48 protein-coding genes and 1 pseudogene (2 of these 49 only partly in view) are annotated in these 57,671 nt (G+C 48.6%); 25 read left to right on the top strand and 24 right to left on the bottom strand.

Annotation, left to right across the window (positions count from 1 at the left end):
• The 4 genes from AC2T0J_RS02250 to AC2T0J_RS02265 all read left to right on the top strand — a co-directional run.
• Nucleotides 1-80 carry the final stretch of a hypothetical protein gene (locus tag AC2T0J_RS02250; protein WP_489808577.1) on the top strand. The gene continues 379 nt to the left of window position 1, outside the view, so the window shows 80 of its 459 coding nt (coding positions 380-459); its start codon lies beyond the left edge, outside the window; the stop codon is at nucleotides 78-80.
• A gap of 126 nt (nucleotides 81-206) precedes the next feature.
• Nucleotides 207-734 (top strand): RNA polymerase sigma factor, encoded by a 528-nt coding sequence (locus AC2T0J_RS02255; RefSeq protein ID WP_489808578.1) that lies wholly within the window; start codon nucleotides 207-209, stop codon nucleotides 732-734.
• A 57-nt stretch (nucleotides 735-791) separates the two neighbouring features.
• Nucleotides 792-1,814: a FecR family protein gene (locus tag AC2T0J_RS02260; protein ID WP_489808579.1), complete on the top strand. Its 1,023-nt coding sequence runs from the start codon at nucleotides 792-794 to the stop codon at nucleotides 1,812-1,814.
• 20 nt (nucleotides 1,815-1,834) lie between these two features.
• A complete protein-coding gene (locus AC2T0J_RS02265; RefSeq protein ID WP_489808580.1) occupies nucleotides 1,835-4,753 on the top strand; it encodes a TonB-dependent receptor in 2,919 nt (972 codons plus the stop codon).
• A gap of 16 nt (nucleotides 4,754-4,769) precedes the next feature.
• Here AC2T0J_RS02265 and AC2T0J_RS02270 read toward each other — a convergent pair whose 3' ends face one another.
• Entirely contained in the window at nucleotides 4,770-5,111 is a 342-nt protein-coding gene (locus AC2T0J_RS02270; protein WP_489808581.1) for an FKBP-type peptidyl-prolyl cis-trans isomerase, read from the bottom strand.
• A 10-nt stretch (nucleotides 5,112-5,121) separates the two neighbouring features.
• Complete coding sequence (efpL, locus tag AC2T0J_RS02275) at nucleotides 5,122-5,697, bottom strand: elongation factor P-like protein EfpL (protein ID WP_489808582.1); 576 nt, start codon at nucleotides 5,695-5,697, stop codon at nucleotides 5,122-5,124.
• Nucleotides 5,698-5,895: 198 nt separating this feature from the next.
• Between efpL and AC2T0J_RS02280 the strand changes: the two genes are divergently transcribed.
• Both AC2T0J_RS02280 and AC2T0J_RS02285 read left to right on the top strand, forming a co-directional pair.
• Nucleotides 5,896-6,846: an IS30 family transposase gene (locus AC2T0J_RS02280; protein WP_489806326.1), complete on the top strand. Its 951-nt coding sequence runs from the start codon at nucleotides 5,896-5,898 to the stop codon at nucleotides 6,844-6,846.
• A gap of 163 nt (nucleotides 6,847-7,009) precedes the next feature.
• Nucleotides 7,010-7,204, top strand: a complete 195-nt coding sequence (locus tag AC2T0J_RS02285) for a hypothetical protein (protein ID WP_489808583.1) — start codon at nucleotides 7,010-7,012, stop codon at nucleotides 7,202-7,204.
• A 29-nt stretch (nucleotides 7,205-7,233) separates the two neighbouring features.
• Here AC2T0J_RS02285 and AC2T0J_RS02290 read toward each other — a convergent pair whose 3' ends face one another.
• From AC2T0J_RS02290 to AC2T0J_RS02300, 3 genes are all read right to left on the bottom strand, one after another.
• Nucleotides 7,234-8,655: an inorganic phosphate transporter gene (locus AC2T0J_RS02290; protein ID WP_489808584.1), complete on the bottom strand. Its 1,422-nt coding sequence runs from the start codon at nucleotides 8,653-8,655 to the stop codon at nucleotides 7,234-7,236.
• 321 nt (nucleotides 8,656-8,976) lie between these two features.
• Nucleotides 8,977-11,721, bottom strand: a complete 2,745-nt coding sequence (locus AC2T0J_RS02295) for a TonB-dependent receptor (RefSeq protein WP_489808585.1) — start codon at nucleotides 11,719-11,721, stop codon at nucleotides 8,977-8,979.
• Nucleotides 11,722-11,749: 28 nt separating this feature from the next.
• Nucleotides 11,750-12,802, bottom strand: a complete 1,053-nt coding sequence (locus AC2T0J_RS02300) for a Ca2+-dependent phosphoinositide-specific phospholipase C (protein WP_489808586.1) — start codon at nucleotides 12,800-12,802, stop codon at nucleotides 11,750-11,752.
• A gap of 231 nt (nucleotides 12,803-13,033) precedes the next feature.
• Here AC2T0J_RS02300 and AC2T0J_RS02305 point away from each other — a divergent pair, with 231 nt between their 5' ends.
• Nucleotides 13,034-14,791, top strand: coding sequence for a metallophosphoesterase (locus tag AC2T0J_RS02305; RefSeq protein ID WP_489808587.1), 1,758 nt, complete (start codon nucleotides 13,034-13,036; stop codon nucleotides 14,789-14,791).
• Between the two features lie 107 nt (nucleotides 14,792-14,898).
• On the opposite strand, the gene AC2T0J_RS02310 is transcribed toward AC2T0J_RS02305, so the two are convergent.
• From AC2T0J_RS02310 to AC2T0J_RS02325, 4 genes are all read right to left on the bottom strand, one after another.
• A complete protein-coding gene (locus AC2T0J_RS02310) occupies nucleotides 14,899-16,278 on the bottom strand; it encodes a DUF4397 domain-containing protein (RefSeq protein ID WP_489808588.1) in 1,380 nt (459 codons plus the stop codon).
• Nucleotides 16,279-16,578: 300 nt separating this feature from the next.
• Nucleotides 16,579-17,943 carry a DEAD/DEAH box helicase gene (locus tag AC2T0J_RS02315; RefSeq protein ID WP_489808589.1) on the bottom strand — a complete coding sequence of 455 codons (1,365 nt, stop codon included), beginning with the start codon at nucleotides 17,941-17,943 and terminating at the stop codon, nucleotides 16,579-16,581.
• Nucleotides 17,944-18,259: 316 nt separating this feature from the next.
• On the bottom strand, nucleotides 18,260-20,632 hold the full coding sequence (locus AC2T0J_RS02320; protein WP_489808590.1) for a TonB-dependent receptor domain-containing protein: 2,373 nt from the start codon (nucleotides 20,630-20,632) through the stop codon (nucleotides 18,260-18,262).
• 248 nt (nucleotides 20,633-20,880) lie between these two features.
• Nucleotides 20,881-21,468 (bottom strand): superoxide dismutase, encoded by a 588-nt coding sequence (locus AC2T0J_RS02325; protein WP_489808591.1) that lies wholly within the window; start codon nucleotides 21,466-21,468, stop codon nucleotides 20,881-20,883.
• Between the two features lie 104 nt (nucleotides 21,469-21,572).
• Here AC2T0J_RS02325 and soxR point away from each other — a divergent pair, with 104 nt between their 5' ends.
• Nucleotides 21,573-22,016: a redox-sensitive transcriptional activator SoxR gene (soxR, locus tag AC2T0J_RS02330; RefSeq protein WP_489808592.1), complete on the top strand. Its 444-nt coding sequence runs from the start codon at nucleotides 21,573-21,575 to the stop codon at nucleotides 22,014-22,016.
• Between the two features lie 22 nt (nucleotides 22,017-22,038).
• Here the strand turns inward: soxR and AC2T0J_RS02335 are convergent, their stop codons facing one another.
• From AC2T0J_RS02335 to AC2T0J_RS02360, 6 genes are all read right to left on the bottom strand, one after another.
• Complete coding sequence (locus AC2T0J_RS02335) at nucleotides 22,039-22,407, bottom strand: MmcQ/YjbR family DNA-binding protein (RefSeq protein WP_489808593.1); 369 nt, start codon at nucleotides 22,405-22,407, stop codon at nucleotides 22,039-22,041.
• 49 nt (nucleotides 22,408-22,456) lie between these two features.
• Entirely contained in the window at nucleotides 22,457-23,575 is a 1,119-nt protein-coding gene (locus AC2T0J_RS02340) for a GGDEF domain-containing protein (RefSeq protein ID WP_489808594.1), read from the bottom strand.
• A gap of 515 nt (nucleotides 23,576-24,090) precedes the next feature.
• On the bottom strand, nucleotides 24,091-25,089 hold the full coding sequence (locus tag AC2T0J_RS02345) for an HlyD family secretion protein (protein ID WP_489808595.1): 999 nt from the start codon (nucleotides 25,087-25,089) through the stop codon (nucleotides 24,091-24,093).
• Nucleotides 25,090-25,091: 2 nt separating this feature from the next.
• Entirely contained in the window at nucleotides 25,092-25,292 is a 201-nt protein-coding gene (locus tag AC2T0J_RS02350; protein ID WP_105934781.1) for a DUF1656 domain-containing protein, read from the bottom strand.
• Complete coding sequence (locus tag AC2T0J_RS02355; RefSeq protein WP_489808596.1) at nucleotides 25,283-27,367, bottom strand: FUSC family protein; 2,085 nt, start codon at nucleotides 27,365-27,367, stop codon at nucleotides 25,283-25,285. The genes AC2T0J_RS02350 and AC2T0J_RS02355 overlap by 10 nt, the downstream gene beginning before the upstream one ends.
• The gene (locus AC2T0J_RS02360; protein WP_489808597.1) at nucleotides 27,364-27,861 is read right to left on the bottom strand and encodes a MarR family winged helix-turn-helix transcriptional regulator; all 498 of its coding nucleotides are present in this window, start codon (nucleotides 27,859-27,861) and stop codon (nucleotides 27,364-27,366) included. Before AC2T0J_RS02360 ends, AC2T0J_RS02355 begins: the two co-directional genes overlap by 4 nt.
• A gap of 282 nt (nucleotides 27,862-28,143) precedes the next feature.
• On the opposite strand from AC2T0J_RS02360, the gene AC2T0J_RS02365 reads away from it, so the two are divergent.
• The 5 genes from AC2T0J_RS02365 to AC2T0J_RS02385 all read left to right on the top strand — a co-directional run bounded on the left by AC2T0J_RS02365 (nucleotide 28,144) and on the right by AC2T0J_RS02385 (nucleotide 33,294).
• A complete protein-coding gene (locus AC2T0J_RS02365; RefSeq protein ID WP_489808598.1) occupies nucleotides 28,144-29,157 on the top strand; it encodes a zinc-dependent alcohol dehydrogenase family protein in 1,014 nt (337 codons plus the stop codon).
• Nucleotides 29,158-29,505: 348 nt separating this feature from the next.
• Nucleotides 29,506-30,408 carry a LysR family transcriptional regulator gene (locus AC2T0J_RS02370; protein ID WP_489808599.1) on the top strand — a complete coding sequence of 301 codons (903 nt, stop codon included), beginning with the start codon at nucleotides 29,506-29,508 and terminating at the stop codon, nucleotides 30,406-30,408.
• A gap of 69 nt (nucleotides 30,409-30,477) precedes the next feature.
• Complete coding sequence (locus AC2T0J_RS02375; RefSeq protein WP_489808600.1) at nucleotides 30,478-31,749, top strand: hypothetical protein; 1,272 nt, start codon at nucleotides 30,478-30,480, stop codon at nucleotides 31,747-31,749.
• A gap of 82 nt (nucleotides 31,750-31,831) precedes the next feature.
• Entirely contained in the window at nucleotides 31,832-32,434 is a 603-nt protein-coding gene (locus tag AC2T0J_RS02380) for a DUF481 domain-containing protein (protein ID WP_489808601.1), read from the top strand.
• A 281-nt stretch (nucleotides 32,435-32,715) separates the two neighbouring features.
• Nucleotides 32,716-33,294: a porin family protein gene (locus AC2T0J_RS02385; protein ID WP_489810418.1), complete on the top strand. Its 579-nt coding sequence runs from the start codon at nucleotides 32,716-32,718 to the stop codon at nucleotides 33,292-33,294.
• A gap of 13 nt (nucleotides 33,295-33,307) precedes the next feature.
• Here the strand turns inward: AC2T0J_RS02385 and AC2T0J_RS02390 are convergent, their stop codons facing one another.
• The 3 genes and pseudogenes from AC2T0J_RS02390 to AC2T0J_RS02400 form a co-directional block, all read right to left on the bottom strand.
• Nucleotides 33,308-33,922, bottom strand: a complete 615-nt coding sequence (locus AC2T0J_RS02390; RefSeq protein ID WP_489808602.1) for an endonuclease VIII — start codon at nucleotides 33,920-33,922, stop codon at nucleotides 33,308-33,310.
• A 47-nt stretch (nucleotides 33,923-33,969) separates the two neighbouring features.
• Nucleotides 33,970-34,131: pseudogene (locus AC2T0J_RS02395) on the bottom strand (DNA-formamidopyrimidine glycosylase family protein); the annotation flags it as partial.
• 68 nt (nucleotides 34,132-34,199) lie between these two features.
• A complete protein-coding gene (locus AC2T0J_RS02400; RefSeq protein WP_489808603.1) occupies nucleotides 34,200-34,670 on the bottom strand; it encodes a hypothetical protein in 471 nt (156 codons plus the stop codon).
• 434 nt (nucleotides 34,671-35,104) lie between these two features.
• Here AC2T0J_RS02400 and katG point away from each other — a divergent pair, with 434 nt between their 5' ends.
• Complete coding sequence (gene katG, locus AC2T0J_RS02405; RefSeq protein ID WP_489810419.1) at nucleotides 35,105-37,330, top strand: catalase/peroxidase HPI; 2,226 nt, start codon at nucleotides 35,105-35,107, stop codon at nucleotides 37,328-37,330.
• Between the two features lie 64 nt (nucleotides 37,331-37,394).
• Here katG and AC2T0J_RS02410 read toward each other — a convergent pair whose 3' ends face one another.
• Nucleotides 37,395-37,580 carry a hypothetical protein gene (locus AC2T0J_RS02410; RefSeq protein WP_489808604.1) on the bottom strand — a complete coding sequence of 62 codons (186 nt, stop codon included), beginning with the start codon at nucleotides 37,578-37,580 and terminating at the stop codon, nucleotides 37,395-37,397.
• Between the two features lie 258 nt (nucleotides 37,581-37,838).
• On the opposite strand from AC2T0J_RS02410, the gene yjeH reads away from it, so the two are divergent.
• Nucleotides 37,839-39,089, top strand: a complete 1,251-nt coding sequence (yjeH, locus tag AC2T0J_RS02415; protein WP_489808605.1) for an L-methionine/branched-chain amino acid transporter — start codon at nucleotides 37,839-37,841, stop codon at nucleotides 39,087-39,089.
• Here the strand turns inward: yjeH and AC2T0J_RS02420 are convergent.
• A complete protein-coding gene (locus tag AC2T0J_RS02420; protein ID WP_489808606.1) occupies nucleotides 39,086-40,099 on the bottom strand; it encodes a LysR family transcriptional regulator in 1,014 nt (337 codons plus the stop codon). The two genes, yjeH and AC2T0J_RS02420, sit on opposite strands and share 4 nt — an antisense overlap.
• Before the next feature lie 476 nt (nucleotides 40,100-40,575).
• On the opposite strand from AC2T0J_RS02420, the gene AC2T0J_RS02425 reads away from it, so the two are divergent.
• From AC2T0J_RS02425 to AC2T0J_RS02440, 4 genes are all read left to right on the top strand, one after another.
• The gene (locus AC2T0J_RS02425) at nucleotides 40,576-43,191 is read left to right on the top strand and encodes a TonB-dependent receptor plug domain-containing protein (RefSeq protein WP_489810420.1); all 2,616 of its coding nucleotides are present in this window, start codon (nucleotides 40,576-40,578) and stop codon (nucleotides 43,189-43,191) included.
• 553 nt (nucleotides 43,192-43,744) lie between these two features.
• A complete protein-coding gene (locus AC2T0J_RS02430) occupies nucleotides 43,745-46,396 on the top strand; it encodes a TonB-dependent receptor plug domain-containing protein (protein WP_489810421.1) in 2,652 nt (883 codons plus the stop codon).
• A 172-nt stretch (nucleotides 46,397-46,568) separates the two neighbouring features.
• Entirely contained in the window at nucleotides 46,569-47,390 is an 822-nt protein-coding gene (locus AC2T0J_RS02435; RefSeq protein WP_489808607.1) for a sulfite exporter TauE/SafE family protein, read from the top strand.
• Between the two features lie 31 nt (nucleotides 47,391-47,421).
• Nucleotides 47,422-48,597, top strand: a complete 1,176-nt coding sequence (locus tag AC2T0J_RS02440; RefSeq protein WP_489808608.1) for a pyridoxal phosphate-dependent aminotransferase — start codon at nucleotides 47,422-47,424, stop codon at nucleotides 48,595-48,597.
• 103 nt (nucleotides 48,598-48,700) lie between these two features.
• On the opposite strand, the gene metJ is transcribed toward AC2T0J_RS02440, so the two are convergent.
• Nucleotides 48,701-49,033 carry a met regulon transcriptional regulator MetJ gene (gene metJ / locus AC2T0J_RS02445; RefSeq protein ID WP_489808609.1) on the bottom strand — a complete coding sequence of 111 codons (333 nt, stop codon included), beginning with the start codon at nucleotides 49,031-49,033 and terminating at the stop codon, nucleotides 48,701-48,703.
• A gap of 266 nt (nucleotides 49,034-49,299) precedes the next feature.
• On the opposite strand from metJ, the gene metF reads away from it, so the two are divergent.
• Both metF and AC2T0J_RS02455 read left to right on the top strand, forming a co-directional pair.
• Nucleotides 49,300-50,193 carry a methylenetetrahydrofolate reductase gene (metF, locus tag AC2T0J_RS02450; protein ID WP_489808610.1) on the top strand — a complete coding sequence of 298 codons (894 nt, stop codon included), beginning with the start codon at nucleotides 49,300-49,302 and terminating at the stop codon, nucleotides 50,191-50,193.
• Between the two features lie 142 nt (nucleotides 50,194-50,335).
• The gene (locus tag AC2T0J_RS02455; protein WP_489810422.1) at nucleotides 50,336-51,181 is read left to right on the top strand and encodes a virulence factor BrkB family protein; all 846 of its coding nucleotides are present in this window, start codon (nucleotides 50,336-50,338) and stop codon (nucleotides 51,179-51,181) included.
• Between the two features lie 49 nt (nucleotides 51,182-51,230).
• Here the strand turns inward: AC2T0J_RS02455 and AC2T0J_RS02460 are convergent, their stop codons facing one another.
• The 3 genes from AC2T0J_RS02460 to AC2T0J_RS02470 form a co-directional block, all read right to left on the bottom strand.
• Complete coding sequence (locus AC2T0J_RS02460; RefSeq protein WP_489808611.1) at nucleotides 51,231-53,699, bottom strand: EAL domain-containing protein; 2,469 nt, start codon at nucleotides 53,697-53,699, stop codon at nucleotides 51,231-51,233.
• Between the two features lie 132 nt (nucleotides 53,700-53,831).
• On the bottom strand, nucleotides 53,832-54,482 hold the full coding sequence (locus AC2T0J_RS02465; protein ID WP_489808612.1) for a DUF2959 domain-containing protein: 651 nt from the start codon (nucleotides 54,480-54,482) through the stop codon (nucleotides 53,832-53,834).
• A gap of 2 nt (nucleotides 54,483-54,484) precedes the next feature.
• Nucleotides 54,485-54,718, bottom strand: coding sequence for a hypothetical protein (locus tag AC2T0J_RS02470; protein ID WP_489808613.1), 234 nt, complete (start codon nucleotides 54,716-54,718; stop codon nucleotides 54,485-54,487).
• A gap of 97 nt (nucleotides 54,719-54,815) precedes the next feature.
• Between AC2T0J_RS02470 and pip the strand changes: the two genes are divergently transcribed.
• From pip to purT, 4 genes are all read left to right on the top strand, one after another.
• Complete coding sequence (gene pip / locus AC2T0J_RS02475) at nucleotides 54,816-55,757, top strand: prolyl aminopeptidase (protein WP_489808614.1); 942 nt, start codon at nucleotides 54,816-54,818, stop codon at nucleotides 55,755-55,757.
• 7 nt (nucleotides 55,758-55,764) lie between these two features.
• Complete coding sequence (gene dtd / locus AC2T0J_RS02480) at nucleotides 55,765-56,202, top strand: D-aminoacyl-tRNA deacylase (RefSeq protein ID WP_489808615.1); 438 nt, start codon at nucleotides 55,765-55,767, stop codon at nucleotides 56,200-56,202.
• A 76-nt stretch (nucleotides 56,203-56,278) separates the two neighbouring features.
• Nucleotides 56,279-57,187: a bifunctional GNAT family N-acetyltransferase/hotdog fold thioesterase gene (locus AC2T0J_RS02485; RefSeq protein WP_489808616.1), complete on the top strand. Its 909-nt coding sequence runs from the start codon at nucleotides 56,279-56,281 to the stop codon at nucleotides 57,185-57,187.
• On the top strand, nucleotides 57,184-57,671 hold the start of the coding sequence (gene purT, locus AC2T0J_RS02490) for a formate-dependent phosphoribosylglycinamide formyltransferase (RefSeq protein ID WP_489808617.1). Its footprint extends 703 nt past the window's final position; only the first 488 of its 1,191 coding nucleotides appear in the window; its start codon is at nucleotides 57,184-57,186; the stop codon falls past the right edge of the window. Before AC2T0J_RS02485 ends, purT begins: the two co-directional genes overlap by 4 nt.

Consider the following 57,671-nt stretch of genomic DNA (forward strand, 5'->3'; position numbering starts at 1 on the left):
CGCACTGGAAGATTCACTTTCTGATAGACAATATTTTCTCCGGTAATTGCCAGGACTTTATTCATCAATACAACTCCTGATGTCTAACTTTCGACACTCAGGTTAAACCTACTCTTTTGTACGATAAGTGGCGTTACGTTGCCATCGAACTGTCATACTTTGTCATTAAGGTCGAGGACTTTAAAAGATAAGTGATTTGAGTCTCGATGCAATCTGGCATAAATATCGACTGGCAATGTATAAGTACCGCTGAAGCTGAGCAGCTTCGGGCTGCGCTGAAAGCATTTATTCACGGACTGACCCACGATACCACTCAGGCTGATGATATTTATCAGGAGACTCTACTGCGCACCGGACGCAGCACCCGTTTTTCGGATCTGGAAAATCCTCTGGCATATATGATCACCGTGGCAAAGTCCGTGCTCTATGACTTTCAGCGTAAGCGCACTCCCAACGCCGTTGAAATTGAGCATATCGACCTGGAAGCGGCCAACGACGGTCCTGAACTTACCTACATCCAGCAGCAAAAGCTCAGTTGTATTGAAGCGATCCTTGACACTATGTCACCACTGCGTCGTGAGGTATTTATATTACGCAGGGTGGATGGGCTAACCCGGGATGAAATAGCCAGCCGCCTCGACCTCAGTGTGGAAGCAGTTAAAAAACATCTAACCCGGGCAATGGTGGAGTTCACCATAAAACTCGAGGCCGCAGGCTGGACAATCGAGAATTAGTGTCCCCGTTTGATGCAATTCAGAATCTACTTAATATGACCTTTTTAAGAGACAGTAATGACAGAGTCGCAACGATTAGAACAAGCCGCAGACTGGTTTGACCGCATTGACGAATTCAGCGAGCAGGATAAGCTGCTGTTTGCTGAATGGTTAACGTGTGCAGATAACCAGCAAGCATTTAATCGTATCGCAGCAGCTTTAGGTCAGCCCGAAGTTCAGGTGGCTACGCAGCGGATTAAAGATAATGTGGCACTTACATTAGTGCCTGGCGCCTCAACTTCCCGGTCCGGCAAAGAAGCAAAAGACAGACACACAACAAAGACTGCCTGGCGTAAAATTGGTCTTGCCAGCGCCGCGGCGGTGGCTTTGGTTGCCGCCTTATTTTCACTGGATACCTCCCTGCCAGACCCGACGTTCCAGCCACAATATCAAACGGCAAAATCGGCCGGTTATCAGTCTCAGCAACAACAGTTTATCACCGGGGTCGGTGAAAGTAACTCAGCCAGTCTGGCGGACGGATCTATCGTTTATTTAAATGGCGATACCGCACTGACTGTGAATCACAACGAAAGCTTTAGAGAGGTCAGTCTGCCCCATGGTCAGGCCTACTTCGATATAGCCCATGAGCCTCAACGACCTTTTATAGTGCAACTCGATACGGCTTCAGTGCAGGTAGTTGGCACTTCGTTTGATATTGACCGTTTAGCCGATAAAACCGAAATTCGGGTATACGAAGGGATAGTAAAGGTTAACGCTGATAAAACCCTGATGCTTCATAAGGGCGAGGGGGTTGTATTGCAAAACGGCCACTGGCAAGCCACATTTAAACTCACCGGTATGCAGTTGCCGGATTGGCGGACCGGTTGGCTGGAGGTCAGTCAACAACCGCTTGCTGACGTGGTTATCCGGCTCAACCGTTATACCGATAAACCGATTAGAATTAACGGCCAGACAGCGCTACCGGTATCAGGACGGTTCAACTTAAAAGCGCCCCAGCAAGCGCTGCAATTATTGAGTGCCATGGATGATTTAACCCTTAGGGAAATGCCCGATCACTACCAGCTATCCGTAACGCTGTAGCGCTTTAATTTGGCTAACCCATGATAGCGGTTACCTCACTCACAGCAATATCAGGCACTCTAAAACTGGCCGTTGTGCTGAGTTTACTGATCTGTCTTCCTGTTGCGGCAACACCCGCTGAGCTTGAACGGCCAGTTTATATTAAGGCACAGCCTTTACAACAAGCGCTACAATCGCTGGCAACTACCTTTAACCGGGCATTTATTATTAATGCGAAACGCATCGATCATTTGGCCGCCGCTAAACTTGAAGGCCGCTATACACTGGATAGCGCCCTGGCTGAGTTGTTAATGAATACGGGCCTTACCTATCAGATCAATGATGACGGTATCGTCATTAAGGCTGAACAATCTCTTCAACAACAAAAGGTTATGGAAATGGAAGAAGTCGCGGTTAACGGTATTCGCGCTTCACTAAACCGCTCGCGCCAACAAAAACGGCAATCCCCTGTGATAAGTGATGTGATTGCCGCCCGCGATATTGCGTCTTACCCGGATAGCAATCTGGCCGAGTCGCTGCAACGAATTCCAGGCATGTCGATTACCCGGGAGGCCGGCGAAGGTCGGCAAATCGTGTTACGGGGTCTTAACCCCGACTTTACTCTGGTGACACTTAACGGCATGCCGGTGCTCGCCAATAATGATTCGCCTATGGACAGTCGCTTGCAGAAGCATCGTGACCGCTCTTTCGACCTGAACCTGTTTGCCACCGAGTTGTTTAGCGAAATTCAGGTACTCAAAAGCTACACGGTTGACCAGCCAAGTGGTGGTCTGGCCGGTATAGCAGCCTTGCAAACAGCTCATCCATTCGACACGCCAGGCCTGCGTTGGTCTGTTACGCAACAAGTCGGCACTAACCAATATGCCGGTAGTTTAGCGCCACGTTTATCCGGCATGCTGTCCTCAACACGAGGTAACTGGGGAGCACTGCTGTCAGTGTCTTACGGCAGCCGCGAGTCGCAGGAAGTGGGTGCGAATACATTTCGCTGGCGTAAAACCTCACCTGAAGGATCCGACATATCGGCACTTCCCACCGATCTTCAACAAGCCTGGCAAGGGCAGCAATTATGGATCCCCCGAGGCAACCGTTATTCGGTATGGCATAGTGATATGCAACGTCTTGGCATTGGTGCATCGCTGGAATACCTGACCACCCACAGCCATATAACGTTTGACTGGCTGTATGGTGAATTTAGCGGCGAGCGACGGGAAAACCACCTGTACCCTCGCGGGTATAATTCAACACCAATTATTAAAGGTCAGACCCGTGTAACAGAAGCGCAGATTAGCCAGCAAAATGAGCTCATTTATGCCCGTTACCAAAACGCACGGGTTGGCACCGAAAGCCGTTATCAGAAAGTCGCCACTCAATATCAACAATGGGTGTTAAATACTGAGCACCACTTTACTGACTTACTATCGGGCACCGGCACCTTTGGTATAGAGCAAGCCAGTTACGAAATGCCACTGAGCATTAAGGCTTACATGCGGGGCAGCAGCGATATTTCGGTTGATTACCGCAGCGATTACCATTTTGCCGATATAGCCTATGCTGACGATTTAACTGCCCCCTCATTCTGGAAAATGAACGAACTCGATAGTGAAAAGTATCGCGCCAGAACGACCTTTACCAATACCCGGTACCAGCTAAACTATGCACACAATGCCGACACTGAATGGCTTATGGGTATTGACCTGACCCACTTTAAAAATACGTTAGACTATACCGACATACAGGATATTTTGCTGCCTGAATGGACAGCATCGTCCGTTTTAAATCAGGTGCCAGAAGGCGCTTCTTACGTCCTGAACGCTCATCCTAAGCTCAACTGGCTGGCACTTAATCCTCAATCGGCCTTCGCACAATTTGCTGTGCCACTATCCCCTGACGCCATAGCGTTTTCCGACTTTATCAGGCCAGACGGTCAGGTGTCACAACACAACTCGATAAGAGAAATGCGGGCCGCCGGGTATGTTCAGCATCAGTGGCAGCATAAGCAGTGGCAATTTATCAGTGGACTGCGAGTAGAACAGGATGTGACCCGTATTCATTTATCTGACACTTCCGCAGAAGACTATGAACTAAGCCATATGAACTGGTTGCCCTCCCTGGCTGTTAATTTCCGCCAACCGGAGCGGGTATACCGGCTGGCCGTTAGCAAAACCATCGGCAGGCCGCAACTAGAAACCCTAGCACAACCAGAAGGTTATGATGCAGACAGTAACACCTTGTGGCAATTTAACCCGGCGCTTAAACCCTATTCAGCGTATAATCTGGATTTGGCCTTTGAATATTACCCAAAGCAGACTAACCGTTTTTCATTAAACCTGTTTACTAAATGGCTGGACGATTACATTGTCAATCAGGCTGCTGTGTTACCTGCTGCGACTACGGCAGCTGCCGAGAGTGGGGTTCAGGTAATGGCTGTGAATGCCGAACAAGCCTGGCTTTATGGTATTGAAAGCAGCGCACAGTTTGAAACCTCACTAGCCGGGCTTTCCGGAGCGTTACAGGCTTATCACGTGGGCATAGTCACCAATGTCAGTTATTCCCGGGGCAAAGTGGATTATTATAATGATGTCACCGGCAGCCCTTTATCTACCAAGCAACTGCCTTTTTTATCCCCCTGGCTGGTCAACGTAACGGCTTATATAGAGGGCTATTCGCTTAGTTTCCGGCTATCGGCCACTTACCGCGATAGCTACATAGCCCGGGTTGATGGTAATACGGTGCAGGATGAAGATGAAACCGGATTTGAACAAAGCCTGTATCTGGATGCCGTGCTGGCATATCAATTCTCGGATACCTGGGAGGTGCGAATGGAGGCGACGAATTTAACCAATGAGCAGGAAATGCAGTATTCCGATTCCAGCCGTCGCCCTTACAATACGACGGTAAGCGGCCGCAATTATTACCTTGGCCTCACTTACCGTTATTAATACTCAGACCACTGCGTTAATCGTCGCGGGTCAGCACTTCGAGCAGTTCAATTTCGAAGGTTAAATCGCTGTTTGGCGGGATCATAGTGCCAACCTGGCGTTCACCATAAGCAAGCGCTGCTGGCACCCACAGTTTACGCTTGCCGCCAACATTCATGCCCTGCAATCCCAGAAACCAGCCCTGAATCACCTTGTTTTTAGAAAGTACCGTCTGAAAAGGGCGGCCTTTCGCATAGGATGAGTCAAACTCAGTACCATCGGCGAGCCAGCCGCGGTAGTGTGCTGTAATTAGCGCGCCTTTTTCGGCCGCTTTACCATCACCTTCAATGAGCTCTTCAATTTTCAGTTCGTCCGTCATAACTGCGCTTTTAGTGCTTATCGGCACGGCTTTGGAACTTGCGTTCTTCGGTATTGATTTTTATCCACTCACCGGTACTGATATATTCCGGCACCTGAACGACCAGGCCGGTAGATAAGGTTGCAGGTTTGGTGCGTGACGTGGCAGAAGCGCCCTTAATAGACGGATCTGTCTCAACCACTTCCAGTTCCACACTCATGGGTAAATCCAGTGCTACCGGCGTGTCGCTGACAATTACCACTAAAATACCGTCGGTGTCTTCGTTAATAAACAGCACTTCATCAGCAATGCTGTCTTTATTGAGGTGATAAGGCGTGTAATCTTCTTTGTCGAGAAACACATACTCGTCTCCGTCGATATAGGAAAACATCGAGGGGCGTCGGATCAAATCAGCCATTTCCAGCATGTCTGAGTCTTTAAAGGTTTCATCAAACTTTGCACCACTGACTACATCGTACATTCGCATACGATAAATACTGCCACCCGCCCGGCCTTGTGGTACAGAGCGTTCTATATCCCTGACAATACAGGTTTTACCGTTAAATACGATGGTGTTATTTTTTTTAATTTCGCTTGCCTTTGGCATGATAATTCCCATTTTTTACTGGCCACAAACCGCACGTTTTTGGCGGATTATAAAAGCGTATTTTCCGCGAATTTCATTACGGTGAAAAGTCTTAACCCGAATTCAGATAATAAGTGCACCACTCATGGTTAAAGGGTGACAGACGACCAACTGCCTGTTGGTGGTATTCTAAAGTCGCCAAACAATTAGAGTATTACCATGAGTTACAAGCAGTTGATCGAGGGACAACGATACCAGATCGAAGCCTACTTACGCGAGGGTTTCAGTTATCGGGAGATTGGAAAGCGTCTGAGTGTAAGTCACAGCACCATTAGTCGTGAAGTTAAGCGCAATCGAATTCGAGATAGCCATTACCTACCGGAAGTCGCTCAGGCCAAGGCATTAAAACGGCGTTGTCAGGCCGCAAAGTACAGGATATCTGAACTGACGATTACCTTTGTTGAGTTCGGGCTTAACGAAAAGTGGAGCCCTGAGCAGATTACTGGTGTAGGTAAAATCATCGGTCATCACGTCAGTCACGAATGGATTTATGGCTACGTCCAGCGTGATAAATTACGCGGCGGTAAATTGTATAAACAGCTACGTCAGAGCCACCGAAGATACCGTAATGGTAGCCGCGCGAAGCGTGTGATTATCCCGAATCGCGTTGGGATAGAGCAACGTCCAGCTATCGTGGACAAGAAAAAACGCTTCGGTGACTGGGAAGCTGACACAGTTCTGGGGAAGCAAGGTACTGGCGCAATTGTCAGCCTGGTAGAGCGTAAAAGTAAGCTGTATCTGATACGCAAAGTGCCAGCGAAAAGTGCAGCCGATGTGGCCCGTGCCATGGTTGGCATGTTGTGGAAATATCGCAGTCATGTCCGAACTATCACGGCGGACAACGGCAGCGAATTCTGTGACCACGAGCTGGTCGCAGAGAAGCTTAAAACGGATATTTACTTCGCGAACCCTTATTCATCCTGGGAACGCGGACTGAATGAAAACTTTAACGGTTTGCTTCGCCAATACATACGTAAAGGCACCGATTTGCGGACAGTAACGGACAAGCAAATTACTGAGATTGAACGGGCATTAAATGCCAGGCCGAGAAAGTGTCTCGGCTTCAGGCAACCTGTTGCGGTATTCAATGAATTACGCCAGGCTGCCTAATTTAGCGAGTGGTGCACTTCGGAGTTGAATTCGCGAATCCACGATTATTCTCATTCAGACTACAAATCAGTTCGACGCGCATAGCAAACGATGACAAGCGCATCGGCACGTCGTATATTAAACATAGCTTTTTTCAAGTTGTTTTTAATGAATGTTAAAGAGAATGAAAATCGGTACCAAAGCACTCAGAGACAAAGCCTTTTTGTTTTTCAACGATTCGAGGCTCACTTACGACTGGCTGCACTCACCTTGCCGCTCCTTTAATGACGCCTCCCCCTGTGAGCATTACCAATCTTCACGAGAGGGAGAGAAAGACGTGATGGAGTATCTGGATAACGTACTTGAGACCTGGCGCTAGCCTGCGTGTTATCAGGTCCTGTTCGCAGGTTAAAAAACCTGCGTTAGAATAACCAGAGTAAGCGAACTCAATAACGCGGCGGCGGGCAAGGTAATCACCCAGGCCAGGGCAATGGGTTTCATTAATCCCCAGTTGGTCTGATGATTTACCAAACCTATTCCCAGTACAGCGCCGATTAAAATATGTGTACTGGACACTGGAATACCCAGCGTTGAGGCAAGCATGACCACTCCTGCTGCAGCGAGTTCAGCAGAAAAACCTGAGGCTGGATGCATAGCGGTAAGGTTATGCCCTACAGTCTGGATCACTTCTTTACCAATAAACCAAAGCCCTGCTATCAATGCTACACCAAAGGTAAACATGGTCACTGTAGGTACGCTGGCCTGGGCGCCTATTTCGCCGGTTCTGAGTACATCAAGAATGGCGGCAAAGGGGCCGATTGCATTGGCAATATCGTTGGAGCCATGGCTAAAGGCAAATCCGGCCGCAGTGAATACCTGCATCCAGCTGAATAGCAGGAACGTGGCATTATCCAATGAGTTAGTTTTCAGGGTTTTAGCAAAAATAAAGGTGGCCATCCATACCCCGGCTGCCACCATCGCCATGATCAGGTAGTTATGCAGGGTATTAAGCCCAAGGTCCATATTTTTCAGACCTTTGAACAGCAACATCGACGAAATCACCGCAGCCCCCAGGGCGGCAATCACCGGTACCCAGTTTTCCAGTGCCCGGTGTGCATCAACCGCCTGGCGTCTGGCGTTAATTTCGTACAGTTGCTTGTAGTAATCAGACTCCAGATCGGTGGGAGCAAAGTCACTTTCCCGCATGGCCTGTGAATCACGTACCATGGTATTAGTATAGGCGATTTGTTGCAGTTCACTGAGTCGCTCAAAGGCGCTTTTGTGCTCTTCGTTAAGCTGGATCCGCTGCCGGCGAATATTATGCAACTCTTCATTGGCCTGCTCGTTATATTGCAGAATGTGTTTTTTAATCTGAAAATACAGTACATAAGACGCCAGCCCCCCCAACAACGGCGACAACACCCACGACAAAGCAATAGTGCCAATTTCGTCCCATTGGACCAGTGACAAAGCTTGCTCACTTTCGGTAATCATCAGCCCCAGGGTGACAGAGCTGCCAACGATACCGCCGATAATCGAATGAGTGGTCGACACCGGCCAGCCTTTTTTAGTGGCAAACAGTAGCCAGATTGCTGCCGATAGCAGGGCCGACATCATAATGTACACAAACTGTATTGGCTGAATGCTTACCGTCGACAAATCAACAATACCTTTACGGATAGTATCGGTTACTTCGCCACCCGCTATTAACGCGCCGCTCACCTCAAAAACGGCCGCTACCGCCAGTGCTTGCTTTATGGTTAAAGTGCCGGCGCCCACACTGGTACCAAAGGAATTAGCGACATCATTGCCACCGATGTTAAAGGCCATAAAAACCCCAAACACGGTAGCCAGAATAAACAGCGTTATGTGATTGTGATTGGTGTACCCTAGGCCCCAAAATATGAAGTAGCAGGTAGACAAAACCAGTAATAGGGCAAATGCGATGTTTATTTTTGCAGAATTAGCCAATTTTTTGCCTTGTAACAGAGTTTTAAACAAAGGTATCTACATAAAACTACTAGACTTTTGTGACAAAAATTTGATAGACCCGGTATTGCTGGGGAGATCGATAAAGGTTGGGTCAAAAAAGCCTGAAGTATATCAGCAGGCAGCGCACTGCACGCTGCCAACTGATAACAACGATAAGTCTTACATTGAGTAAGTTACGCCCAGATAGAAGGTACGGCCACTTAAAGTCGTGTTATACAAACGATCATCAGAATCACTGTACTGCTCTTCACGCTCATCGCTCAGGTTAATACCTTCGAGGCTGACTTTTAAGTTGTCAGAAATATTGTAAAACGCGGAGAAATCCCAGTAGGTGGTGCCATGGAAACCGGCTTCATCCTGATCGTTACTGGAGGTTTCTACCTGAGTCAGGTAATCATCACGATGCGCCAGAGATACGCGTGCGCCCCAGGAGTCTGTTTCATAGTATAACGTGGCGTTATAGGTGTTTTCTGATAACCCATAGAAAGGCCGGTAAACCGAAACGCTCTCGCCGTCCACCAGAATGTTATGTAACGACTCACCTTCTGCGTAGGTGTAGTTGGCAATGGCTCCTAACTTATCAAAAGGCGCAGGCAGAAAATCAAAATCACGCTGCATAGCGACTTCCCAGCCTGAGAAGTCGCTGTCTTCCAGGTTCTGCGGTTGCGAGAAGGTGTAGGTAGTTTTCGCCGTTTGCGGATTACCGTTTTCATCCAGCATGCCATCGAGCAGCGCCATTGGGTATCCGGTATCACCAAACGCTACCGGTGCCACTCGGGTAGCAATAAAGTTATCGATATCTTTACGGAAATAAGTTAGTGAAGCGTAGCCCACTTCGTCAAAGTAATATTCAACGCTGGTTTCCATATTGATGGTTTCAAACGGCTGTAAAGCCGGGTTACCGGCACTGATGCTCAGGCCACTTGACCCCACCAGCGGATCGGTATTAACGGTGCCGGAAACAGACAGGCTGCCCAGTGTTGGACGGGTGACGTTTTTTCCTGCACTGGCACGGACGACCAGATTCTCAGTGGCATACCAGGCCAGGTTAAAGGTTGGCAACACACCGTCATAGCTACGTTCAACGGTAACGTAATCAGTACCATTCACCAAACCGGTAGATTCAATATCCGTGTCGAAGTAGCGTACTCCAACACTGGCGCGAAGCTCGCTGTCGGCCAGCATCATATCCAAATCATAAAGCAGGTAAGCGGCCTGAGTGTCTTCTGTCACTTCATTCGGAGTTGTGCTCATGGTGAGGTGACGGTTTACGCCAAATTCATCCAGCACGCCGTTCACATTGATGCTCAACCAGTTTTGCTTTTCATGGCCGGTGTTGGTGTAGGTTAAGCCACCGTCAATCACATCACTCACTGCACCACTTTGCCAGTCACTGCGCATTTCATTGGCCGACTGCACATTGTTGTTGCTGTGCTCAAAGGTTTTAAACGACACCCCGAACTTCAGACTGCTGCTGTCGGTTAACAGATAGTCTCCATCCAGCTTGGCAATATCGAAGCTGTTCGACACTTCATCTTCTGCCAGATCGATTTCGTGATAACGGAATTCATCGATATTGGTTGGGTCGTAGCCATCCTGATAAGTATTGGTGCCGTAGAATCGATCCTGACGATAATCAATGGTCATATCGCCGAAAGATTCCAGGTAAACCTTGGCACTGTTACTTTCATAATCACTTTGCATATGGCCAACCAGACCGCTGATGATCAGATCGTCGCTGACTGTCCATTCGCCGTTTAGTACAATTTGGGAGACTTCAGTATTGGCGCTTTGATCGCGACTTTCAGAGTGCAGCGCGGTATTTTCCCACTGTGAATAGATCACTTCGTTGTTGGCGTTGTACTCAAGGGCTGTCAGCGAAGAGCAGAAATAGCGGCTGCTGTCGTAATCCGGGCCGGTGCAGCCCAGCGCCGTAGAGCTTGAGCCACGGCTTTGCAGGTGAAATTCACCACGGTCGTTTTTCAACTCGCCATACAGTGCATCCAAATCAAAAGACAGATCCGTAGTCGGGCGATATTGTAATGCCAGGGTCGCGCCTAGGCGCGTTTGCTCACTATTGAACAGCGAGTAACGGCTACCTCGGCTAAAACGCAGTTCACCACTGTTTACCGCCGCCTGATCGGCCGCAGGCAACGCTGAAATATCAGACCCTTGCGCATCACGCGGACGCCAACGGTAAGTATTGTAGCCCTGCTCACTGGTATCTCGTTTGCTGTACGCCAATGAGAATAACGCGCCAAATTTGTCCCAGGTATTCGACACCAGTGCCGCAATGCGCGGACTGGTATCATCGGTTAAGGAGTTATCACCGGCCTGGGCGCTGATCACGCTTTTAAAACCGTCATAATCAAATGGCTTAGCGGTGTATAACTTAACAGTGCCACCGATACCACCTTCGTCCATATCTGCCGAGTAGCTTTTCTTAACATCAATCTGATTAAACAGTTCAGAAGCAAAGATATTAAAATCAAAGGAACGTGATGCGTTTACCGTTCCGCGACTGTCCATCGGCGAGGAAGACGTACCTAACGCCTCCATGCCATTTAACTGCACCTGGGTAAAATCGGCATTTAATCCGCGCAGTGAGATTTGACGCCCCTCACCGGCTTCACGGGTAATAGTCACCCCGGGAATACGCTGGATCGATTCAGCCAGGTTGAGACTGGGGAAATCAGCGATATCTTCGGCCAGAATTGAATCCTGAGAACCCAGCGCGTCTTTTTTAAGATCTTTGGCTTTCAGCAGTGACCCACGAAAACCGCTGACCACGATTTCTTCAATCACGGCATCCTCGGCACTTTGCCCGGCTACAGTCAATGGCAATGAGCCCATCACGCTCATCACAGAGAGCGCGACTAAACGTTTACGAAAAGACGGTTGCATTGTAAATCCTTAAATAAGTGGTGTTAAATTACTGAGTAAATGGATTGGCCCGCACTAAAGCGCCGTCATCAAACCGCACGGTATGCCCGGTTTGTTGAGATTGCGGTGAGCGGGGATAAAAATCGGTAGAAATAAACTGTGCGCCGCTAAGCTGCGCCTGTTCAAACTGTGCCTGCATTTGCGCAGGCGTTTTACTAAAATCGGCATCTGCCCGGGTACGCACCAAAAAGCCTTGCTGAATCAGTTGGCGGATGTCGCTAAACCCGCGAACGGGATCGTTACGCACCATGATGGCGGCTTCATCACTGTCTGGCGGATAAGAGGCAAACATGCTACGCCCGCGCAATGATGGATGTTCCTGGGCATATAACGCGCGCTGACTGGCGTTTGCGTCGAACAGAAATATAAATTTGCCTCGCAGGGAGTCAATGTCAGGCCAGCCAGCGCGGCGCACCGCTTCGCTCAGACGATGACATTCGCCTCGAATATCATCGGGCGTTACCAGCTTGCCCTGCATTACCGCGCGAATTTCTGCATCCAGCGCCTGGTAGGTTTGTGCTGTAAAAGATGCGGGCACCGGACGCGAAATAAACGCTGGCTGATTTTCTTTCGCGTTTAACATCACCATTACCGGAAAGTGCCCCGGGTGGCTGTCAGACCAGCTTTTTAATAGGTTCAGGCACTCTTTAAACACTACACAGTGGCTCAGTACGTCTACATGGGGAATATGCAGCACTTTAAATCCGGGTTGTGCCAGCGCCTGACGCTCATCAGCGGTTAACCATTGCTCGTTAAGCTGCTGGGCCATTTCCGGTGTGTCGTATTGATGACCATCCGGATCGTTGACGACATCGATTTCCAACTGGCGAAGCCCTAGAGACAACTGGGCGGCTAAAGCCGGATGATGATAATTTATTTGCTGCGCTAAGCGGGGATACTCAGCTTGTAACTGTGTGAATAAAGAAGACGGCAAAGCCCGTTTATAACTGTTGTGGGAACCTATGATCTGGTAATCACTTAAGGTTGCAGCACTGGTCAAAACAGGTAACAGGCATAGCCCAATCAAACTGAAAAAACGCATTATCACACTCCGGTTGGCAGGTATGTAAGAAAGAGGGAATGGGCTTCAAAACGGGGACGTAAAAATATCAAAAAAGATAAATTTTAATAAAAATGTCATATAGTTAGTGAAAGTTTAATGACAATTTAAAAACACCTGTCCCCGTTTTTTGATATCAGTCGTCTCCCTCAATGGCTAACAGCTTTTGGCCGCAAACCCCGACGATTAACAGGCTAATAAACGGAGTGACACATGCTGAAAATGTGGATAGTGAAAAGTGCTTTGATGCTGCTTCTACTTTGCTTAGAAACGGCGGAGGCGACGACCAATGGTGATACTGAAACACCAATACGCATTGCGTTTCTAGCCGATATTCATTTGCACGATCCCTATGCAGCGGCCAAAGGCCTGCCTGACAACGATCTGCCAAAAGATCCAGTAACCGGCGCGCCTTTATTACTGCGCAGCATGAACGCACAGTTACATTCAACCCGACTATTTAACGAAAACTACTGGGTGTTACGGGCCGCGTTAGACGACATTGCCCGGCAGGGAATTAAGCTGGTAGCGCTGCCTGGTGATTTTTCTGACGATGGTCAACCGACCAATATCATTGCATTAACACAATTGCTGGATGAGTATAGCGCGCGCTATAACCTGCGCTTTTACGCCATAAACGGGAATCACGACCCAACGCGACCATTTAGTCGCCCCGGCGGGAAAATGGACTTTCTGTCGTCAACGGGCAGTGAAATAACAGTGGTAAGCCAAGACCATCAGGCATGCAAGAATCAACAGGCTTCGCATTGTACCAACGCCCTGCGAGAATGGGGCTATGCTGAGATTGTGGCTGCTATGTCTGGTCACGGTTTTATGCCTCATCAGGAAGACTTACTGTTTGAAACCCCATTCGGGTCCAAAGAGTTGGATCAGCGACACTGGCAGTGGTGTGATGAAGCGCAGCACTGTATTGCTATGCCAGACAGCAGTTATTTGGTTGAACCTATTGAGGGAATATGGCTACTGGCCATTGATGCCAACGTTTATGAACCTGTCGGAGATGTTAGCGACGGGCAATTTAAAGGTTCTGGCAATGCCGGTTATAACGCCTTGTTACACTATAAACCCGAACTCATTGAATGGATTAGTGATGTAGCTAAGCGGGCCAAAGCGAAGAACAAAAAACTCATCGCTTTTAGTCATTTTCCTATGGCTGACTTTTACGATAATCAGGCCACCACCATAGCGCAGCTATTTGGCAATAAGGCAATGCAATTACAACGGTTGCCAAAGCAAGGCACAACAGAGGCGCTGGCCGCTACGGGCCTGACCCTGCATTTTGCCGGACATATGCACCTTTATGATGTGGCGACTTCCAGTCAACGCAGCTTACTCAACGTTCAGATGCCGTCATTAGCGGCCTATCAGCCTGGTTACACGGTACTAACGCTTAAACAAGATAATCAGGCCAGCATCGAAACCGTGATAGTGAAAGAGGTGCCGGAATTTAACCGTTGGTTTACACTTTATCAAACTGAGTGGCAGTACCGACTGAAGCAAGAAATGACAAACTGGCCAGCCACAACCTTACAGGTCACCGATTATTCTGACTTTACGGACGCTCACCTGAAACAAATGATTCGCCAGCGCTACCTGCAACGAGAGTGGCCCCAGGATTTAGCCAGCGTATTTACACAACATTCGGTGCAAGGCATTCTGGCATTAGCTGGTTGCCCAATCTCCGACAACTGGCCTTCTGGCTTTCTGGAAGACAGCGCAATGCTATTTGTCGATGACTATTATCGCGCTCGCAATGCTGGCGAATTTACTGAATTAGAGAGTAATAGAAAAATATATCACCAATTATATCGTCACTTGGTTAAGGGGCAATGTCGCAGCAGCCAGAGCACTGTTGGCTTCAACCGGCGTCTTAATAAAGTCATGCATCTGATGCTAGAAACACTTAATAGCGCACAACAGGATAAACAGCGTTTCAATATACTACTTTGATACTTGCCGTTTAGTACCCAGCCCAAAGAAGCCTGACAAGTCAGTCCCATCAGGCTTCTTAGTTCTGGCGGAGGCGGAGCTATTAGTTGCTTGTTTAGGTGACGACCTTAGGGGGCAACCGCAAAGTCATCCAGTAAAACCAACTGTGATAAAGCCCCTTCCATTGCACCATTTACCGCAATGGCAGTGTATACATTGCCGGCATCAAGCATCAGTGAACCGGTAGCAATCGCAGCCTCTTTGCTTCCCGCTGCCGTTACAGTAACAAAGTACTCACCGGCCGCCAGGCTCACATAACCGGATTCGGCCAGTGCATCAGTGGAATAATCAACGCCGGCAAAAGCCGGATCCACATCCGCAATCTCTCCGTCGCCGGTGACATAAATATCAACGCTTCCGGCCGCCGGTGAGGCATGAATAATACGTACTTTTGCTTCGGTCGCCACACGACGCGGCATATCCATTAGCAGGTCCAGCTCCGGTGCTGCCAGTTCATTATTGGCGATGGCAGTATAAGACATGCCCGTTTCCAGAGTGACCGCAGCGTCATCAATGGCCACAATGCTGTTGTCAGCGTCTGCCACAACATCAATCAGGTAATCTGCGAGCATCACCGACAAATACTCGGTGGCCATAGGAAATGCCAAGGCATCAACCAGTACCAGTTCGTTATTAGCAATTACATCAACCGCCGGGGCATCACTTATGCCATGCACTACGCGAATATCAGCAGTGGTATTTGCGTCCCACAGTTTGATTGCGTTCTCGCCATCAGCAACCAGTAATGTTACCGGTGAATCACCGCTGCCGGTATTGTTGGTGGCAGCTACCAGTAAATCAGCACCATCAGCCAGCGCCACGGTACCGGAATCAAACACCACGTCCATACTGCCTGCCGGGGTTATACGAATACGGTATTCACCGGCTGGCACCTGGACTAAATCGGTGGCATCAGTAAACGCAGCAGTCACCAGCGGCTGCTCATCGGCCAGCGCAGCATCAGGGCCGGTGACATAGATATCAACTGTAGGCGCTGCTGATGCGGCATGCACAATTTGTACCTGTGCATTACCGGCAGTTACCGGCGTTTCGGCGCTGGTTACCGGCAACAGCATGAGCGAATCATCGGCTACACTGCCTACGGCAAAGACGTCATAATTCGTATCGGTTTCCAGCGTAACATCCGCTTGCAGAACTTCGGCATTATCCCCTGGCAGTATGGCGGTTACGCCAATATCGTAGGTGCCGGTTTCAACTTCAAAGCGACTTGAAGCGACCTGATAGTCAACGCCTTCAAGGTTATTCAGGATGACATCGTTTGCGGTAATGTTAACCAGCGGCGCATCGGAAGCGGCGTGGATGACCCGCACATTGGCAAATTCGGGTTTCGGTTGTACTACCTCATCGTCGTCATCGTCAGATAAGCAACCAGCTAAAAAAAGTGGTAGACTGCACGCTGCAAGGAGCGACATGGTCCTGTTCATCATTATTTCCTCGTTGTTGTGTTGTGACAAATACGGTTACGAGGTCTTTTTGTGAAGGGATCATGCTCCTTGCAACTTTTGGTTAACATCATTTACATTTTACAAATAGCGTTTAGCCTAATATCTAATCAATGCAATTTGAGGTCAATAAGCCTGTTACCAGCCTCACGCCCCTTTGCAGCGCCCTTAGATACTGATAATACAATGCCCAGATAAGGCGAAGATATTGCTGAGAAATGATGTAATCAGCTAAAGCCCTGTCAGGAATGAACAGGGCTTTAGCTTTATAGGTTAGCGCTGGCTTCAGGCCTCCACCGCTTTGCGCTTTACCTGAGTGTTGACTCTGCGGCGACGTGGTGGGCGGGACTGACTGTTGTTATCAGCCGCTTTACCTGAGCGTGGGTGGTTGTTGCCGTTCCGCTGAGGGCTCTTACCGGTGCGCTGGGGCTTACCGGCCGCATCTGAAGAAGTATTTTTTGCCGTCTTTGGCTTTTTAATTTTCTTCGGGGGTAACAGTTTAGTTTCTGGTAGAGGCTGATTAGGCTCAAACCCAGCCAGACTCTCGCGCGGAATAAGCAACTGAATAAGCCGCTCAATATCCTGCAACTGATCTAGTTCATCGGCGCTCACCAGTGACCATGCCTGTCCGGCAGAACCCGCCCGCCCTGTTCTGCCGATGCGATGTACATAGTCGGCAGCAGTGTTGGGTAAGTCAAGGTTTATCACTACAGGCAGCTCACTAATATCAATACCACGAGCGGCGATATCCGTCGCTACCAGCACTTTTACCCGGCCATCTTTAAACGCTTTGAGCGCCGTTGTTCGCGCTCCCTGGCTTTTGTTGCCATGAATGGCTGCGCTGGGCAGACCGGCACTCTCCAGTTTGGCGGCAATTCGGTTGGCGCCATGTTTAGTACGACTGAATACCAACACCTGTTGCCAGTCCTGAGTCTTAATCAGTTTGGTCAGTGCCGCAATCTTGCGTGATTTATCCACCGCCACCAGCTGTTGCTCAATTTTTTCTACCGTTGTATTCGCCGGCGTTACCGCTAATTTAATCGGGTTACGCGTAATCGACTCAGCCAGTGTCATTACATTGTCGGCAAATGTGGCTGAAAATAATAACGACTGACGCTGCGCGGGCAGTAACTTAAGAATACGCTTAATATCATGGATAAAGCCCATGTCGAGCATACGATCGGCTTCGTCCAGGACGAGGATTTCCAGTTGCTCAAACTTCACCGCGTTTTGCTGATACAAATCCAGTAAACGGCCCGGCGTTGCCACCAGCACATCCACCCCGGAACGCAGTATCTTCATTTGCGGGTTGATACCCACGCCACCAAACACCACAGAGCTCTTTAAACGCAGGTGAGTTTTGTATTCACGGATATTGGTTTCGACCTGAGCAGCAAGCTCACGGGTTGGCGTGAGGATAAGCGCACGCACATGATTGGCTTTGGTTTTCGGACCCGCCGCCAGACGTTGCAGAACCGGCAGGGCAAAGCCTGCCGTTTTACCGGTACCGGTTTGTGCTGCAGCCAGCACATCGCGACCGGTTAAAATAGCCGGGATCGCCTCTTGTTGAATCGGCGAAGGCGAACTGTAGCCCTTCTCTTGAATTGCTTTAAGAAGTGGGTCACACAGCCCTAGTTGACTAAAAGACATAATACCTCGGTGTATTAGTTAGTACGAAATAATGAGTCCATGCACGACTCGCAGTTGCACGAAAGAAAAAGGCTATCGGTGTTTACCTGGCTCATATCAGACGGTCAGAATGTGAATCTCTACGGGGACTTACTCGGACTAACGGAAGAAGCGTGAAGCAAATTGAAATAGTACCTTTCAAAGGCGGGCGGATAATACCACCCTTTGGGCTAACCTGCCAGTTTATTTTTTAAACAACCTTTATTACCTGAGCTCGATCGCCCATAAAAAAAGCGGCCCGCAGGCCGCTTATGCAGAAGAATCGGGGATCGCGCAATTAAAAGCTAACAGTAACGCCAGCCCAGAAGTTTCTGGCTCTGTCTTTGACGTTGTAATCGTCGGTAAAGTTCACTTCACTGACTACGCCGCGCCCCGTGAGGTATTCGAACTGACCATCGTTATTCAGGTCGTCATAGGTAACGGAGTAGGTAGTAAAGTCTCTGTCAAGCAGGTTGTTAACCCGTAAATTAAGGATCACGTTGTCGTTTAACTGCCAGCGTGCGCCCAAGTGCAACATGGCGAAGTTTTTGAAATACAGCTCACGATCCAAGGTTGAATCATAACCACGATAACGATCCGAACGGTACTCGCCTTGCAGGTAAACATTTAAGTCGGTATTCACCTGCCAGGTGATGTTACCGTTCGCCATGTGCTCTGCAGTGTTGGTGAGAGGCAAACCGGCCTCCGGGCCACTTTTTTGTTCACTGTCAGTCCAGGTGTAATTTAAGTAGACTGACCAGTCTTCGGTGATACCGTAGCGGCCGGCCATTTCGATCCCCTGCAGCTCAACTTCGTCGATGTTAATACGCTGGCTGTAAGTGTCGTATCCAAGTTCGTCATACTCACCAAGGTTTACACACGGGCGAACACCACCGGTAGTATTACAGCTCTGCACTGTATCACCGCTGGCAATTTTGTCTTCAAAGTCAGTTTGAAAATACGTGATATTGAAGTTGTGTGCGTCACGACTCCAGTACACCGCGATTTCAGAGTTAACGCTGGTTTCGGGTTTCAGCTCCGGGTTACCAGCAAAGGGGCTGGTACCCTGACCACCGAAACCAATGATACCGTCGTACAAATCGGTCGTTTGCGGCGTTTTATAACCCGTACTTACGCCACCTTTCACCGTCCAGTAATCAGTAATGTTATATACTGCATAGATCCGCGGTGAAGTCTGGCTACCAAAAACGTCGTGCTCGTCGTAACGGAAACCAGCGGTCAGGGTCATGCTATCAAAAATGCCCCAGTTATCTTCGGCAAACAGGGAATACATTTTTTGTTCCTGTACGGCACCGGGATCACCGGACTCAAGACCAAATACGCCGTCTTTGAGCTCGCCGTCGATTACCTGTGCGCCAAACACAAAATTATGATCGCCGGCTAAGTCTTCAACCGGAATATCAAAGCGTAAGTCAAAGGTATACTGGCTGCTGTCGAGTGGGCGCGCCGGACGCGGCAGAAACGTTTGTTCGGCCAGATCCCGTCGGGCTTCTTCACTCATGCCTTCGTATTCACCTGTGCCGTCGTACATGGCTTGCAGCAACTGACGTTCCGCTACACTCAGTGGTAATGTACGGCCATTATTTTCTGTATCAACGTAGGCCAGTGATGCCGCAACAGTACCAAAGTTCAGCTTACCGTCGTAAGTTAATGACCACCACTGGCGATCAAATTCCTGTTCAGCAGCATATCCGGCGCGCGGATTTACCTGCCCACGGCGGTCTTGCCACAAACTTTCGATGCTATCGCGGGTCCCCAGCGGATAGATGATTTCGCCGGTATCAAGGTTAAACTCAGGCGTGTTGTCGTACTGCTGATGAGAGTCATCAAAATCAAAGCCAATTTCATGGCCGTCAGCAGGCGTGTAGTTCAGGCTGAAACCGTAGTGCTTGCTGTTATTATCGACCGTGCGGCCGCCACCACCAAAGCCCAGCGAACGCATATGCACAACGCCATTCGGGTCGATTGCCGGCGCCACTTGTGGTGTAGACGCCTGCTGCTCATATATGCTGCCGCGAATGCCCAGGCTTAGCAGATTTTCAATCAACGGGCCAGTAACCGAAAAATCAGTAGTGATGTCATCACCAAAGTCATCGTTAGTTTGCAGACTGCGGCCAAAGGTGATGTTACCGCCCCACTCACTACGGTGCTTTTTAGTGATTACATTAATTACGCCACCCAGCGCATCTGCACCGTAGAGCGTTGAAGCGGGACCACGAATCACTTCGATTCGTTCAATAGTATCCAGCGGTGGCATGTGATTGAATGCGTTGCCACCAAAGTTGTTAGGGTAAATATCACCATGGTTATTCTGACGACGCCCGTCGATCAGTAGCAAAGTGTATTCACCGGTAAGACCACGCATACTAACGCTGCCTTTGCCGGTTTTATCACGGGTAGTGCCAATATCAATACCTTCCTGAAACTGCACTGCATCGAGTAAAGAAGTGAACGAACGGGTTTTGAGATCTTCTGCGGTGATCACAGAAATACTGGCGGGAGCTTCGGTAATTTTCTGTTCAAAACCGGTCGCTGATACCACTACGTGTTCAATATCTTCGCTATCTGGTACTGCAGTAGCCAGAGCGGCGGGCATCAGTCCTAACTGGATGGCGAGTGCCAAACAAGAATATCCAAAACGAATTTTCATGAGTTTCCTATATGTCTATGCGTTGTTCAGTGTGTGTTGTTATGGTGGCTTATAGTAAACAACCAAAACAAAAAGTCAACACAAACGATAGTAATTCTCATTTAGATTATTAAATAAAGCTTGATTGGTTAATTTGGATCAAGGAAGTCGGCCTTAAAGGAATAACTTAAGGCTAATCAGTGAAGCGATTACTTAGTAGCAACTCGAACAAGCCAAAGCTTACTCAAGCTGCCATTTCAGATACCGGTCTATTCGCCAGTTAAATTGGCCAGCGCAAAATCCCAGTTAACCAGCTGCCAGAAGGCTTCCAGATAAGCCGGTCTGGCATTACGGTGATCAATGTAATAGGCGTGCTCCCATACATCCAAAGTAAGCAATGGCTTTAAGCCTTCATGGGCAACCGGCGTATCAGCATTGGCAGTATTCACAATTACCAGCTCGCCGGCCGCGTTTAGCGCCAGCCAGGTCCAGCCCGAACCAAAATTGTTAATCGATTGCTGGGTAAATTCAGCTTTAAAGGCATCAACTGACGCCCAGTTCTCCTCAATCACATCTGCCAATGCCTTCGGCGGCTCTCCACCGCCTTGTGGCGATAAACATTGCCAAAAGAATGTATGATTCCACACCTGAGCAGCATTATTGAACAGCGGCCCACTGACGTCTGTGATGATTGCTTCCAGCGACATATCGGCATAGGGCGTGCCGACAACCAAATCATTGAGTTTCGCCACATAAGTTGCGTGATGCTTTGCATAGTGATATTCGAGGGTTTCCTCTGACATTAAAGGTGCCAGGGCATCTTTTGCATAAGGTAAATCGGGTAACGTAAAACGCATCTTTGTCTCCTGACTCAAATAGTGGATAACGAATATTTGACTAGTCGACACAAAGACTAAAACCTCATGCATACTTGAGGTCAATAACTTTTTTGGGAATGATGATGGAAAACACCTTAAGTGTCGGTGAGGTAGCTAAACGCAGTGGCGTGGCCGTGTCTACTCTTCACTATTATGAAGAAAAGGGGTTAATTCAGAGCCTGCGCACTCAGGGCAATCAACGCCGCTACCATCGCAGTATTCTGCGCCGGGTAGCGATTATTCGCATTGCTAAACAGGCCGGTATTTCGTTACGGATGATAAAATCTCATCTGGAAAAATTTCCAACCCGCGAGTTGTCCCCTTCTGACTGGCAGCAGATGAGCAGTGAATGGCGGACGATGCTGAACGATCGAATTCAGAGTCTGACACAGCTCAGGGATAAGTTCGACAGTTGCATTGGCTGTGGCTGTCTCTCTTTACGTGTCTGCCCACTACGGAATCCGCAAGATAAGCTGGGCGAAGATGGTCCGGGGGCGAGGATCCTCGAGCAAGAGAAGCACAGTTAAAAATGTGGTTAAACCGACTGCCTCAGCCAATATCGGCAATGCCCAGTTCCTGCCGCTTACGTTTACTCAAACCAAGTGCTACGATGCGATAAGACTCGCAGATATAGTATTTTAAGTCGTCATCAAGTGGGCCGGTAGTATCAATTTGCTGGATCCATTTCATGCCGCGACTGGCCAGGTAAGGGGCCGGAATGTAACCTTCTGCCATGCACAAAAATTCGAAGTTGAGCGGTGACGTTTTGAAGGTATAAGCTGGCGTACCCGCTTTCGAGCGACTGCCGATGGCGAAGACTTTTCCGCCGACTTTCCAGACTTCAGAGTTACCCCACTGTACCACGTGTGTAGAAGCTTTAAAGGCGCGGCAATAGGCATTAAACGCGTGATGATCCATGGTTAGTCCGTTGTCAGGGGCTGCGATATGCGATTATCGTTTGCCGCACTCAGTTGAAAACATACACCAGATTGCGCCCATGCCGCTTGGCGGCATACAACGCCTGATCAGCTTGTGAATACAGATGTTCCCAGTCGTAGAGCACTTCATGTGATACCGCAATACCGATACTGACCGTAATATTAACCTGTTTATCGCCCTGTTTAAATTGCAGCTCAGACACCTTATGCCTTAGCCTGTCGGCAACGCCCTGGGCCCGTTCGGTAGTAACGCCGGGCAGCAAGACAGCAAACTCCTCCCCCCCCATACGACCCACGATATCGGTTTGCCGTAGTCCTTCTGCTAGCATTTTCCCAACCCGGCTGAGCACCTCATCGCCAAAGGTGTGGCCATACTGATCGTTCACTTGTTTAAAGTGATCAATATCGACCATTAACAGGGAATGGCAGGCCTGATCGTCGGCAGATAACGATTTCGCGGCTTTTTGCACAAATGCGCGGCGGGTAGGCAGACCGGTTAACTCATCCAGGTTGGCGAGTTTCTGCCATTGCCGTCGCTGGTTCATTACATGCAGTAACGGTAGCACCAGCGCCGTAGCCACAGTTAACACGAGGTGAGAGAGCAAGACGATATTGAACAGGTAGCGGGTATCAGAGTCCTGGGCTGCCAGCATTTGAACCATAATGACAATCCCCTGCAGAAACAGCACAAAAGCGTGCAACAACAACAGTACACGCAGCACCAGATAGACGCTTTTGTAGGGTGATTTACGCTGATAAAACAGCCCTTCGGTCATCACGAACATCAACGCCATGCCTACTGAGGCAACCACGTTAACCATCGCGGAATAGAACGCGGCCACGATAATGAGTGCGCTGCCAACCACAAAGATACTTCTCACCCGGCGGTAAAACTTTAGCGATCCCGGTGACAATTCAAATTTATTCAGCCCGCAGTAGAGTCCGAAAGAAGCCGTGAACAGCAACAGACAAGCCAGGGTGTTGACGGCCTGCAACCCCTCTGCGGCATGAGCAATAACAGACGCGCCAATACCCAACGCGAATAGGGCGCAGGAAACAGACCAGTGCAGATACGACTGATTGCGCTGTTGCGCCCTGTATACAACGAAAAAGTAAACGCTTACCAGCACGTTGATGACAAAAGCCATTACTATGCCAGTGGGAAGGCCGGACGACATGAAGTGTTAAATCTCCACCAGACACCAAGGTTGCAATGTAGCCAAAAGTATACCAACTTGGCAGCCGGTATCCTCGCCCGATAGGTATAACCCCAACAGCATGGGTTTAATTATCCATACCCAAGTATTCCTATTGGAAGGGCCCTATAATTTCAACTTAGTCTCATATCATTGTTGTAAAAGTAGATCTTCAAAAGATGCACAACCAGTTACCTGGCGCGCCAGCAAATCATTCTTGAGCAGTCCCTGCTGGAAATTCGCGTGCGCCAGACCCTTGACTATTTGATGGTTAGCGATAGTTCCGACCACTCAGATCAACGCCAATAAGAGCTTATGTGGAAGAACACCGTAAGATTCTGAATAAATTGGAATTATGCGATCCTGGGCGCGCACGAAACGCCATACATCACCATATTTCAAATGCGCTTGAACAGGATATGTCGGTACTGGATATGCATGACAACGAGGACGAATAGTCAGCGTTATCAGGCATCATTGCCGGAAATACTTACCGTTGCGCTCATGCCGGATACCAGCGTGTAGCCATCAGGCAAGGCGGAAGTATCAAGGTGAATTCTTACCGGTACCCGCTGGGCCAGACGCACCCAGCTAAAGGTCGGGGTTATATCACTTAACATATCGGCGCTGGTCGCGGCGGCATTATCGGCAATCCCGCTGGCAATACTATCTACCCGGCCAGGCACTTTGATATTGCCAGCCATGAGTATTACCTCCGCTTTATCACCCACATGAATCCCTGGCAGTTTGGTTTCCTCAAAGTAACCGTATACCCACATCCCCTCACGCTTTACCAGGGCCAGACTCGCAACGCCTGAAGTAACGTAATCTCCCTGCTTCACATTGAGATTTGTAACAGCACCATCAGCCGCCGCTGTGACCCGGGTACGGGCATAGTCCAGTTCGGCTAGTGCCAGTTGATTTTCGATTTGTTTTACTGCAGCCTGAGCGCGAATAGTGTTAGCAGTGGCGAGTTTAGCCTGTGCCAGGGCTTGCTGCAGCTGGGCATAAGCTTCTTCCGCCAGGGCTTTGCTATCATGGATTTCCTCACTCGAGACCGCTTTATTTAGCCTGGCACGTCGTTCAGCCCGCTCATTCAGGTTCGCATAGTAAGTCTCGCTGGCCGTTACAGCAGACTCAGCAATTGCTTCGTTTGCTCTTGCCGCAATAACGGCTGCCTTTGCTTCGGCCAAATCAGCTTCGGCCGCTTTAACGTTTTGCGCGTAACGGGCGGGGTCAATAACAAATAACAGATCGCCTTTACGCACTGCCTGATTGTCTTTTACCGCAACCTCAGTGACCAACCCGGACACATCGGCGGACACTTTGATGATGTCGGCTCTCACGCGCCCGTCCCGAGTCCATGGCTGGGTGGTAAAATGGTGCCATGCCAAATAAGCACCAAAAGTTGCTATGGCTACCATTGACAGGGTTACCAGTACCCGTACAGATAAAGTGTGTTTCATAATTAACCTACCAGTTGAATAATCGCTAGCGCGTATAAACTAATCATCAGCGCCATTCGAAATAAAGATGGATGCCACAACCAGCGGTACCACCCCATTACCACCAGCATGCGATCAATCACAATAAAAAAAGGAATTAAAGCAATAAGTAATAGTGCGGCACCGGGCAGATACACCCCTGCAAAAGAAAACGCTAGTGGCATGATGTAACCCCTTCGTATGAATATTCGGCCATCGACAACGGCTCCTTTAACACGCTACTTAGTAAAAAAAGGTGCTGCCGCAAAGCGCCATTGGGCTCAGTATTATCCAGTTCATCTAGCAAACTGGTCACTCTGACATTTATCGCCAGCACTTCGGATTGTGAGCACTTACTCTTTCTGTAAGCATTTACTATCGATGATAGTAGTTCAGAAATAGCGAGTTTGTGGTGAACCTGCGGTGGATGTTGTATAAGGTCTTCACGTAATGCAACAACGGCATAACACAGCTCATTAGTATTTAATGCTGCAGCTAAAAATCGCTCCAGCACTTCAGGGCGGGAAGCAAAATGCTGTGACATCTGTACCGTGATATCACTGTTTCGACTGCGCACTTTCTGAGCCAATCCCTTTTCGCCGTGCAAACCAGCCATACTCACACTTTGCCCCAGCATGGTGAGATAGCGCTGGTACTGCGCTTTCGTGCCGACAATTTTAGGCATAAGCAGAAAACCGCTGCACGCGGTGATCACTCCGACAATGGCAGCCAGCATTTCATTAGAGAAACGTGTGTAGTCAAGGCTGACTACCGGGCCAATATTCAGTGCCACTAAAAAGCCCATCAACAACGGTATAGCCAATCCGTTTCCGCCAGGTAAGGTAGCAATATAAAACATCACCAGAAGATACGGCGCGGTGCCTATTACAAACATTGGATAAGTGGTAAATGTTGGTAGCACAACAAAGCAACTTAGCGCCAGAAAAGGGGCAATACTGTGACCAACTACGGCCATTTTTACTGCCGCCAGCGGATTGGGAAGCGGGGCCAGCATCATGCTGAGCGCCACAACAATAAACACGGCTATGGCGCCTGCCTGCCAATGGCTGTTTACCCAGATTAAGCCAACCACTTCAGTGACCAGAAAGGTACGGAAAAAGGTTAGCCGTACCAAGGCCGGATCGAATACGCTGCTAAACCTAACTTTACTGAGCACAGCAGCCTCAGTATGACGTCGCTTACTGGCTACCAGAAAAGCACGCAAACAAAGCGTCAGGGATTTAGTGATTTTTTCCAGCAAAATAATGCCGGCTTCCAGTTCGGTGTTTGCCTTTTTATTATCGTCGCATGCTTTATGAGTGCCTTTTTGCAACTGACTTGAGTACTGATGGAGGCGCACCAGAATATTTTCTCTATTTCCGTCACTCTCAAGTATGTCTACCAACGGCTGGCTGCTCTGATTAATAACCATAAGGTTTGAGGAAGCACTGTTTGCCAGACGTTGTTTTAGTCTTTGTAATGTCTGTAAGTGGTTGATCGTTTCAAGATAATAATAGTTACTCAGCCTTAAGGGCCGGCTGAGACTGCTTAACCACGGTCCTTCAAACTTTGCATTGGCCAGCAGATCTTCAAAGTTCATGGCGTCTGAGGTGGTTTCACGGTAAATCGCGAGGGCTTGCTTTGAATGCTGTCCCTGCGACAACGTATGGTGCACCTCTGCCAGTAAATTGCTGATGTTTGCCTCAACCTGTTTCTTAACCTGCCCTCGCAACTGACGGGGAAACAGCCCGTCGAATACCAGCGTAGTCACTCCAAGTCCGAGCACCACTTCAAAAAAGCGGTGGATAGCCACTTCAAAAATCGCATGGGGATTATCCAGTACCGGCAGGGTTATCATGGCTACCGTGTAGCCTCCCAATACAAAGGTATAGCCACGAAAACCTTTGAACATAAGCGCCCCAGCGGCACAAATGCCACTCCACAGAGCAATAGCCGTAATCAGTATCTGCGACTGTTGCGCAAACATTGCCACCAGCGTAACCGACGCGATAGTACCTATTACCGTTCCAAGGATCCGGTAGAAACTTTTCGCCATGACCATACCGGACTGACTATTCATAACCACTACCACGGTAAGCATAGACGTCATTGGAGATGGCAGTTCCAGCAGCATGGCCAGCCCGGTTGCCAGATATAACGACAACATAGCTTTAAACACAAACAACCAGGGCTCGCGGTTCTCTTTAACGCCCTGAAAAAGCGGCGTTATCATTTGTTGCAAAAGTGCCTGGCTTTTCACTGTATTTCTTTACTCACACTGTTGAGTAACAGCTTTAGCGAGGCTTCAAGGTTTTCCCTTTGTGACGGGTTAACGCCAGCAAATATGCTGCGTAGTTGCGCTGAGATGTCTGGCAAAAGTTGCTTCAGAAGTGCTCTGCCCTCCTCATTCAGATTCAGCAGCCAAACCCGCCGGTCGATTGGACTGACACGTCTCTCAATGAACCCTTTGGCAAATAACTGATCAGTTACCCGGGTGATATTCGAGGGCTTCTCACCGGTTAAGGCAATCACTTCTGATACCGTCAGGCCGTCTTCAGACCCTTCCAGCATTGTGAGCGTATTGTATTCGGATAATGACAGACCATATTGGCGTAGTTGCTGATTGGCGTTGTCGGCCATGAGTTTATCCAGCATACGAATAAGCCGGACAAGCAAAGCCTCCGACAGAGAGTATTCAGGATGGCGCTGACTGAAGGAGGTTAGATGTTTTTCTATATCAGAAAATGTGGTCATTGGAAGTTTCACTCTGTGACACTGAACAAACGGACATACAGCGATCTTTATTACATAGATATTTATTTCATTTATGTAATATTAATTTATGAAACGAATTATTGTCCAACCTAAAATACTAATTTGAGATGAGCGTCATATTTTTGCGAATAACAACTCTGAAATTGCTACTTTAGGCCCTATTCAGTTAATCAGCGCTGAGATAGCATGGCTGTGACTGGCATTAAAGAAAACTGTGTTCCGGCACGTAAATGTAAATCCCGAATAAAGTAAGTAACTATTATGCGCGCAATTATTACTACAGCTCCCGATAAAGGCCTTGATGGTCTGAAAATAACTAATCTCCCTGAGCCAATGGCCCCCACAGGCGATCAAACCCTGGTAAGAATACAAGGCAGCTCACTGAATTATCACGATTTAGGCGTCGCCATGGGGACGCTTAACAGAGTCCATGATCGTATTTTACTGGCCGATGGGGCCGGTATAGTTGAAGCGGTTGGCGACGATGTTACCGAGTTTGTGCCTGGTGATGAGGTGGTTTCCTGCTTCTTTCCTGATTGGCAGAACGGTAGTCCGCTAATTGGCGATTTCAGCCGCACGCCTGGTGATGGTATCGACGGCTATGCCAGAGACAAAGTCGTCGCACCACAACACTGGTTCACCAAAGCCCCAAAAGGCTGGACCGCCACGGAATCATCGACCATCACCACCGCCGGGCTAACAGCCTGGCGTGCGCTGGTAACCGAGGGTAACATCAAAGCAGGCGATAAAATTTTGTTGTTGGGCACCGGAGGGGTTTCGGTTTACGCACTTCAATTGGCGAAAGGAATGGGCGCCAAAGTAGCAATCACGTCTTCCAGTAACGATAAACTGGAACAGGCTAAGACGCTGGGCGCCGACTTTACCGTTAACTATAAAGAGGATGAAAACTGGGGTGAAACCATTGCCGGATGGTCAGCAGGTGGCGTTGATGTAGTTGTAGAAGTTGGCGGCCCCGGAACACTTGCCCAAAGCATAACGGCCTGTCGCGTAGGCGGTAAAATTGTGCTCATCGGGGTACTTACCGGTATGACGGGTGATATTCCAACAGCACTCATGATGCTTAAACAAATCCGTTTGCAGGGAATTGTTGTAGGCAACCGACAGGAACAGCAAGACATGGTAAAAGCCTTAGAACAACTGGATATCAAGCCGGTAATCGATAAAACTTTTGCCTTAGAAGAGCTCGCTGATGCGTTTCGCTATGAGTTGTCGGCAGGACACTTTGGCAAAATTGCCATCGACTACACACGCTAAACTATCCCCATTCAGGACCAAAAAATCTGTGCGTAAACCGCGCCGGCAGCTCTGCGCACAGTGCTCACTATGCCTGTGAACACGCAGGCAACACACCATTAATTGCTTTGGCCACAGGACTACGAATTGGAAAAGCAAGCCTCTGCAATATTCAGCCATTTTCACTGCCGGTACCGGGCAGCAGGCCTTGATGCAGTCAAGTGCGCTCCATAAGCACTGCCCCGCGAGTGAAATAAACCAAGCCGTCGATGGCATCGCACTGCTCGTTTAATGCCATCCAAAAGGCACCTATGAATTAAGAATAATGATAGAATTCGGTGAAACAATGAAAACTATGCATAGTTAGCAATGATAGAACGATTTCACTTACAACTTCTCACCGCGGTAAATGAATACGGCACCCTGACCCTGGCCGCCGAAAAATTATACCTCAGCCAGTCCGCGTTGAGTCACAGTATTAAGAAACTGGAACAACAATTGGGCACACCGATTTGGGAAAAAGACGGCCGTAAGCTTCGACTTACCCAGACAGGACAACAAATTCTCATCCTGGCAAAACGTTTATTGCCCCAGTTTGAACACACCGAATTATTGCTTACGCAGATAGCTAAAGGCCAGCGCGGCTCACTGCGGATAGGTATGGAGTGTCACCCCTGCTATCAGTGGCTTTTGAAGGTGGTTAGCCCTTTCCTTGAAAGCTGGCCAGGGGTCGAAGTCGACGTTAAGCAGGAGTTTCAGTTTGGCGGCATGCGGGCCTTGTATGACTATGATATCGATGTCCTGGTAACACCCGACCCTTTGTTTAAAAGCGGCGTTACCTTCGAGCCAGTGTTTGATTTTGAGCAACGCCTGGTGGTAGCTCACAACCATCCCCTGGCGGCGCTAGATCGGGTTGAGCCATCCGACCTGCAAAATGAAACGTTGATCACTTATCCGGTAGAGCCACAACGGTTGGATATATTCAGTCAGTTTCTGGCGCCGGCAGGCTGCACCGTAAAACGCCACAGGCATATAGAGGCTACCGAAATCATGCTACAGATGGTTAGTGCCGGCCGTGGCGTTGCGGCACTGCCTGGCTGGTTGGTTGATACCTACGCTGAATCGTTACAACTGGTGAGTTTACGGTTAGGTGCAGAGGGGATCATGAAGCATATTTATCTGGGTATGCGCAACAATGACGTCAATATCGATTATCTGGCCGATTTTGTGCGCCTGGCAAAACAAACTGAAAATCAGGTTGATAAAGCCTAGTTTTACGCATAACACCACCTGGTAGCACTTCTTGTTTAAACATGACTCTTTAAGCCACTCATCATTACCATGAAACCGTATCATCCTACCCGTTCCGCTGGCTGGCTAGCGTGTTTTACACTGATAACTTATCTGCTTTCGGTGGCTGGCCTGGTGCCTGCCGATATAGCCACCGTAGCGGCGTGGCTTACTCTGGTTATCATGCTACCTGCGATTAAAGCATCGGCCAGAAGGCAATCCGCGATACTATTTACACTGGGCGTGATAGGCCTGGCTACAGGTTACTGGCAAGGTGCGGATATTAGCTGGCGCAGTGTTTTTGCAGCCAACGTGCCGCTGTTAACCATGTTTGTGGCGATTACTTTTTTATCCTTAACGAACGCGCCGGACAGTGAAGAACGCCTACCCACAGGCTGTAAGGCTGCAGCCATCACCGCTGTAGGCACCACATTACTCGGTGCCTTTATCAACTTATCAGTTATCTTTGTGTTTGGTGACCGGCTGCAACGCGGCGGCACTTTAACCGATGCACAGCAAATCCTGCTGGCCCGCTGTTTTACTGCTGCAGCCTGGTGGTCACCGTTTTTTATAGCCACCGGCGTAGCTCTGATGTACGCCCCCGGGATGGCCTGGAAAGCGACGGTTGCGCCAGGCGCACTAATGGCTATGCTGGGCATTATCTACACACTCGTAGAGGTAAAATACAAATCCGCTTCTCAATTTGAAGGTTATCCCCTTAAAGCAGAAAGCCTTATGATACCCTTATTAATGGCGGTTTCCGTATTGACTCTGCATCATTTTTTCCCGCAAATCCCCATTATGCTCCTGATAAGCCTGCTGTCGGTTCTGGGTACTTTGGTGTGTATGCAGCAACGCCCCCGCCTGTTCACTTTAAAAGACTTTGTTGATAACCGGTTGCACACTGCCGGCCCTCAATTTGCCCTATTTCTCGCTGCGGGTGTGTTTTCTGCTGGCATCAAAACTGTAATTGATCTGCATCCGGATCTCATTGACCTGCATCTGTTCAGTTTCGATGCCAACATGTTTGCTATCATATTAGCGTTAATGATCACAGCCGGCCTGCTCGGGGTGCACCCGGTGATCAGTATCGCGGTAGTGAGCCCGTTACTGTTGCCACTAGCTCCTGACCCCACCAGCCTGGGCTTTATGTTTCTCTCTACCTGGGCTATTTCCACAGGCTCGGGGCCGCTATCGGGAATAGGTCTAGTCCTGACTAGCCGTTACGGGGCTTCCTCACGTCGTATTATCCGAAATAACTGGCATTACGTCATCACCATGTGGGCCCTTGCCAGCCTGTTAAACTGGGTGTTGCTGGCCTGAATTACAGGCAAAGCTTCACCACAATTTGACCCAGTCTTAAGTATCTTTGCCGCACATTTTGGTAAACACTTAAGGAAAACCCATGAAAAAACATACCATCAACACCACGCTGGTAGCCTTATCATCAGTTATTAGCGCCGCGGCAATGGCAGACCCACTCGATTATGATTACCTGCAATTAGGTTATGCTACGGGCGATTATGCTGATATTGAGCCATTTGATTTAAAAGGACCTGAATTTGAAGGCAGCTATGAAATCGGCCGGAATATATTTATTACCGGTAAATATCGTAGCGCTGACGATAAGGTTGGCCAGTATACCCTTGATGAAACTAACTGGCAGGCAGGGACCGGCTACTATTATCACTTTAGTCAGAATACCGTCTTTGACGTGCGGTTATACTACGGTGAAATTGATTTCAAACTCTCAGACAACGAGGCATCAGCCAAAGACGGTACACATTTTTACAGCGTCGCCGGCAACGTGCGCCATCAGTTAACCGATGCTGTGGAATTATTTGGCGGACTGGAGGTGCAAAAATGGCACGAAGGTTCAAACCAGAAAGCTTATCGACTGGGTGCTCAATACGCTTTCGGCGCAACTCAACAGTTTGTGCTCGGCGCAGAGTACACCAAGTTCTCAGACTCTCAGTGGTGCAAGTTGTTCGCCCGCTACGTTTTTTAATCTGCTGCTGGTCGCCTTGTTGCTTTCGGGCGACCTACCCTGCAACTTTGTTTTCACACCATGAAAAGTCTTCACGTTACCATTTGGCAACAGATAGCCATTTTTGTTAAATCTGCGCGCAAAACTTCGTCAACCATGAAAAAAACTCTCACTAAAACAGCGATTAGCATGCTTTTCTGAGCTGGCATGTTGTTTGAAAAAGCATTGGTAACTTCTGATAAGCGGTAGCCAATTACGCGCCGTTTATCAGCCAATCCTGTTCATACAAAGAGGACACTATGATGAAAAAAACAATCATTGCTTTATCAACCCTGACCGCCCTGACATCTTTTGGCCTGAGCGCACAGCAAACGCCCGACGAGATCAATGAAACCGGCATTTATGTTGGCGGTAACTACGGTTATCTGCGGGTAGAAGGTGAAGATGATTTCGACGATGACAAAGATGTATGGCAGGGCATTGTTGGTTACAAATTTAATACCTGGGTGGCTGTTGAAGGATCCTACATCGACTTTGGTGACTACGGCTCATCACTGGCTGGCGCCGAAACCGACGGCTACACCCTGGCCCTGAAAGGGATGGTGCCGGTAGCAGGTGGTTTATCTGCCTATGCCAAATTAGGTCAGTTGTGGTCGGATACCGATTATCGCCTGGCCGGTGTTACGACTTCTGCGGACGACGAAAGTCTGTTTGTCGGTGCGGGTTTAAGCTACGCCTTTTCACCAAATCTGCTGGTTAACGCAGAATATGTAGTGTACGACACCGAACTCGATGCTGAAGCTGCTTTCGATGATATTGACGATACTAACTTTGAGACCGACCTGAAACAGGCCAGTATTGGTATTGAATACCGCTTCTAATTAAACCGGCGAGTTATTTCCCGCGCTGACATTGCGGACATACATAGATCCTGCGGCTGCTTCGTTCAGCACGCAGGATTGTTTCTTGACAGCGTCTGCATGGCAGCCCTTCACGATCGAAAACCATAAACCGTTGTGCCTCATACTCAGCCACCGAATGCCGTGACCGAATTGATTTAGTGATCGACGTCGTATAGCCCCCCGTTTGGTAAGAACGGTTGGTGACCATAATGGTTTGTTTTGCCAGATGTTTGAGCTGCTCATCACTCAGATCCGCTGGCCTTTTATCAGGATGAATACCGGCAAAAAACAATATTTCACTGCGCAGGTAATTTCCCATCCCGGCCAGAAACTGCTGGTCGAGATAAAGCGCCGCCAGGCGTCGATTGCGAAACCGCGTGCTTATTAATCTTTGCTGAATCGCTTCAGGGGTGACCGTCTGATTAAGAATATCGGGGCCCAACGTGCGCAAAAACGGATGTTCACTTAACTTCTCACTTGGCCAAACACTGATATCAGATGCACTGTAGAGCACGGCACTGTGCGTGCGGGTATGCAAGCCCAGACGAAGTGAACGGTTAGTATCAGGCAGCTTATCAAGGGGTACAATAATCCAGCGCCCATACAACTGACATGAGCGTAAATGCTCAGGTCGTTGTCGAAGTGCAGCAACATAGCCTTTCCCCGACAGCTAACTTCCTTTATATGCTGGCCACTAAGCGCAGATTGATAAGGCTTCAATGACGCCAGCCCTACGGTGACTTTGCTTATCTTTTGGTTTTGTAAAACGTTGGCTAAAGCATCGGCGCTTTGGCGGATCTCAGGGCCTTCTGGCACGGCTTATTTCCTAAAACAGCAGTAAGTTGTTACGTATACGAGAAAGGGAGGGAATGTGGATGAAACGTTCAGGCCTGCCATTGCCAGTCTTCATGGAGCAGACCCAAGGCTTCCACAAAGTGAAGGTAGTCGGTACGCCCCATTGCCCGGGCAACTGTTTTAAATTGGGATTTCGCCTTAATACCTTTTACCTGTAACAATTCCAGCCGCTTATCGGCGTTGCCATCAAACTGCGAATCAAGGATCTTTGCGGCTTTGTTATGGGCTTCCCAGTATTCCAGCACATAACCTATCAGCCGCCTGAATATTCCGGGCATTCGCTTGTCTTCAAGTGGCCCAGCCAAACCAGCATTGACCACCGCTTTTTGAAAAGAAGACACGGTTTCTGATTGCACCGCAACCTCAAGCGCTGCCAGCACACGCTGAATATCTGTTAATAATTTAACGTGTACCAGACTGCCATACTCACTTCCATCGAGCATTTCTATATCAGTTAGCAGCATATCCAGATTAACCAGATGTCGTTGTGTTGTTCCCATGGTCCATAACGATGTGGTGAAGGCGGCGCGCCGGCAAACTCAAAGAATACCACGAACTTTAATCTGGTTTCACCGGCTTTCCGTCTTTCACGGTTAAAAGCTGAACACAGGCACATTGTTATGCTACGAAAGTGACAACGAAGACGGTTTCTATCTCCACCACTAATGACCGCGGAACTTGTTAAAATTGTTAATAATTTGTACACAGAAAGACTGAAAAAATCGCTTTGACTATTTGTACAAATGTTTAACATCATTTAACAGGAAAAATATAGGTAATTAAAAACAATAGGTTATGTAATTTTTATTTTTCCAATCAAGTGCATCTGATTTTTCAATTATGCAAATTCTGTTTCCTCGTTAACACTTATGGATGTTAACAAACACTGTATTTGTACATTGTTCACATTCGAAACGAGGAAGAACAAATGAAAATGAAAAAGACGTTATCATTGGCGGCAGCCGTGGCCATTGCGATGTCACCAGTGGTGATGACATCCGCCGCCCAGGCTGATGCTGCAGAACCAAAGGCCAATAGTTTTTGGTGGCCTGATCAGCTCGACCTGAGTCAGCTGCGCGCCCACGGGGTCGAATCAAACCCGTACGGTGAAGACTTTAACTATGCCAAAGAGTTTAACTCACTGGATCTGGAAGCGGTAAAAGCCGATTTACGTAAAGTCCTGACAGACTCTCAGGACTGGTGGCCGGCGGACTATGGTCACTACGGACCTTTCTTTATTCGTATGGCCTGGCACGCTGCAGGAACCTACCGTATCCACGATGGTCGTGGTGGCGCCGGTGGTGGACAACAACGTTTTGATCCGCTTAACAGCTGGCCGGATAACGTTAACCTCGACAAAGCTCGCCGTTTGATTTGGCCGGTAAAGCAAAAGTATGGTCGCAAAATTTCCTGGGCAGACCTGATGGCGTTAACCGGTAACGTGGCGCTGGAAGACATGGGCTTTAAAACATTCGGTTATGCCGGTGGTCGTGAAGACGACTGGGAACCGGATTACGTTTACTGGGGCCCGGAAGGGAAAATGCTGACCGACGAACGTCGCGATAAGTTTGGCAAACTGAAAGGCCCTCTGGCCGCGGTTGAAATGGGTTTGATTTATGTTAACCCCGAAGGTCCCCACGGAAACCCGGATCCGCTGGCAGCCGCTAAAGATATTCGTATGTCGTTTGGCCGTATGGCGATGAATGATGAAGAAATAGTTGCGCTGATTGCCGGTGGTCACACCTTCGGTAAAGCTCACGGTGCAAAAAAGCCGGCTGACTGTGTAGGTCCGGAACCTGCCGCTGCCGATATTGAAGAGCAAGGCTTTGGCTGGAAAAACAAATGTGGTAAAGGCCATTCTGAAGACACCACAAGTAGTGGCCTGGAAGGTGCCTGGACAGTCACTCCAACCCAATGGACAACAAATTACCTGGATAACCTGTTCAGCTTCAACTGGGTGAAAACCAAGAGCCCGGCTGGTGCTACCCAGTGGACCCCGGACGATCCGGCTGCTGCCAACATGGTACCCGATGCTCATGTGAAGGGTAAGCGCCACGCGCCTATCATGTTTACTACTGATATCGCGATCAAAAAAGATCCTGAGTTCCGTAAGATTGCTGAGCGTTTCCGCGCCGATCCGGCGGAATACGAACTAGCCTTCGCGAAAGCCTGGTTTAAACTGAATCACCGTGATCTTGGTCCACGTGCCCGTTATTTAGGTGACGAGGTGCCAGATGAAGTACTGGTATGGCAGGACCCAATTCCAGAGGTTAATCATGACCTGGTGACTGATGCCGATGTACGCAAATTGAAAGCGGACATTCTAAACACCGGCTTAAGCGTAGCTGAGTTGGTTAGAGTCGCCTGGGCATCGGCAGCCAGCTTCCGCGGTACTGACATGCGTGGTGGTGCAAATGGTGCCCGTGTTCGCTTAGCGCCACAGAATGGCTGGGCGGTAAACAATCCGGACGAACTCGACAAAGTACTGTTGAAACTTGAACAGGTAAAGCGAGACTTTAACCGTAAAGCGTCTGGCAATAAGCGTATATCCACCGCCGACATTATTGTGCTGGCGGGTGCGGCTGCCATTGAAAAAGCGGCTCAGGATGCCGGTCACTCCATCACAGTACCTTTCGAGCCGGGCCGGATGGATGCTTCACAAGAGATGACCGACGTGCAGTCTTTCGCTGTACTGGAGCCTACGGCTGATGCGTTCCGTAACTTTTACGACCCTGAAATGAACTACATGTCACCAACCGAAATGCTGGTTGAGCGGGCTGACTACCTCAATCTGTCGGTACCAGAAATGACCGCACTGCTAGGCGGTATGCGAGCGCTCGACGCCAATTACAAAGGGATGGCTCATGGTGTACTCACTAACACGCCGGGCAAACTGAACAATGCTTTCTTCACCAATCTGCTGGACATGGGTACCAAGTGGAATAAGACTGATGAGGAAGGTGTGTATGAAGGCGTTGACCGTATGTCAGGTAAAGCCAAATGGACTGCCACACCAGTAGATCTGATTTTTGGCTCCAATTCTGAATTGAGGGCAATCGCAGAAGTGTACGCAGCAGCCGATGCTGAGCAGAAATTTGTCTCAGACTTCGTTGATGCCTGGGTAAAAGTGATGCAAAACGACCGCTTCGACCTGAAGTAACCCATCATTGCTATGTAGCTAACAGGTGGCTCTCAGTCACCTGTTTTTTTTTGTATTTTTGTTACTACGGAAGGTATCCGGCCACTTCCAGCACCTGTCGTACCTGCCCCTCAGTAATGCCACTTGGACAAACCCCACGGTTAATCAATTCCTCACGGATCACCGACGGATCGCAAGGTGACGCAACCTCGACTTCTTTTTTGATATATTTAGCCAATTGCTGTTGCAGTTGTCGGGTTAAACAAGACATAACTACCTCTTATACGCTTTGTTTGAGTCAGACACCATCCAGGATTGGCGAGCCATAAAACCGTTATGCTTCACTGCAGCATAAACCGGGCCAGAGTCATTTTTAGCTGATGTATCAGGGACCTGCTGAAATAGGCAGTATGAGTAACTGGTCAAACTGTTAAATAATTCGACAAATATGTCCATCCTGAAGAAAAACTGCCACGATTTTGTCGATAAAGCGCTATAATCGCCGCCTCTGCTTCCACCGACACTTGCTATGAGTCACTCACCACAAAAAATTGGCCGCTGGCACGGCGCTGGATTACTAACCACCACATTGCTCGGTACCAGCGTGTTTATTCTGCCGCAGATGACCATTGCCGTTGCCGGCAACTACGCATTATTAAGCTGGGTGTTGCTGATTCTGGCCATCCTGCCGGTAGCAATGGTATTTGCAAAACTATCCTCTCAGTATCCACATGCCGGAGGCCCTGCTTTCTTTGTGGAAAAAGCCTTTGGTGTTACCGCCGGCAGAACCATTGGCATGCTGTTTTTATTTGTAGTGCCCATTGGAGCGCCCGCCGCTATCATCATGACCTACTGGTTTATAGAAAGTCTGCTGCAGCTTAATGCCACCTGGTCATTGCCTATTCAACTAGCCATTGTCGGGCTGTTGTTGGCGCTGAACTATCGGGGCGTTCAGTTTTCGGCAACCTTACAGTTGGGCCTGACACTCATTATTACCCTGGTGGTTTGTACACTGGTAATTGGCGGTAGTCTTATGCCGACTCCAGGGCCACTGCCCCCGTCCGCTTTTGAGTTGGACAGTACTTTGGCCGCTATGGGGCTGGCGTTCTGGAGCTTTTTAGGCATTGAAGCTTTATCTCATCTGGCCAATGACTTTCGAGATCCAAAACGGGATCTGGTCCCGGCTATAATGCTGGGCACGCTGTTAGTTGGCATCATTTATATTGGCTGTACTTACCTGCTGATCGATGACAGCACGGAAAATACCCTGGCGATGGTGGATGTCTTTGATCAGATTGTCGGCGGTTACGGCGCTTATGTAATAGGAATCCTGGGTATTGCCGGCGGTCTCGCTACGGTCAATGTGTATACGGCCAGTTTGTCGAGGCTGGCCTGGAGCCTGAGTCAGGACGGCGTTCTGCCAGCTTATTTTGGCACTCTCAACCGTTACGGTGTGCCACAAAGAGCGTTACAGGCAATTCTTCTGATTATGTCATTAACATTAATTATTACCCGCTATTCGACCCACAACCTGGAAGATTTGATTGGCTGGGTGAATGGCGTATTTGTGCTGATCTATCTGGCCAGTATGCTGGCAGCAATGAAACTGTTGTCGCGCGCCCATCGCCCGTTGGTTTACTTTGGCTGCCTGTTTTGCAGTATAATCGCGTTGGGGCTGGGTAGCAAAATGCTCTACGCTCTGGCCTTGTTTACCCTGTTTGCCCCCTTGTTATGGTATCAACAGCGCCATCTCAGGCTAAGACGCTCTGATAGTTGCTAAAGTAACCCGACAGATGATGGCTGCGTCATCCCCAAAGGCCTGGAATCGTTCCTGAGTACCTTATTAAGCAGATTTCCACGCCAGTGGCCAGAAGCCTGCTCAGCGCTGCTAACTTCCTGAATGATAGTTAACATCTTAACGATTGCGTCGGTCATGGCAAAATTACTGTTGGTTGCCGCCAACACCTGCCGCTTCATATCCGGTTGCGTTATTTTAAGCGATTTGATCACCTTACTCTCTTCAAGGTGGTACATGGCAGAAGAAGGTAAAATCATTAACCCCTCGCCCTGAATAACCTGACGTAGTCCGGTCATTAACTGTCCCGAGTAGGCTTTGTCATGCTTTAGCGCAACGCCAGTATCCTTTTCATACTTCTCAATCAGACGCCCCAGCGCATCCTTTGGGCCAGGCGTAAGTAACTCAAACTGGCTGAGCTCCCAAAAGCAAATGGTATCCCGGTGTTGCAGCAGCTGGTAGTAGGCAGAAGCCTCATTTACGCCAACAACCAGGTACATAAATTCTTCAATGATCGGATAAGCAGACATAAAACGCGGTTCGACTTCCTGTTCATAAGTCAGGGCGATATCCACCTGATTGGTCTTCAGCCATTCTTTCACCGCATAAGACGGCCCGGTACTGATTTCCAGCTTTAAATGGGGATAAGATTCATTCACCATTGCAATTAAAGACATCGACAACACATTACCGATCGACGGTAACATGCCCACACGAACAACGCCGTGCTGATTAGCGGCTAACTGATGTAATTCCATTTTTGCAGCATTTATGTCTTCAATAAGTTTTTTTGCGTGTTTCTCGAAAACCTCGCCGGCTGCTGTCAGACTCACTCCTTTAAAACTTCTCTCAAACAGGGCACTGCCCATTTCCCGTTCCAGATTAGCTAATTGCTGACTGATCGCAGGTTGTGCGATATCCAGTTCCCTCGCTGCAGCAGCAATACTTCCTTTTTGAACCGTTACAAGAAAATACTGAAGCTGTTTGGAATTCATTTATAGACTACTCAACTCGTCAACTCTCATGCCACACCGCTGTAAATCATAGGTTTGTTACATTCTCACCAACCTACAGCGAATAGTTTATTTTCATTTTAATTTCAGCAAGTTACATGCCATCAAATGGTCAGGCTTACCATTTGATTTGTGAACTTTTTGTAGCCCTGTATTTATTATAAAATATTTTATTTGCCAATCTCAGGATTAACCAGTTGTATTTCATGATTTTTTTTCAAACCTCAATATTTTATTTATAGACCTCGACATTCTTTTTTCTTCCGGAAACGCTTGCTCTTTTTTTAGTCTTTCACAGTCGTCAGCAAAGTCTGACGCGTTCATTAAGTCCAAATAATGTTTAAATTTGGTGCTTTTACGAACCAATTTGGGGCAAATTTAGCCAGCGACCAGATTTCACACCTTTCGTAACTGCACCTAAAAAGATCATAGCGATATGACAATTTAGGGAACACATGATGAAACTCAAGAAATTAAATGCAGCAATACTGGCAGGTCTCGCCGGTTATTCGCTTTCGATGACTGCCGCAACCACTGCATTAGCAGAAGAAGAGGCAGCGGAAGAGAATGTTGAGAAAATCGCAGTTGTGGGTGCCCGTGGTGCGCCTCGCTCAGTGACCAGCTCACCGGTACCTGTAGATGTATTGAGCGCTGAAGATCTCGGTTCGGTTGCCTCTTCAGATATGAACGATATCTTGATGACGCTGGTACCTTCCTACACACTTAGCCGTCAGCCTATCTCTGATGGCGGTACCTTTATCCGCCCCGCTTCATTGCGTGGCCTGCCAACCGATAAAACCCTGGTTCTGGTTAATGGTAAACGCCGTCATCGCGCGGCACTGGTTTCTATCGGTGGTTCTGGTACCCAGGGTCCTGACCTGGCCACCATTCCGGCTTCAGCCATTGGCAGTGTTGAAGTATTACGCGACGGTGCAGCAGCACAATATGGTTCAGACGCTATTGCCGGCGTAATCAACTTCCAGTTAAAAAATAATGCTGAAGGCGGCAGTTTCTCAGCAGAATGGGGACAGTATTACGAAGGTGATGGTGAATCCCTGACCATTACCGGCAATAAAGGATTTGCACTGGGTGACGATGGCTTTTTAAGTATTTCTGCCGAAATCGTTGATACCGATGCCACCAGCCGTGGTGTGCAGTATTGTAACAGTAGCTTCTGTGTGGATCCGTCTTTAGAAGGTTTTGATGCAACAAAGCCTTATGCTCAGTATGTTACGCCAGAATTTGTAGCGGCGGCAAAAGAAATGGGCCGAACCGCACAAGGTGGTGATGTAGTGCAACCATGGGGTCAGCCAAATTACGAGGCCGCGCGTATTTTCTTTAATGCAGGTTATGCATTGGGGAGCAATATGGAACTGTACGCTTACGGTAACTATTCCGAGAGTGAAGGCGACGGTGCCTTTAACTATCGCTACCCTTACAACAGCGTATTGAAACCAGTGCGGATCGCCGACGGTTCTGTGTGGGATCCCAACGTAGAGTTATTCCCAGGTGGCTTTACCCCGCGTTTTGGCGGTGATATTACGGATTACTCCCTGCTTGGCGGCATTAAGGGCATGGTTGGCGATCTCGGTTATGACTTATCCGGACGCTACGGCTACGACGAAATATCATATAGTCTGTGGAGCACGTTTAACCCGGTTATGATGAACGAGTCTCCTACTTCGTTTAAGCCAGGGGACTTAATTAACGAAGAAACACAGTTTCAGGCCGACTTTACCTACGACATAGCCAACTATGTGCTGGCTTTCGGGTTAAGCTACATGGATGAGTCTTACGAAATTACCACCGGGGATCCAGACTCCTATTCACAAGGCACCTATTATCGCGCTGACCCCTGGGGATTCTGCGATGGTACAGCTTCCGCCGATGCCGTAGCCTCGGCCGTTGCCAATGGCCTCGATTGCAACAACCCTGACGATCCGGTATACACCAGTGGACTAGGTGTGGGCTCAAATGGATTTCCGGGTTACTCACCGGCTTTCTCTGACAAATACAGCCGTGACTCTCACGCGGTTTATGTTGACGTATCCGGAGACCTGACCGATGCACTCTTTGCTCAGGCGGCCGTTCGTTACGAAAAGTATTCAGACTTCGACGCCGAAACAGTCTATAAGGTAGCGGGATTTTATCAGGTCACCGAAGAAGTCGGTTTACGTGCCTCATTCGGCACTGGTTTCCGCGCACCAACGCCAGGTCAGCAAGGTACTACCAACGTTTCGACCCGATTCCCGTTCGCCGATCCGGTAAACGTAGGTTTATTCCCGGCTAATGGCCCGATTGCACAGGCCCTGGGAGCAGAAATGCTGAAGCCGGAAACATCCACCAACTTTACTTTGGGTATGACCGCTAACTATGGTGACTTCACGCTAACCGTTGATTACTACAACATTGCAATTGAAGATCGTTTTTACGCCATCTCTACACTCTTTGCCGATCAGACTGCCGGCACTGATACCGCGGAATATGCTAATTACCTCAACCTGGTTGATGCCATTGGCGAAACCCAGGCTGCCGCAATTGGTGGCGCTAACTACTTCCAGAATGCTTTCGACAGTGTAACCGAAGGTTTAGATGTGGTAGCCACTTACGGTATGGAATCAGATATAGGTAACACGACCTTCACGTTGTCGATGAACTACAACAAGTCTGAGTTCGACTCCGATCCCGGCGATTACTTTAACCGCGAGGCGCAATACGATTTCGAAAATGCAGAGCCGAATGTCCGTGGTGTTTTCTCTGTTAAACATGCTTATCAGGATTTCACTGTAACAGGCAGGCTGAGTTACTACGGTGAATACACCAATTCAAATGACGTAGACCCCGATAAACCATTACGTTTTCAAACTTTCAGTTCAGAATACATGTTCGATTTAGAAGGTTCTTACTTCCTAACCGAGAGTATTACGCTGCAGGCCGGGATCAGAAACCTGTTTGATAACTACCCGGATAAAGAAACCATTGGCGATGCCCGAAATGGTGCAGTTTATCTGACCAGCTCACTAGTGGACTGGCAGGGTGGTTACTACTATGCCAAATTTAACTATACCTTTTAAGCAATACGCTTAACTTCGCAACATCTTAATCGACCAGCCCTGTGGCTGGTCTTTTTTTGCCCGACAATAATATCCGATGCCGGATAACACACTCTATACTTTCGTATAAACTAATTGTCCGTTAAGTAGCTTATAACAATCTGTACAGACCATATCAAAAAAAATATTATCCATTATTTTCAATACCTTAAATAAGAATAACCGGCCTCTCAAGCGCTCTGAATTGTTAATTTTTTGTAGCCAACGCATTTATTATAAAATATTTTATTTGCAGAGATCAGGATTAAACAATTGTATTTAATCGTTTTTTTTAACACCTCAATATTTTCTTTATAACCCTCAACATTCTTTTTTCTTCCGGAAACACTTGCTCTTTTCTTAGTCTTTGCACAGCCGTCAGCAAAGTCTGACGCGCTCATTAAGTCCAAATAATGTTTAAATTTGGTGCAATTATGAACCAATTTGGGGCAGTTTTAGCCAGCGACGTGATTTCACGCCTATCGTAATTGCACCTAAAAAGATCATAGTGATATGACAATTTAGGGAACACATGATGAAACTCAAGAAATTAAATGCAGCAATACTGGCAGGTCTTGCCGGTTATTCGCTTTCGATGACTGTCGCAACCACTGCAATGGCAGAAGAAGAGGCAGCGGAAGAGAATGTTGAGAAAATCGCAGTTGTGGGTGCCCGTGGTGCGCCTCGCTCAGTGACCAGCTCTCCGGTTCCGGTAGATGTATTAACCGCTGAAGACATTACTGGTGTGGCGTCATCAGACATGAACGACATCATGATGACACTGGTTCCATCATATACCCTGACCCGTCAGCCAATTTCTGATGGTGGTACGTTTATTCGTCCTGCACAATTACGTGGCCTGCCGACTGACAAAACCCTGGTTTTGGTTAACGGTAAACGTCGCCACCGTGCAGCACTGGTTGAGATCGGAGGTTCTGGTACACAGGGCCCTGATATTGCCACCATTCCTTCTGCTGCTTTAGGCAGTGTAGAGGTTCTGCGTGATGGTGCAGCGGCACAGTATGGCTCTGATGCCATCGCCGGGGTGATCAACTTCCAGCTTAAAAACAACGCCGAAGGCGGCTCATTCTCCCTGGATATCGGCCAGTATTACGAAGGTGACGGCGACCAATACACCATCGGTGGTAACAAAGGCTTCTCTTTAGGTGACGACGGTTTCCTAAGCATCTCTGCAGAAGTGACTGATTCTGAAGCGACTTTCCGCGGTGAGCAGTATTGTGAGAGCTGGTTCTGTGTGGACGAGCAAAGTCCGGACTATATTGCTGCGGCGGAAGAACAAGGGCGTTCTGTACATGGCTCTCCACAGGTACAACCTTGGGGGCAACCTAACTATTCTGGTGCAAAAGTGTTTGTTAACGCCGGTTACGCGATTAACTCAGATATGGAAATTTACTCCTTCGCAAACTACTCAGAAAGTGAAGGTGACGGCTCATTCTTCTACCGTTACCCAGGCAACGGTACCATCGAAGATCTGCGTGAAATCGACGGCACTATCTACAATCCTCTGGAAAAATTCCCGGGCGGTTTTACCCCACGCTTCTTCGGTGATATCACTGATTACTCTTTTGCAGCCGGCTTAAAAGGCATAACCGGTTCATTAGGTTATGACATCAGCGGTCGTTATGGCTATAACGAAATTTCTTACACCCTGAAAAACACCATCAACCCGTCAATGGGCGATGCATCTCCTACTTCCTTTAAACCGGGCGACCTGAGCAATGACGAATTACAGTTCCAGGCAGATTTTACCTACGACTTTGCTGAATACGTACTAGCCTTCGGTGCTAGCTACATGGAAGAGTCTTACGAAATATCTGCCGGTGACGCTGCATCAGTTGCAATAGGCCCCCACTCTGTGCCTGATCCGTTTGGTTTCTGCTCACGTCAGGATATCGGTTATGGCTTAGCGTCTGATGAGGCTGTGGCGGCCGCTCTGGCTGCTGGTATGAACTGTGCCAACAACACCAGTGCTACCGATAATGATGGTAATCCGGTTGATGGTTTTGCCGGTATCGATCCGACCTTCCAGGCCGTTGGCGTAGGCTCTAACGGTTTCCCCGGATATTCAGACGCTTATACTGGTACCTATGAGCGTGATTCTTACGCGGTATATGGTGATATCTCGGGCGACATCACCGACAAGCTATTCGCACAGGCTGCTATCCGTTACGAGGACTATTCTGACTTCGACTCAGAAGTCGTGTACAAAATTGCGGCTATCTTCCAGGTATCTGATGAAATCGCAGTACGCTCATCGTTTGGTACCGGTTTCCGGGCTCCAACACCAGGTCAGCAAGGTACCACCAACGTATCAACCCGTCTGCCTAACGGCTTACCTGTAGCAACCGGCCTGTTCCCGGCTGGCAGTGCAACGGCTCAGGCACTGGGGGCGTCACCACTTAAACCTGAAACGTCTACTAACTTCACATTGGGTGCCACTGCTGATATTGGTAACTTCACTCTGACCGTGGATTACTACCGCATTCTGCTTGAAGATCGGGTTAACGCGATTTCTACTCTGGATGTGTCGACAAACCAGCCAACTGATCCTGACTCAGAAACTTATGATGCAGACTTAGCCGCTTACGAACGTTACCTGGCACTGGATGAAGCGGGCGTAGATGGAGCTAATACGATTGGTGGAGTGTTCTACTTCCAGAATGCATTCGATACGGTAACTCAGGGTATTGATATTGTTGGTACCTACAACTTTGAATCTGAATACGGTGACACCACAATCACGGCATCAATGAACTTTGCCGACCAGAATTTTAACTCTGATCCACAGGTTTATTTCAACAACGAAGCTATTTACGACTTCTTAAACGGCACGCCAGCTACCCGCGGTGTTTTATCTGTAAAACACGCTATGGATGACATGTCATTTACCGCTCGTATGAATTACTTCGGTGGCTACTCAAACTCTGAGGGTGCCAACCAGGTGTCAGCCATTCAGATTTTTGAACCCGAAGTCATGTTCGACCTGGAAGGGACTTACTTCATCAACGAAACACTGTCTGTCTCAGCCGGTGCTCGTAACCTGTTCGATAACTACCCTGATCCAGGTGAGATTGGAGAGAGCTGCTGTGGTCGTATTTATCGCTCTGATTCCATCGTTGACTGGCAGGGTGGTTACTACTACATGAGACTCAACGCGAGCTTCTAAGCTGCAGCTTATCTCTATTAATAAACCTGTTATCGACCAGCCTCTGGGCTGGTCGACTTTATCAGGTCACTCATCGCTATCAAGGCGACAAAGCGTACAAAACGTTATAATTTCTACTGTATAAAAATAACAAAAAACCGAATAATTATTTAACTAGTGGAGCACTGTTGTTATGGAGATTGAACTCGTCTGGTTCGTCGTCACGTTGTGCGTTGCGGGCGCGGTCGCAGGCATTACTTCTGGCCTTTTTGGCAACGGAGGTGGTTTTGTTGTAGTCCCAGCCCTTCTCGCCGTATTTCCTTTCTTTACCCCCAATTCTGAAGAGTTAGTAAAAGTAGCAATTGGTACCTCTTTGGCATCCATTGTTATTTCCAGTGCTCGTTCGGTTTTAGCACACAAGAAACGTGGGGCAGTCGATTTTGACATGCTTAAATCATGGTCAGTGTGGATCATACTAGGCGTGCTTGGCGGTGTAGCCATCGCTAATCACACCAGCAGTAATGGCCTGACAATGGTTTTTGCCGGCGGCGTATTACTCTATTCCATTTACTTTCTATTTCCGGAGTTTGTGGTTCGTCCAGGTATGTCTTTTTCGATGCCGCAAGGCGTGGGCAAAAGTATTCTGGCGTTTACCATTGGTGGCTTTTCTGCACTGCTTGGTATTGGTGGTGGCACGCCGACAGTCATCACCATGGTGATGTGTCGCCGTACCATTCAACAAGCGGTAGCAACGGCTGCTGGTGTTGGGTTCTTAATTGGTTTGCCTGGTGCAATTGGTTTCCTGTTTATGGAAAATACCAATCCACAGGGTATGCCCGTTGGCACGGTTGGCTATATTAATTTGCCGGCTCTGCTAGCTATCAGTATTGGTTCAATTCTGACCGCACCGATTGGTGCATCAATGGCACACAGCTTTAGTGAAAAAATGCTTAAGCGTCTGTTTGGTATTTACCTGGTGATTGTATCAGTCGCTATGTTTGCCAAAGCGTTATAAAGCTCACACATTAAAATAAGAGGAACAGTCAATGACTTATAATTCATCAAGACGATTATTCTTAGGAGGCTCACTGGCCGCTTCAGCCGCTGGTGCTACGGGTCTTATTACGCCTGCTGGCCTGGCCGCAGCGCAGCCAATGAAATCGCCTAAAATCATGTATGGACCAACACCGGGCGTGGCAAAGCTGAACGCCAACGAAAATCCCTATGGTCCAAGTGATATGGCTCTGAAAGCCATAGCTGAAGCGAGCAGCACCGGTGGTGCTTATTACGCCTACCGTGCAGGTATGTATTTACGTGATATGCTGGCGGAATCAAACGGTCTGAAACCAGAAAATGTGTCAATTACCGCAGGTTCAAGCCTGATCCTGGCGTTTGCGGCTTTTGCTGCAACCAGTAAAGGCAAGATTCTGGGTCCGGACTTATTCTGGGATACCACGTCAATGGCCCCTGTTCGTCAGGGCGGTCCGGAAATCGTGCGAGTACCGAACAAAGCCGACCTCAGTATCGATCTGGATGCCCTCTACAATGCTATCGATGATGACATTGCCATGGTTCACATCTGTAACCCGAATAACCCTACCGGCAAAGTGCTTGATCCTAAAGCGCTTCGTGAGTTCTGTATTAAGGCATCGAAAAAGACCCTGGTTCTGGTAGACGAAGCCTATAACGAACTCATTGAAGACGGTCCCAAGCATTCAATGATCCCGCTGGTCAACGAAGGTCACAACATCATTGTTGCCCGCACTTTCTCGAAGATTTACGGCTTAGCTGGTATGCGGGTTGGATACATGCTCGGCAGCGAAGGGAACATGGAGTTCATCAACAAGTATGGTTTGGGTGGTTATTCAATTAACCAGGCAGGTCTGGCTGCTGCGATTGCCAGTTACAATGATGAAGCCTTCAAAGATTTCTCACGCCAGAAAGTAAAAGAAGGCCGTGACATCATTTTGGATGCAGTTAAAGCAAACGGCTTAAGCGCGTTGCCATCGACCACTAACTTTGTGTTTGTAAACCTTGGTGATAACGGCGATGCGAATGCATTCCGCAAAGCGATGGAAGAGCAGGACGTGCTTATTCGTGGACAGTACCGCACCTATCAGCAGTGGTCACGGGTGAGTACCGGTCGCATTGAAGATGTTAAGAAATACGCGGCTGCGGTGCCAAAAGCACTGGATGAAATGTACAAAGCCATTAAGGCTTAAGCTGCTACCCTGGTCCCTTGGACCGCACGTAACGACAGAAAGCTCCAAAAAAGCAAAAAGGCCGCTGTGAAAGCGGCCTTTTTCATTGCTCATTCAGCAAAGGCTAATCGTTGTCGAGTTCGTTTTCCTCGAAGTCAACGTCAATCCCCATTTCTTCCATGATGCGACGGGCTTCAGCCGGGATACGGTGGGGATTCTCTTTGCGCAGATCGTCGTCATCAGGCAATGGCTGACCGGTGAAAGCATGGACGAATGCTTCGCATAACAACTCCGAATTGGTAGCATGACGCAGGTTATTGATTTGGCGGCGGGTGCGCTCATCGGTCAGTACTTTTAGTACGTTGATCGGAATCGACACCGTGACTTTTTTAACCTGTTCACTCTTTTTACCGTGCTCTGCGTAAGGATAAATATATTTTCCGTCCCACTTTGCCATGCTCTTTCCCAGCTCTGCTATCATTATTGTAATAAGAAACTTTGTGTATACCTGTACAGCAAATTTCTGATCGACTCGGCTACCCCGGCATCAGTGCGGCCACCCAGTTCGTCATGCGGCTGCGTTCACAGGGCAATTTAACCAAAATATTCGCTATAAAGGTATTAAACCACAGAAAACATCAATTGAGCAGTGTAAACTGCTTGACGTCTAGACATATATTCTTTAGTTTAGACGTCTAAACGTCCAATTGAGAATATATCACCATGGTGTCATACGCGCAGGGGATCGATGCCCTAAATCAGTCTTTGTCAGAATTACGCGACATCGATGTATCATTTGAGTTTTTTCCACCCGGCAACGAGAATATGGAAAAGACCCTATGGAAGTCTGTTGAACGTCTTGCGCCGTTAAAACCTGCGTACATGTCAGTCACCTATGGTGCCAACAGTGGCGAGCGTAACCGCACCCATGATGTGGTAAAACGCATTCAGCAGCAAACAGGCGTTACCGCAGCCCCACACCTGACCTGTGTTGATGCTACAGCAGACGAATTGAGACAAATTGCCCGTGACTACTGGGATTCCGGTATTCGCCGCATCGTTGCACTGCGTGGCGATTTACCTAAAGGCGTCGAAAAAACAGATATGTACGCCTCCGATCTGGTAGCCCTTTTAAAAGACGTCCATGACTTTGATATTTCAGTGGCCGCCTATCCTGAAAAACATCCGGAAGCCCCTAACGCACAATTTGACTTGCTTAATCTCAAGCGCAAAGCTGAGGCTGGCGCCAGTGAAGCAATTACACAGTTTTTCTTTGATACCGGGGTATTTTTACGCTTCCGCGACAGAGCCGCAGCAGCGGGTATCGATTTAGACATCGTGCCAGGTATCCTGCCTGTGACTAACTATCAGACGCTGGTGAAGTTCGCTGGTTTTACCAACGTTCACGTACCTGGCTGGTTACATAAACTTTATGAAGGCCTGGATGCTGACGATCAGACCACCCGCAATCTGCTGGGTGCTAACATCGCCATGGAGCAGGTTAAGGTGCTGGCGAAAGAAGGCGTTAAACACTTCCATTTTTACACCCTTAACCGCAGTGAACTGAGCTATGCTATCTGTCACATGCTGGGCGTGAAACCGCAAAACGCCGGTTAGTCTGCCAACTTATTAACGGGCAACTAAGAAAACGGTTGCTCCCTCACCCAGCGCAGGTAGACTATTGATATAGTTGAACCAACAGGGAACAAGAGTGGCATTACCTGAATTACGCGCCCGCTGGGAGCAATACCAGCCCCATCTGGAGAAATTCGCTACAACCTTCATTACCCGCTGTAAAACGGATAATATCACCATCTCCGCAGGCCACCTCGCCTACGTTACCCTGTTGTCGCTGGTACCTTTCATAATGGTATTTTTTACCATCCTGTCGGCCTTTCCTGCCTTTGCGATCGTGCGCAATAAACTCGAACAGTTTATCTTCAGTAACTTTGTACCGACCGCCAGTGATGTGGTGCATGAGTACATGAGCGATTTCGTGGGTAACGCTTCGCAAATGGGCGCCGTGGGGATTCTTTCCCTGTTAGTTGTTGCCATCCTGCTTATTTCTAATGTGGATAAAACGCTTAACCGCATCTGGCGCACGCAGAGTGAACGCCCGATTATTTATACCTTTGCCATTTACTGGATGGTAATTACACTCGGACCACTACTGATGGGCGCCAGCGTGGTAATGACCTCCTACCTGGTAGGACTGGCCGAGTTTGCCGAAGAATATACTCCCGGGCTGGGCACGTTTTTGCTAGAGCTGGTGCCAAGCTTTGCTGCACTCGCAGCCTTCATCATCTTATACATGCTGGTACCCAATCGCCGCGTACCGGTAATTCATGCCTTAGGTGGAGCGGTGTTGGCTACCCTGCTATTTGAACTCAGTAAAAAAGGCTTTGCGTTTTACGTGACCAGCTTCCCGTCTTATCAGGTTATTTATGGCGCGTTGGCCGCACTACCGCTACTGTTTCTCTGGATTTACCTGTCGTGGATCGTGGTGCTGTTAGGCGCCGAATTTACCTGTAGTCTGGGCGAAGCGTTCCCCGAAGAGCAAGAAAAAAAGCCCGCCAATGACGAGAACGATGTCCCGGAAGGTTAAGTGGCATCAATCGTCACCCACCTTCCAGACAACCGGCTCTGTAGTAGTGTTAAGCAATTAAACTAAGCTGGGCATCACCGAGAAGCCATTGTCGGGCTGAGGCCTCATCTTCGAAGCTGCGTACCTCAAAGCCTCTCATCACATGCAGGCACCAGACAGCCGCCATCTTCTGTGAATACTGGCCATCCACCAGCAACGCTACTTTTTCAAACTGTTGATACTGAGGCTCGATAGCGGCCAGGCGGGCACGATCGATAAGATCAGGCTCGCCCATCTGGAAGAAATCAGAATACCTGAAGTCAAACAGTCCATAGGCAACTGGTTTCTCCCGCTCGGCCAGACAGCGGCGGAAAGCATCGGTAAAACGCATGGCCTTATGAATATGTCCGCTAAGCCGTAAGTGCACCAGATTAGGGTGCTGCTTATCAAATTCTACCCGTACTTCACCCTGCTCCTGATGTTCGCCAAACGACTCAGGGCGTGAGAACAGAAAGCCCTGGCTATAGTCTATACCGAGTTCCAACAGGCATTGCTGCACCTCAATGGAATGGACAAATTCAGCTATACATTTAATTCCGCTGTTGCGACAAAAGAAGCTCAGCGCTTTGACAATTTCGTAACTTTTGGCGTCGGTATCAATATTCTTAATATATTTTGCGTCAATTTTGAGGTAATCGACCTCCAAGTCGAGGATCCGCTCGAAATTAGAATGCTCGGTACCAAAGTCATCAATGGCCAGCCTGAAACCTGCATGTTTGAGCGCTTTCAGCTGTTTCAGATGACTGTTTTTACCCGCACTGCTGATGCCTTCAAGCACTTCCAGAATAACCCGCTGAGGTGCAATCTGGTACTGTTTACACAACTCTTCCAGAAAGCGCTGCAGATACTGGGCATTGAGGTCATACTCGGTAATATTCAGTGAAAAGGTATAATCATGATGACTCATGATTTTAAACGCCTGACGGGCCATTTGTCGGGTAATCAATGGCAGCATTCCAGCCACTTTGGCAGCATCAATAAAGCTATAGGGGCTGAGCACCTGATCGTTATAGTGAATTCGGGCCAGCGCTTCATAATGGGTAGCAATGCCCAGCTGATTATCATGGATCCCCTGGAAATACGGCACAATAAGCTGCTGATTAACCGCGCTGTGAATAATATTGTTGGCTTCAACAAACAATAAATGCTGCTTACTTTCCGCCGCAATAGCGTCCTGTTCCAGCACAATGCATTTTAAATCACCTGATTCGCGACTCTGACGCAGTGCAGTAACGCCTAACCGCAGTAGATCGGTTTTCCCCCGGGCGCCGCCAAAAGAAAGCGAAACAAAGACGCTGATATCCGCTGTAGACACCTGATGATGACGAAAATACATGCGCAGTTGCTCGGCTACTGCGTAAAGGTCCACGGGCCGTTTAAACAGCAATACAAACTTCCCCGGGCCGCCGCCCACATAGCAGTCGGCGACCACCTGTTCCTTAATAATTCTGGCGGTACTGCGGATCAGTTCATCGCAGACATCAAAACCATAAGCATCGTTAAGGTACCTGAGCCCGTCGATTCCCACTATCAACATGCTTTTGCTGCCAGGCGATTTGAGTTCTTCAACGAGAAAAGACTTGCTCGACAATCCGCTGAGCGGATCGGTATTAGCCAGGTATAAGTTTTCCGCCTGGGTTTTATTAAGCTCAGTTAAGTCGGTATAAATCGCAGTATAATGGTGGATATGACCGTGATCATCGCGAACCTGATTAACTGAAACCCATTGCTCCAGCACCGAGCCATCGGCATGACGATTTTTTATCTCGCCCTGCCACACCCCATTTTTAAACACTCTAAACCAGAAATTCCGATAGAAGGACTTATTATGTAACCCAGAAGAAAGTAACTGAGGTTCAAGTCCCTGCACTTCTGAGCGGCTGTAACCGAACATGTCACAAAAGGCTTGATTAACTTCAATAATTTTTAAATCGGCATCTGTTACCAGCATGGCTTCGGCTGAATTACTGAAAATCGATGACAGCATGTTCAGTGAACGATCCTGCTCTACCCGTTCCAGCTCCGCAGCGATTCGATAACCTATTATTTCAAATAAAGCGGTGATCTCGGCTTCACTTTTTATTGCGGCGGTATGCATAGCCACTAGTATGCCCAGTACATCGCCCTGTGCACTGTGCAGCGGCATGCCGATATACGACTCTACACGCATATCCTTGAGTAACTGGTCCTTAGGATAAAGCTCTGTGACCTTGCTTTGAAAGCAACACACGCCGGTGTTAATTACCGCTTCGCAAGGCGTGTTCTTTAACTCGTAGGTATAATTTTCCTCTATACGGCTAAAGGCAGAGACCGCCACCGTAGAACAACGGTTAGCCTGTTTGTTGGGTTGGCCGATGAAAATGAAATCACATTCAATGATTTCTGACAACGCCAGCACTAACAGTTCGAAATATTCCTGCCCGCGGGTTTGACCAACAAAATCGGACAGTTTCTTTAACTTTGCAACCAATGCATTCATGACACTCTATCACTACCAGCTCCATTCTCACTGGCGGCAATCATGCACAAGTTGTCTGACAGGCATATTGATGGAGAACAATTCTTACTACTTTTGTAGTAAGAATTGCGGTGAAAGGTCGACTATGTTGGTTTAACCGCCATTCATGTCGGCGATAAAGTCGTTGGACTGGGCGATGGCACTTTTCATATCGGTTAGCAGAGTTTTCACGTCCCGCTCGATATCATTAAGTTCCCCCTGCAGCGCACCAATGGCACTGGCATTCAGGTTATGTTTGAGAAACAGCACGTTATCCTGCAACGTACGTAATACCGGGTCCATACTGCTCTCGACTTTACGCATTGCGCGCACCATCTTGTTATATTTAACCCGGGTTTCAGACAATTTTTGTTTACTAGTGCGCTTTAGACTGGCGTTGCTGTACTCGTCGAGTTCAGCTTCCCATTCATCAAACAGCGCTTGTGCAACACTTTCTATTTTATCAATGCGATTGGTGACGTCCTCAGCCGCAGACCGGCTGGCTTCGTACTGGTCGTTAAGAGACTGATACGCTTCCTCCAGATCGCCGCCATCAAACTGGATCAGGGCCGAAAACTCCTCGAGCGCCGAGGTAAATTGTTCTTCCGCATCCTCCTGGGATTCACGGGCATCTTCAACCCTATCGACCAGAATCTCACGCTTTTCCACACCCACCTTTTCCCAGGCGGCGTAATAGGCACTCTGACAAGCCGTCACAGAGACTAGTACTAACGCGACCAAGCAGGCTTTCAATAACCGGCTCATGGTTAATTAACACCTCTGAATTTGGCTGCGTCAATAATTGCCCATAAATGAAAGATTGCGCCGACAAACCACATAAAGAACAAAATGACCGTTGCGCCCAGTGCATAACTAACGGCACACGCTACAAAAAAGAACAAGGCTGCCATAATCCTGCCCTGCACCAATTGCCCTAAACCAGGAATAAAGAAACTACATATCGCGGCAATTACGTTGCCGCCAGAACCTTGTCCAGCCATAATAACTCCGATTAACTACCTATCTTCTGTTTAAATTAAATGAATTAGGGTTGAGATACAATCATTTTACCCTTCTGTTTTGTAAGAGAACTTGTCTATGTCCGGCGTGTGCTATCAACATGGATTACTTCCCGGCTGTGATGGCCACCGGGTTTACTATGAGTTAAGTGGCAATCCCAACGGCGTGCCTGCACTGGTTATCCATGGCGGGCCAGGTGCTGGTTTAAGTTCCCGCTACACAGACTTTTTTGATCTCAGTGCTTATCATGTTATCGGCTTCGAACAACGCGGCTGCGGGCGTTCACAGCCTTACCTGTCGCTAACCCATAATACCACCCAGGATTTACTTGCCGATATTACCCGTCTACGCGAACATCTCGGTATTGCCCGCTGGCTTATGTTTGGCGGTTCCTGGGGCACTACCCTGGCCTTGCTTGCAGCAATCCGCGAGCCTGAGACAGTGAACGGACTTATTTTACGTGGTATCTTTTTGGCCCGGGAGGAAGATTTTAAGTGGTTTCTGGCCCCCGATGGCGGAGCAGCGCAAATCTATCCTGATGCTTATCAGCACTTTATTGATGAAATTGACAACCCCAACAGTTTTGCCGCTGTGCTGGCCCATTACAGCAAGGTATTTTCAAGTGCGGATGAGCGCCGGCGTCACCAGGCAGCAATTCGCTGGTATCAGTGGGAGGAAGCGATTGCCCGGGTTCATTCTCCGGGTGTGCCGATACAACCTGAGTCTGCCCACCCGGTGATGCTAAGCCTGGCAGTACTGGAATGGCATTACATCGTTAACCGCTGCTTTATCGGCGAAAATGAAATTCTACAACAGGCTCACCGGTTGGCCGGCATTCCTGGCAGGATAATTCACGGGCGCTGTGATACGGTATGCAAACCTCAGGGTGCCCATGTCTTGCATCAATGCTGGCCAGACAGTAAGTTGCTCTTAATTGACGGCGCAGGCCACAGCAGTGCTGAACCAGCAATTGCTATGGCCCTACGCGAGGCAACCCATCAATTTATTTTAAAGCACTAGTACAACTATGATTGGTTTAATTCAACGCGTAAGCGAAGCCTGTGTAACCGTAGCAGGCGAAACGGTGGGCGAGATTGGCCCGGGGATCCTCATCCTGTTAGGTGTGGAAAAAGATGACACCCAGACTGAAGTGGAAAAGCTAGCCACCAAGTTAACGAATTATCGCATCTTCAGTGATGAAGATGGCAGGATGAATCTGAACGTAAAGCAAACCGGCGGCGCCGTGTTGGTGGTGTCGCAGTTTACCCTGGTAGCCGATACCCGCAAAGGTAACCGGCCGGGTTTCTCCCGTGGTGCCACGCCAGAGTTGGGTAACGCCTTGTATAAAGCCTTTATTCATCAGTTACAAACCATGGATATCCCGGTGGCCAGTGGCCAGTTTGGCGCCGACATGCAGGTACAGTTAGTCAATGATGGTCCGGTAACCTTCCATTTACAGGTATAATTTTTCCCGCCCGCCTCTTGCTGTTAATAGAGCCTTAAGATTTAATGTGGGCCCTAATTTAATTTGAGGTAAGGCTGTGTTCAAAATAGTCACACCGCAAACCGATGATGCATTGGCGGCTTATTATCACTTCCGCTGGCAGTATTTGCGCCAGCCATGGAATTTTCCTCCGGGCTCAGAAAAAGACGAGTACGAGCAAGTCAGTGAACACCGCATGGTGGTGAATAATGACGGCGACATTATTGCCTGTGGCCGGGTTCATTTAAACACCGCCGAAGAAGCGCAGATCCGTCATATCGCGGTACACAGCGACTACCAGCGCCGGGGGCTCGGCCAGTTTATGCTTAACGCACTGGAAGCGGTAGCCCGTGAGCTCGGAGCCATTCGTGCCGTTACCAACAGCCGGGAGATATCCATTGATTTCTTCCAGGCCTGTGGTTTTAAGGTAGAGCGGGAGGCGCCCAATGAACTGGGCCTGCTGAAACGTCAGCAAATGGTTAAGAAGCTGGACGACTTTTCCTTACTGGTGTTACACCCACAGTGGTGCCAGGAACTGCAGAATACCTGGACCGAAACGATCCCGATTACTGAGCATATGGGTATCAAACTGCATCAGTATACCGGCAAGACGCTGGAAACCCGGGCCTCGCTAAATAAAAACATCAACATCCACGGCACCATGTTTGCCGGCAGTATTTTCTCGCTGGCCACATTAACCGGCTGGGGAATGATTTTTCTGCAGCTTAAGAATAAAGGTCTCGATGGCGATATCGTGCTTGGCGATGGCAATATTCACTATCATAAGCCCATCACTATGAAGCCCCGCGCAGTGTGCAATATTGAACGGCTTAAAGGCAAGTTCACCCTGCTGGAAAAAGGTAAGAAGTGCCGTCTGGAACTGGAAGTCGAAGTGCTTGACGATACCCAGCCAGTGGCGGAGTTTCACGGTATTTACTGGGTATTACCTAAAGAGGACGACAAATGACAACACTTGGTACACCTTTTACCCCTCAGGCTAAAAAGATACTGCTACTGGGTAGCGGCGAGCTGGGTAAGGAAGTGGTTATTGAATGCCAGCGTCTGGGCTGCGAAGTTATTGCCTGCGACAGCTATGCCAATGCTCCGGCCATGCAGGTTGCCGATCGCAGTTATCAGTTTTCCATGCTGGATGCCAAAGCACTGCGGGAAGTCGTAGAGAAAGAAGCACCGGACCTGATCGTGCCGGAGGTTGAGGCAATTGCTACTGCGGAGCTGGTTGAACTTGAAAAAGAAGGCTTTACTGTAGTGCCAAGTGCCAACGCGGTTAATCTGACCATGAACCGTGAAGGCATTCGCACGCTGGCCGCCGAAGCGCTGGGATTACCAACCTCGGCTTACCGTTTCGCCAGTGATAAAACACAATTTGTCGCTGCAATTGAGGCGATTGGCTACCCCTGCTTTGTAAAGCCCATCATGAGCTCCTCAGGCAA

The organism is Alteromonas sp. ISO5, assembly GCF_058105165.1.

What these genes read in the sequence shown, in the direction of transcription:
- AC2T0J_RS02255 (WP_489808578.1), top strand. Translation starts at nt 207, where the DNA reads ATGCAATCTGGCATAAATATCGACTGGCAATGTATAAGTACCGCTGAA.
- AC2T0J_RS02260 (WP_489808579.1), top strand. Translation starts at nt 792, where the DNA reads ATGACAGAGTCGCAACGATTAGAACAAGCCGCAGACTGGTTTGACCGC.
- AC2T0J_RS02265 (WP_489808580.1), top strand. Translation starts at nt 1,835, where the DNA reads ATGATAGCGGTTACCTCACTCACAGCAATATCAGGCACTCTAAAACTG.
- AC2T0J_RS02270 (WP_489808581.1), bottom strand. Translation starts at nt 5,111, where the DNA reads ATGACGGACGAACTGAAAATTGAAGAGCTCATTGAAGGTGATGGTAAA.
- efpL (WP_489808582.1), bottom strand. Translation starts at nt 5,697, where the DNA reads ATGCCAAAGGCAAGCGAAATTAAAAAAAATAACACCATCGTATTTAAC.
- AC2T0J_RS02280 (WP_489806326.1), top strand. Translation starts at nt 5,896, where the DNA reads ATGAGTTACAAGCAGTTGATCGAGGGACAACGATACCAGATCGAAGCC.
- AC2T0J_RS02285 (WP_489808583.1), top strand. Translation starts at nt 7,010, where the DNA reads ATGAAAATCGGTACCAAAGCACTCAGAGACAAAGCCTTTTTGTTTTTC.
- AC2T0J_RS02290 (WP_489808584.1), bottom strand. Translation starts at nt 8,655, where the DNA reads ATGGCCTTTAACATCGGTGGCAATGATGTCGCTAATTCCTTTGGTACC.
- AC2T0J_RS02295 (WP_489808585.1), bottom strand. Translation starts at nt 11,721, where the DNA reads ATGCAACCGTCTTTTCGTAAACGTTTAGTCGCGCTCTCTGTGATGAGC.
- AC2T0J_RS02300 (WP_489808586.1), bottom strand. Translation starts at nt 12,802, where the DNA reads ATGCGTTTTTTCAGTTTGATTGGGCTATGCCTGTTACCTGTTTTGACC.
- AC2T0J_RS02305 (WP_489808587.1), top strand. Translation starts at nt 13,034, where the DNA reads ATGCTGAAAATGTGGATAGTGAAAAGTGCTTTGATGCTGCTTCTACTT.
- AC2T0J_RS02310 (WP_489808588.1), bottom strand. Translation starts at nt 16,278, where the DNA reads ATGATGAACAGGACCATGTCGCTCCTTGCAGCGTGCAGTCTACCACTT.
- AC2T0J_RS02315 (WP_489808589.1), bottom strand. Translation starts at nt 17,943, where the DNA reads ATGTCTTTTAGTCAACTAGGGCTGTGTGACCCACTTCTTAAAGCAATT.
- AC2T0J_RS02320 (WP_489808590.1), bottom strand. Translation starts at nt 20,632, where the DNA reads ATGAAAATTCGTTTTGGATATTCTTGTTTGGCACTCGCCATCCAGTTA.
- AC2T0J_RS02325 (WP_489808591.1), bottom strand. Translation starts at nt 21,468, where the DNA reads ATGCGTTTTACGTTACCCGATTTACCTTATGCAAAAGATGCCCTGGCA.
- soxR (WP_489808592.1), top strand. Translation starts at nt 21,573, where the DNA reads ATGGAAAACACCTTAAGTGTCGGTGAGGTAGCTAAACGCAGTGGCGTG.
- AC2T0J_RS02335 (WP_489808593.1), bottom strand. Translation starts at nt 22,407, where the DNA reads ATGGATCATCACGCGTTTAATGCCTATTGCCGCGCCTTTAAAGCTTCT.
- AC2T0J_RS02340 (WP_489808594.1), bottom strand. Translation starts at nt 23,575, where the DNA reads ATGGCTTTTGTCATCAACGTGCTGGTAAGCGTTTACTTTTTCGTTGTA.
- AC2T0J_RS02345 (WP_489808595.1), bottom strand. Translation starts at nt 25,089, where the DNA reads ATGAAACACACTTTATCTGTACGGGTACTGGTAACCCTGTCAATGGTA.
- AC2T0J_RS02350 (WP_105934781.1), bottom strand. Translation starts at nt 25,292, where the DNA reads ATGCCACTAGCGTTTTCTTTTGCAGGGGTGTATCTGCCCGGTGCCGCA.
- AC2T0J_RS02360 (WP_489808597.1), bottom strand. Translation starts at nt 27,861, where the DNA reads ATGACCACATTTTCTGATATAGAAAAACATCTAACCTCCTTCAGTCAG.
- AC2T0J_RS02365 (WP_489808598.1), top strand. Translation starts at nt 28,144, where the DNA reads ATGCGCGCAATTATTACTACAGCTCCCGATAAAGGCCTTGATGGTCTG.
- AC2T0J_RS02370 (WP_489808599.1), top strand. Translation starts at nt 29,506, where the DNA reads ATGATAGAACGATTTCACTTACAACTTCTCACCGCGGTAAATGAATAC.
- AC2T0J_RS02375 (WP_489808600.1), top strand. Translation starts at nt 30,478, where the DNA reads ATGAAACCGTATCATCCTACCCGTTCCGCTGGCTGGCTAGCGTGTTTT.
- AC2T0J_RS02380 (WP_489808601.1), top strand. Translation starts at nt 31,832, where the DNA reads ATGAAAAAACATACCATCAACACCACGCTGGTAGCCTTATCATCAGTT.
- AC2T0J_RS02385 (WP_489810418.1), top strand. Translation starts at nt 32,716, where the DNA reads ATGAAAAAAACAATCATTGCTTTATCAACCCTGACCGCCCTGACATCT.
- AC2T0J_RS02400 (WP_489808603.1), bottom strand. Translation starts at nt 34,670, where the DNA reads ATGGGAACAACACAACGACATCTGGTTAATCTGGATATGCTGCTAACT.
- katG (WP_489810419.1), top strand. Translation starts at nt 35,105, where the DNA reads ATGAAAAAGACGTTATCATTGGCGGCAGCCGTGGCCATTGCGATGTCA.
- AC2T0J_RS02410 (WP_489808604.1), bottom strand. Translation starts at nt 37,580, where the DNA reads ATGTCTTGTTTAACCCGACAACTGCAACAGCAATTGGCTAAATATATC.
- yjeH (WP_489808605.1), top strand. Translation starts at nt 37,839, where the DNA reads ATGAGTCACTCACCACAAAAAATTGGCCGCTGGCACGGCGCTGGATTA.
- AC2T0J_RS02420 (WP_489808606.1), bottom strand. Translation starts at nt 40,099, where the DNA reads ATGAATTCCAAACAGCTTCAGTATTTTCTTGTAACGGTTCAAAAAGGA.
- AC2T0J_RS02425 (WP_489810420.1), top strand. Translation starts at nt 40,576, where the DNA reads ATGAAACTCAAGAAATTAAATGCAGCAATACTGGCAGGTCTCGCCGGT.
- AC2T0J_RS02430 (WP_489810421.1), top strand. Translation starts at nt 43,745, where the DNA reads ATGAAACTCAAGAAATTAAATGCAGCAATACTGGCAGGTCTTGCCGGT.
- AC2T0J_RS02435 (WP_489808607.1), top strand. Translation starts at nt 46,569, where the DNA reads ATGGAGATTGAACTCGTCTGGTTCGTCGTCACGTTGTGCGTTGCGGGC.
- AC2T0J_RS02440 (WP_489808608.1), top strand. Translation starts at nt 47,422, where the DNA reads ATGACTTATAATTCATCAAGACGATTATTCTTAGGAGGCTCACTGGCC.
- metJ (WP_489808609.1), bottom strand. Translation starts at nt 49,033, where the DNA reads ATGGCAAAGTGGGACGGAAAATATATTTATCCTTACGCAGAGCACGGT.
- metF (WP_489808610.1), top strand. Translation starts at nt 49,300, where the DNA reads ATGGTGTCATACGCGCAGGGGATCGATGCCCTAAATCAGTCTTTGTCA.
- AC2T0J_RS02460 (WP_489808611.1), bottom strand. Translation starts at nt 53,699, where the DNA reads ATGAATGCATTGGTTGCAAAGTTAAAGAAACTGTCCGATTTTGTTGGT.
- AC2T0J_RS02465 (WP_489808612.1), bottom strand. Translation starts at nt 54,482, where the DNA reads ATGAGCCGGTTATTGAAAGCCTGCTTGGTCGCGTTAGTACTAGTCTCT.
- AC2T0J_RS02470 (WP_489808613.1), bottom strand. Translation starts at nt 54,718, where the DNA reads ATGGCTGGACAAGGTTCTGGCGGCAACGTAATTGCCGCGATATGTAGT.
- pip (WP_489808614.1), top strand. Translation starts at nt 54,816, where the DNA reads ATGTCCGGCGTGTGCTATCAACATGGATTACTTCCCGGCTGTGATGGC.
- dtd (WP_489808615.1), top strand. Translation starts at nt 55,765, where the DNA reads ATGATTGGTTTAATTCAACGCGTAAGCGAAGCCTGTGTAACCGTAGCA.